The 57,671-nt window shown below is 63.8% G+C and carries 49 protein-coding genes, 1 tRNA gene and 2 pseudogenes (1 of these 52 running past the window's edge); 25 read left to right on the top strand and 27 right to left on the bottom strand.

Going from position 1 to position 57,671, the window contains the following annotated elements:
* Positions 1–86: 86 nt before the first annotated feature.
* Entirely contained in the window at positions 87–806 is a 720-nt protein-coding gene (locus PMN64_RS00005) for an ABC transporter ATP-binding protein (protein WP_028336302.1), read from the bottom strand.
* Positions 807–861: 55 nt separating this feature from the next.
* On the opposite strand from PMN64_RS00005, the gene PMN64_RS00010 reads away from it, so the two are divergent.
* The 12 genes from PMN64_RS00010 (at position 862) to PMN64_RS00065 (ending at position 15,094) form a co-directional block, all read left to right on the top strand.
* Entirely contained in the window at positions 862–1,521 is a 660-nt protein-coding gene (locus PMN64_RS00010) for an arylesterase (protein ID WP_411779238.1), read from the top strand.
* 166 nt (positions 1,522–1,687) lie between these two features.
* A complete protein-coding gene (thpR, locus tag PMN64_RS00015) occupies positions 1,688–2,224 on the top strand; it encodes an RNA 2',3'-cyclic phosphodiesterase (protein WP_411779131.1) in 537 nt (178 codons plus the stop codon).
* Positions 2,225–2,445: 221 nt separating this feature from the next.
* Positions 2,446–3,633, top strand: coding sequence for a cell division protein ZapE (gene zapE, locus PMN64_RS00020; RefSeq protein ID WP_411779132.1), 1,188 nt, complete (start codon positions 2,446–2,448; stop codon positions 3,631–3,633).
* A 210-nt stretch (positions 3,634–3,843) separates the two neighbouring features.
* Positions 3,844–4,812, top strand: a complete 969-nt coding sequence (gene mdh, locus PMN64_RS00025) for a malate dehydrogenase (RefSeq protein WP_038384693.1) — start codon at positions 3,844–3,846, stop codon at positions 4,810–4,812.
* 161 nt (positions 4,813–4,973) lie between these two features.
* Positions 4,974–6,170 carry an ADP-forming succinate--CoA ligase subunit beta gene (gene sucC, locus PMN64_RS00030; RefSeq protein ID WP_028340816.1) on the top strand — a complete coding sequence of 399 codons (1,197 nt, stop codon included), beginning with the start codon at positions 4,974–4,976 and terminating at the stop codon, positions 6,168–6,170.
* Positions 6,171–6,172: 2 nt separating this feature from the next.
* Positions 6,173–6,649: a DUF1579 family protein gene (locus PMN64_RS00035; RefSeq protein ID WP_028340815.1), complete on the top strand. Its 477-nt coding sequence runs from the start codon at positions 6,173–6,175 to the stop codon at positions 6,647–6,649.
* Between the two features lie 38 nt (positions 6,650–6,687).
* Complete coding sequence (sucD, locus tag PMN64_RS00040; RefSeq protein ID WP_028340814.1) at positions 6,688–7,569, top strand: succinate--CoA ligase subunit alpha; 882 nt, start codon at positions 6,688–6,690, stop codon at positions 7,567–7,569.
* A 254-nt stretch (positions 7,570–7,823) separates the two neighbouring features.
* Positions 7,824–10,784 (top strand): 2-oxoglutarate dehydrogenase E1 component, encoded by a 2,961-nt coding sequence (locus PMN64_RS00045; protein ID WP_411779133.1) that lies wholly within the window; start codon positions 7,824–7,826, stop codon positions 10,782–10,784.
* Between the two features lie 183 nt (positions 10,785–10,967).
* A complete protein-coding gene (gene odhB, locus PMN64_RS00050; protein ID WP_411779134.1) occupies positions 10,968–12,212 on the top strand; it encodes a 2-oxoglutarate dehydrogenase complex dihydrolipoyllysine-residue succinyltransferase in 1,245 nt (414 codons plus the stop codon).
* A gap of 67 nt (positions 12,213–12,279) precedes the next feature.
* Positions 12,280–13,029, top strand: a complete 750-nt coding sequence (locus tag PMN64_RS00055) for an SDR family oxidoreductase (RefSeq protein WP_411779135.1) — start codon at positions 12,280–12,282, stop codon at positions 13,027–13,029.
* A gap of 84 nt (positions 13,030–13,113) precedes the next feature.
* Positions 13,114–14,514 (top strand): dihydrolipoyl dehydrogenase, encoded by a 1,401-nt coding sequence (gene lpdA, locus PMN64_RS00060; RefSeq protein ID WP_411779136.1) that lies wholly within the window; start codon positions 13,114–13,116, stop codon positions 14,512–14,514.
* Positions 14,515–14,554: 40 nt separating this feature from the next.
* Complete coding sequence (locus tag PMN64_RS00065) at positions 14,555–15,094, top strand: hypothetical protein (RefSeq protein ID WP_411779137.1); 540 nt, start codon at positions 14,555–14,557, stop codon at positions 15,092–15,094.
* A gap of 141 nt (positions 15,095–15,235) precedes the next feature.
* Here PMN64_RS00065 and PMN64_RS00070 read toward each other — a convergent pair whose 3' ends face one another.
* Complete coding sequence (locus PMN64_RS00070; RefSeq protein WP_026192099.1) at positions 15,236–15,826, bottom strand: DUF4337 domain-containing protein; 591 nt, start codon at positions 15,824–15,826, stop codon at positions 15,236–15,238.
* Positions 15,827–15,973: 147 nt separating this feature from the next.
* On the bottom strand, positions 15,974–16,945 hold the full coding sequence (locus PMN64_RS00075; protein WP_411779138.1) for a tyrosine recombinase XerC: 972 nt from the start codon (positions 16,943–16,945) through the stop codon (positions 15,974–15,976).
* A 123-nt stretch (positions 16,946–17,068) separates the two neighbouring features.
* Between PMN64_RS00075 and PMN64_RS00080 the strand changes: the two genes are divergently transcribed.
* On the top strand, positions 17,069–19,279 hold the full coding sequence (locus tag PMN64_RS00080) for a primosomal protein N' (RefSeq protein ID WP_411779139.1): 2,211 nt from the start codon (positions 17,069–17,071) through the stop codon (positions 19,277–19,279).
* A gap of 199 nt (positions 19,280–19,478) precedes the next feature.
* Here the strand turns inward: PMN64_RS00080 and PMN64_RS00085 are convergent, their stop codons facing one another.
* Positions 19,479–19,973: a septal ring lytic transglycosylase RlpA family protein gene (locus PMN64_RS00085; RefSeq protein ID WP_411779140.1), complete on the bottom strand. Its 495-nt coding sequence runs from the start codon at positions 19,971–19,973 to the stop codon at positions 19,479–19,481.
* A gap of 630 nt (positions 19,974–20,603) precedes the next feature.
* Between PMN64_RS00085 and PMN64_RS00090 the strand changes: the two genes are divergently transcribed.
* From PMN64_RS00090 to PMN64_RS00120, 7 genes are all read left to right on the top strand, one after another.
* Complete coding sequence (locus tag PMN64_RS00090; protein WP_028336317.1) at positions 20,604–21,164, top strand: F0F1 ATP synthase subunit delta; 561 nt, start codon at positions 20,604–20,606, stop codon at positions 21,162–21,164.
* Positions 21,164–22,693 (top strand): F0F1 ATP synthase subunit alpha, encoded by a 1,530-nt coding sequence (gene atpA / locus PMN64_RS00095; protein ID WP_028340804.1) that lies wholly within the window; start codon positions 21,164–21,166, stop codon positions 22,691–22,693. Before PMN64_RS00090 ends, atpA begins: the two co-directional genes overlap by 1 nt.
* A 91-nt stretch (positions 22,694–22,784) precedes the next feature.
* Positions 22,785–23,663 carry a F0F1 ATP synthase subunit gamma gene (locus tag PMN64_RS00100; protein ID WP_028340803.1) on the top strand — a complete coding sequence of 293 codons (879 nt, stop codon included), beginning with the start codon at positions 22,785–22,787 and terminating at the stop codon, positions 23,661–23,663.
* Positions 23,664–23,688: 25 nt separating this feature from the next.
* The gene (atpD, locus tag PMN64_RS00105; RefSeq protein ID WP_016843821.1) at positions 23,689–25,131 is read left to right on the top strand and encodes a F0F1 ATP synthase subunit beta; all 1,443 of its coding nucleotides are present in this window, start codon (positions 23,689–23,691) and stop codon (positions 25,129–25,131) included.
* Positions 25,132–25,248: 117 nt separating this feature from the next.
* Positions 25,249–25,656: a F0F1 ATP synthase subunit epsilon gene (locus tag PMN64_RS00110; protein ID WP_028340802.1), complete on the top strand. Its 408-nt coding sequence runs from the start codon at positions 25,249–25,251 to the stop codon at positions 25,654–25,656.
* Positions 25,657–25,752: 96 nt separating this feature from the next.
* Positions 25,753–26,106, top strand: a complete 354-nt coding sequence (locus tag PMN64_RS00115; RefSeq protein WP_411779239.1) for a hypothetical protein — start codon at positions 25,753–25,755, stop codon at positions 26,104–26,106.
* A 13-nt stretch (positions 26,107–26,119) separates the two neighbouring features.
* On the top strand, positions 26,120–27,115 hold the full coding sequence (locus PMN64_RS00120) for a helix-turn-helix domain-containing protein (RefSeq protein WP_411779142.1): 996 nt from the start codon (positions 26,120–26,122) through the stop codon (positions 27,113–27,115).
* Here PMN64_RS00120 and PMN64_RS00125 read toward each other — a convergent pair.
* The 12 genes from PMN64_RS00125 to PMN64_RS00180 all read right to left on the bottom strand — a co-directional run bounded on the left by PMN64_RS00125 (position 27,073) and on the right by PMN64_RS00180 (position 38,398).
* The gene (locus tag PMN64_RS00125; RefSeq protein ID WP_411779143.1) at positions 27,073–27,573 is read right to left on the bottom strand and encodes an RNA pyrophosphohydrolase; all 501 of its coding nucleotides are present in this window, start codon (positions 27,571–27,573) and stop codon (positions 27,073–27,075) included. The two genes, PMN64_RS00120 and PMN64_RS00125, sit on opposite strands and share 43 nt — an antisense overlap.
* Before the next feature lie 33 nt (positions 27,574–27,606).
* Positions 27,607–28,110: an RNA pyrophosphohydrolase gene (locus PMN64_RS00130; protein WP_016843816.1), complete on the bottom strand. Its 504-nt coding sequence runs from the start codon at positions 28,108–28,110 to the stop codon at positions 27,607–27,609.
* Between the two features lie 81 nt (positions 28,111–28,191).
* Positions 28,192–29,406 (bottom strand): divergent polysaccharide deacetylase family protein, encoded by a 1,215-nt coding sequence (locus PMN64_RS00135; RefSeq protein WP_411779144.1) that lies wholly within the window; start codon positions 29,404–29,406, stop codon positions 28,192–28,194.
* 152 nt (positions 29,407–29,558) lie between these two features.
* Entirely contained in the window at positions 29,559–30,926 is a 1,368-nt protein-coding gene (locus PMN64_RS00140) for a S41 family peptidase (RefSeq protein WP_411779145.1), read from the bottom strand.
* Positions 30,923–32,329: a murein hydrolase activator EnvC family protein gene (locus PMN64_RS00145; RefSeq protein WP_411779146.1), complete on the bottom strand. Its 1,407-nt coding sequence runs from the start codon at positions 32,327–32,329 to the stop codon at positions 30,923–30,925. Before PMN64_RS00145 ends, PMN64_RS00140 begins: the two co-directional genes overlap by 4 nt.
* Before the next feature lie 40 nt (positions 32,330–32,369).
* Entirely contained in the window at positions 32,370–32,852 is a 483-nt protein-coding gene (gene rlmH, locus PMN64_RS00150; protein WP_411779147.1) for a 23S rRNA (pseudouridine(1915)-N(3))-methyltransferase RlmH, read from the bottom strand.
* Positions 32,853–32,902: 50 nt separating this feature from the next.
* Positions 32,903–33,271, bottom strand: a complete 369-nt coding sequence (rsfS, locus tag PMN64_RS00155) for a ribosome silencing factor (RefSeq protein ID WP_028340796.1) — start codon at positions 33,269–33,271, stop codon at positions 32,903–32,905.
* 186 nt (positions 33,272–33,457) lie between these two features.
* Positions 33,458–34,081: a nicotinate-nucleotide adenylyltransferase gene (locus PMN64_RS00160; RefSeq protein ID WP_028340795.1), complete on the bottom strand. Its 624-nt coding sequence runs from the start codon at positions 34,079–34,081 to the stop codon at positions 33,458–33,460.
* Positions 34,082–34,126: 45 nt separating this feature from the next.
* The gene (locus tag PMN64_RS00165) at positions 34,127–35,419 is read right to left on the bottom strand and encodes a glutamate-5-semialdehyde dehydrogenase (protein ID WP_028340794.1); all 1,293 of its coding nucleotides are present in this window, start codon (positions 35,417–35,419) and stop codon (positions 34,127–34,129) included.
* 123 nt (positions 35,420–35,542) lie between these two features.
* The gene (proB, locus tag PMN64_RS00170; RefSeq protein WP_028340793.1) at positions 35,543–36,685 is read right to left on the bottom strand and encodes a glutamate 5-kinase; all 1,143 of its coding nucleotides are present in this window, start codon (positions 36,683–36,685) and stop codon (positions 35,543–35,545) included.
* Positions 36,686–36,767: 82 nt separating this feature from the next.
* Positions 36,768–37,817, bottom strand: coding sequence for a GTPase ObgE (gene obgE, locus PMN64_RS00175; RefSeq protein WP_411779148.1), 1,050 nt, complete (start codon positions 37,815–37,817; stop codon positions 36,768–36,770).
* Positions 37,818–37,918: 101 nt separating this feature from the next.
* The gene (locus tag PMN64_RS00180) at positions 37,919–38,398 is read right to left on the bottom strand and encodes a MaoC family dehydratase (protein ID WP_411779149.1); all 480 of its coding nucleotides are present in this window, start codon (positions 38,396–38,398) and stop codon (positions 37,919–37,921) included.
* 154 nt (positions 38,399–38,552) lie between these two features.
* On the opposite strand from PMN64_RS00180, the gene PMN64_RS00185 reads away from it, so the two are divergent.
* The gene (locus tag PMN64_RS00185; RefSeq protein ID WP_411779150.1) at positions 38,553–39,467 is read left to right on the top strand and encodes a DMT family transporter; all 915 of its coding nucleotides are present in this window, start codon (positions 38,553–38,555) and stop codon (positions 39,465–39,467) included.
* Positions 39,468–39,572: 105 nt separating this feature from the next.
* On the opposite strand, the gene PMN64_RS00190 is transcribed toward PMN64_RS00185, so the two are convergent.
* The 4 genes from PMN64_RS00190 to PMN64_RS00205 all read right to left on the bottom strand — a co-directional run bounded on the left by PMN64_RS00190 (position 39,573) and on the right by PMN64_RS00205 (position 42,386).
* Entirely contained in the window at positions 39,573–40,169 is a 597-nt protein-coding gene (locus PMN64_RS00190) for a GNAT family N-acetyltransferase (protein ID WP_016847847.1), read from the bottom strand.
* 171 nt (positions 40,170–40,340) lie between these two features.
* Positions 40,341–40,610: a 50S ribosomal protein L27 gene (rpmA, locus tag PMN64_RS00195; protein WP_016847848.1), complete on the bottom strand. Its 270-nt coding sequence runs from the start codon at positions 40,608–40,610 to the stop codon at positions 40,341–40,343.
* 102 nt (positions 40,611–40,712) lie between these two features.
* Entirely contained in the window at positions 40,713–41,180 is a 468-nt protein-coding gene (gene rplU, locus PMN64_RS00200) for a 50S ribosomal protein L21 (RefSeq protein WP_016847849.1), read from the bottom strand.
* A gap of 255 nt (positions 41,181–41,435) precedes the next feature.
* On the bottom strand, positions 41,436–42,386 hold the full coding sequence (locus PMN64_RS00205) for a GlxA family transcriptional regulator (RefSeq protein ID WP_411779151.1): 951 nt from the start codon (positions 42,384–42,386) through the stop codon (positions 41,436–41,438).
* Between the two features lie 124 nt (positions 42,387–42,510).
* Between PMN64_RS00205 and PMN64_RS00210 the strand changes: the two genes are divergently transcribed.
* On the top strand, positions 42,511–43,314 hold the full coding sequence (locus PMN64_RS00210) for an SDR family NAD(P)-dependent oxidoreductase (protein ID WP_411779152.1): 804 nt from the start codon (positions 42,511–42,513) through the stop codon (positions 43,312–43,314).
* A gap of 165 nt (positions 43,315–43,479) precedes the next feature.
* The gene (locus PMN64_RS00215; RefSeq protein ID WP_411779153.1) at positions 43,480–44,637 is read left to right on the top strand and encodes an ROK family protein; all 1,158 of its coding nucleotides are present in this window, start codon (positions 43,480–43,482) and stop codon (positions 44,635–44,637) included.
* 428 nt (positions 44,638–45,065) lie between these two features.
* Here PMN64_RS00215 and PMN64_RS00220 read toward each other — a convergent pair whose 3' ends face one another.
* Complete coding sequence (locus tag PMN64_RS00220) at positions 45,066–45,929, bottom strand: alpha/beta fold hydrolase (protein WP_411779155.1); 864 nt, start codon at positions 45,927–45,929, stop codon at positions 45,066–45,068.
* A 213-nt stretch (positions 45,930–46,142) separates the two neighbouring features.
* Between PMN64_RS00220 and PMN64_RS00225 the strand changes: the two genes are divergently transcribed.
* Together PMN64_RS00225 and PMN64_RS00230 are read left to right on the top strand one after the other, a co-directional pair.
* A tRNA-Ser gene (locus PMN64_RS00225) sits at positions 46,143–46,232 on the top strand.
* Positions 46,233–47,243: 1,011 nt separating this feature from the next.
* Positions 47,244–47,537, top strand: coding sequence for a phosphotransferase (locus PMN64_RS00230; protein ID WP_411779156.1), 294 nt, complete (start codon positions 47,244–47,246; stop codon positions 47,535–47,537).
* Here PMN64_RS00230 and PMN64_RS00235 read toward each other — a convergent pair.
* The 6 genes and pseudogenes from PMN64_RS00235 to PMN64_RS00260 all read right to left on the bottom strand — a co-directional run.
* Positions 47,518–47,739 (bottom strand): annotated as a pseudogene (locus tag PMN64_RS00235) (enoyl-CoA hydratase-related protein); the annotation flags it as partial. The gene PMN64_RS00230 and the pseudogene PMN64_RS00235 overlap by 20 nt on opposite strands.
* 10 nt (positions 47,740–47,749) lie before the next feature.
* A pseudogene (locus PMN64_RS00240) lies at positions 47,750–47,988 on the bottom strand (DUF763 domain-containing protein); the annotation flags it as partial.
* A 512-nt stretch (positions 47,989–48,500) separates the two neighbouring features.
* Positions 48,501–49,499 carry a hypothetical protein gene (locus PMN64_RS00245; protein WP_411779157.1) on the bottom strand — a complete coding sequence of 333 codons (999 nt, stop codon included), beginning with the start codon at positions 49,497–49,499 and terminating at the stop codon, positions 48,501–48,503.
* 337 nt (positions 49,500–49,836) lie between these two features.
* Complete coding sequence (locus PMN64_RS00250) at positions 49,837–50,214, bottom strand: hypothetical protein (RefSeq protein ID WP_411779158.1); 378 nt, start codon at positions 50,212–50,214, stop codon at positions 49,837–49,839.
* A 509-nt stretch (positions 50,215–50,723) separates the two neighbouring features.
* Positions 50,724–51,437 (bottom strand): L,D-transpeptidase, encoded by a 714-nt coding sequence (locus PMN64_RS00255; protein WP_411779159.1) that lies wholly within the window; start codon positions 51,435–51,437, stop codon positions 50,724–50,726.
* 44 nt (positions 51,438–51,481) lie between these two features.
* A protein-coding gene (locus tag PMN64_RS00260; RefSeq protein ID WP_411779160.1) for a hypothetical protein crosses the window boundary here: on the bottom strand, positions 51,482–57,671 show its 3' portion. The gene runs 1,934 nt beyond the window's last position; 6,190 of the gene's 8,124 nt are visible here — the last part of the coding sequence; its start codon lies off the right edge, out of view — the gene reads right to left on this strand; its stop codon occupies positions 51,482–51,484.

Below are 57,671 nucleotides of genomic sequence, written 5' to 3' on the forward strand. Positions count from 1 at the left end.
GTTCGCGCAGCGCGTAACGGAAGGCAAGCGACGACGCGCGGCCTTGCAGCGCGACTTCGGACGCAAAGCTCATGTGGTGGCAAAGCTCATGTAGTTGATTGTCCGTCGATGCGGCCGGAGCGCAGCCGCACGACGCGGTCGCAGCGCTGCGCGAGCGCGAGATCGTGCGTCACTAGCACCAGCGTCATGCCGCGCTCGGCGTGCTTGGTGAACAGCAGGTCGACGATCTGCTTGCCCGTCGTCTCGTCGAGATTCCCGGTCGGCTCGTCGGCAACGAGGATCGCGGGATCGGGCGCGAGCGCGCGCGCGATCGCGACGCGCTGCTGCTCGCCGCCGGAAAGTTGCGTCGGATAGTGATGCAGGCGCTCGCCGAGCCCGACCGATTGCAGCTCCTGCGCGGCGCGCGCGGCCGCATCGGGATTGCCGGCGAGTTCGAGCGGCACCGCGACATTCTCCAGCGCCGTCATGGTCGGGATCAGATGGAACGACTGGAAGACGATGCCGACCTGGCGGCCGCGGAAGCGCGCCAGCGCATCTTCATCGAGGGCATTGAACGAGGTGCCGTTGACGACCACTTCTCCACTGTCAGGACGTTCGAGCCCCGCCATCACCATCAGCAAGGTCGACTTGCCCGAGCCCGACGGGCCGATCAGGCCGATGGCCTCACCCGCCGCCACACGAAGGCTGATATCTTTGAGGATATGGACCCGTGCCGCGCCGGTGCCGAGCGAGAGATTGACGTTCCTGACGGCAATGGTGTCCGGCTCGACGTCGGTCAGTGAAGAGGATTCGATGAGACTGTCCATGGTTCGGTCATATGGCACTTCCGCGGCTGCGGTCGAGGGCCGGTTGAGAATCTTCGTGCACATACTCGTGTTGCTTATGGGCTTGATGACGGCGGCCAGCGCGCAGACGCCAGGACTGGAGAATGGCCGGGACAAAGGCCCGGCGAAGCCGATCAAGATGGTGGTTCTGGGCGATTCCCTGAGCGCTGGGTACGGCCTCCCGGGTCCGGCGGCGTTCCCGATCCGGCTGCAAAAGGCGTTGGAAGCCAAGGGGATAAAGGTCGAGATGAGCAATGCCGGGGTGTCCGGCGACACCGCCTCGGGCGGCCGCGAGCGGCTCGACTGGTCGGTGCCTGATGGAACCGATGCCGTGATTGTCGAGCTCGGCGCCAACGATGCCTTGCGCGGCATCGATCCCGCCGTCACGCGTGCCGCGCTCTCCGACATCATCACAAAGTTGCAGGCGCGCAAGATCGCCGTGCTCTTGTGCGGCATGCTCGCGCCACCGAACTATGGCAGTGAGTATGCAGCGAAGTTCAACGCGATCTATCCGGATCTCTCGAAGGCCCTTGGCGTGCCGCTCTATCCGTTCTTCCTCGATGGCGTGGCCGCCGACGCGAAGCTCAACCAGGCCGACGGCATGCACCCGACGGCAGCAGGTGTGGACATCGTTGTGAAAAATATCCTGCCCACAGTGGAGGCATTTCTCGGCGCAATATCAGGGCAACGCAGCTGAAACGCAGGCAGCGAGCCGGGTTGTGTCCGTAGGTTTACGAGCTGTTAACGGGTCATGCTTCGCAGAGTCACATATCTCGGGTACAAATAGGCATCGGTGATTCGTCACCGGGCTGTTACAGGGTGCGGGCTCCCAAAACCCGCGCCAAGCATCGAGGATTAATGCGATGCCGCGTCTGTTCACTGGACTGGAAATTCCGGCCGAGATCGGCCAGACACTTTCCAATTTGCGTGGCGGCCTTCCCGGCGCACGCTGGATCGATCCCGAAAATTATCACGTCACTCTGCGCTTCATCGGCGACATCGATGGCCTCTGGGCCAACGAGATCGCGACGATGCTGTTTCGGGTGAACCGAAAACCGTTCGAGGTCAAATTGCAGGGCCTGTCGAGCTTCGGCGGACGCAAGCCGCGCGCGGTGGTTGCCGCCGTCGAGCCCAGTCGGCCGCTGATCGAACTGCAGGCCGAGCTCGAGCGGATGATGCAGCGGATGGGGCTCGATCCCGAGGGCAGAAAATTCACGCCACATATCACGCTCGCGCGTTTGCATGACGCTTCGAGCCAGGACGTCGCGGATTATCTGTCGGTGCGCGGCTACTTCCCTAGCCGCAGCTTCATGGCGGACCGCTTCGTGCTGTTCTCGTCGCGCGCGTCGACAGGCGGCGGCCCCTATGTGGTCGAGGATTCCTACGCGCTCTGCGCGTGAGCCTCTTCACCTCGCCCCGCTTGCGGGGAGAGGTCGGATCGCATCGAAGATGCGATCCGGGTGAGGGGGTACAGGTCCGTCGATAGAGCGCGTCGGGTGGTGAGAGCCCCTCACCCCAGCCCTCTCCCCGAAAGAGCGGGGTGAGGGAGAGGAAAGTGCATAGCCACTGGCACAATTCACGGCTTGCAATTTGCCGCGCACTAGGGCCGTAAGGTGGGCTCATGCTGTCCACCTCGCCCAGTTCCTTTCTCGAACTCTACAAATCCCTGGTCGCCTCCGGCGCGATCGAGGCCGATCCCGCGCAAGCCCGCGCCGCCGAGGCGTTCGGCGCGCTGGATGAGCGGCTCGCGAGCTACAAGCCGCAGCGCAAGCAAGGCCTGTTCGGGCGGCTGTTCGGCGGCGACAAGGACGACAAGCCGCCGCGCGGGCTCTACGTCCACGGCGAGGTCGGTCGCGGCAAGACCATGCTGATGGATCTGTTCTTCCAGCAGAGCCCGGTCGAGCACAAGCGCCGCGCGCACTTCCACGAATTCATGGCCGAGGCGCATGAGCGCATCTACGGCTACCGTCAGCAGATCGCGCGCGGCGAGATCGTGGACGGCGACGTGATCGCACTCACCGCGCAGGCAATCTTCGACGAAGCCTGGCTGCTCTGCTTCGACGAATTTCACGTCACCGACATCGCCGATGCGATGATCCTCGGCCGGCTGTTCGCAAAGCTGTTCGATCTCGGCACCGTGGTGGTCGCGACCTCGAACGTTGCGCCTGACGATCTCTACAAGGGCGGTCTCAATCGCGCTCTGTTCCTGCCGTTCATCGCGCAGATCTCCGACCACATGGACGTGCTGCGGCTCGATGCGCGCACCGACTTCCGGCTGGAGAAACTCGTCGGCGTCAAGATGTGGCTGGTGCCCGCGGATGACGCGGCCGATGCCGCGCTCAACGCGGCCTGGCGCAAGATGACCGGCAATGCCCCGTGCAAGGCGCGCCTCATTCCGATCAAGGGACGTATCCTGAACGTGCCCTGCTCGGCGCACGGCGTCGCGCGCTTCAGCTTCATGGACATCTGCGAGAAGCCGCTGGCCGCGTCCGACTATCTCAGGCTCGCGCACGACTACCATACGATCCTGATCGACCACATTCCGGTGATGGACTACGCCGAGCGCAATGCCGCCAAGCGCTTCATCTCGCTGATCGACACGCTCTATGACAATGCCGTGAAGCTGATGGCCTCGGCCGAGGCCGATCCGGTGTCGCTTTACCTTGCGACCGAAGGCGTCGAGGCGATGGAGTTCAGGCGCACGTCCTCGCGCCTGATCGAGATGAGCTCGGAATCCTACCTGGCGCTGCCGCACGGCCGGAAGGACTCCTCGGCGAGCGGCGCGTCGACCGGCCTGGTCGAGACCTGAAATTCAGCCTCGAAATTCCGTCTTGCGCGCGGTCCGGTTCGGAGCAACTTTTCGTGTCTCCGGGGCGGATGTTGCTGGCATGCCTGATCGAATTCCAGGCAGGGCTCGCAATCGGGCAGGCCGCGACTTGAATGGATCAATCGAAAGGGATAACCACCCTTGCAACCGACTTCCCTCCCTCCCGTACACAGTTCAAAGGACTGATTTCCCATGGCACGCGACAAGATTGCTCTGATTGGCTCCGGACAGATCGGCGGAACGCTGGCGCACCTCGTCGGCCTCAAGGAACTCGGAGACGTCGTGCTGTTCGATATTGCCGAGGGCGTGCCGCAGGGCAAAGCACTCGACATCGCGCAGTCGTCGCCGGTCGACGGTTTCGATTCCAATCTGGTCGGCGCCAATTCCTATGAAGCTCTCGACGGCGCCAAGGTCTGCATCGTCACCGCCGGCGTGCCGCGCAAGCCCGGCATGAGCCGCGACGATCTCCTCTCCATCAACCTCAAGGTCATGGAGCAGGTCGGCGCCGGCATCAAGAAGTACGCGCCCGACGCGTTCGTCATCTGCATCACCAACCCGCTCGACGCCATGGTGTGGGCGCTGCAGAAGGCCTCGGGCCTGCCGCACAAGAAGGTGGTCGGCATGGCGGGCGTGCTCGACTCCGCGCGTTTCCGCTATTTCCTGGCCGACGAATTCAACGTCTCGGTCGAGGACGTCACCGCCTTCGTGCTCGGCGGCCATGGCGACACCATGGTGCCGCTGACCCGCTACTCGACTGTCGCCGGCATTCCGCTGCCCGACCTCGTCAAGATGGGCTGGACCTCGCAGACGCGCATCGATGAGATCGTCGATCGCACCCGCAACGGCGGCGCCGAGATCGTCAACCTGCTCAAGACCGGCTCCGCGTTCTACGCGCCGGCTGCGTCCGCGATCGCGATGGCCGAGAGCTATTTGAAGGACAAGAAGCGCGTGCTGCCCTGCGCCGCCTATCTCAACGGCGAGTACGGCGTGAAGGACATGTATGTCGGCGTGCCGGTCGTGGTCGGCGCCAAGGGTGTCGAGCGCATCGTCGAGATCGAACTGGCGGGCAAGGACCGCGAGGCTTTCGACAAGTCGGTCGGTGCGGTGCAGGGCCTGGTCGACGCCTGCAAGAAGATCGCGCCCGATCTGCTCGGCAAGTAATCTCGAATGGCAATGACCCGATAGGCGGTTTCAATCGTCTATCGGGTGCAAGGCGATGAAATTCCGGCGGATTTTTTAGTTGCGCGAGCTTTGGTATATGGTATGCCAGTCTCAAGGCTGACGTAAAAGGTCGCCGCACGAGGGTTTGGGAGCGTCTTTCCATGAATATCCACGAATACCAGGCCAAGGCTTTGCTGCATGAATTCGGCGTGCCGATCTCGCGCGGCGTGCCGGTGCTGAAGCCGGAAGAGGCCGACGCGGCGGCCAAGCAGCTGCCCGGCCCGATCTGGGTGGTGAAGAGCCAGATCCATGCCGGCGGCCGCGGCAAGGGCAAGTTCAAGGAAGCATCGGCCGGCGACAAGGGCGGCGTCCGCATCGCCAAGTCGGCCGCCGAGGTCGGCGAATTCGCCAAGCAGATGCTCGGCGCGACGCTGGTCACGGTGCAGACCGGTCCGCACGGCAAGCAGGTCAATCGCCTCTACATCGAGGAAGGCTCCGACATCGACAAGGAGTTCTACCTCTCGATCCTGGTCAATCGCGAGACCTCCGAAATCTCCTTCGTGGTGTCGACCGAAGGCGGCGTGAATATCGAAGAGGTCGCGCATTCGACCCCGGAAAAGATCGTCTCGTTCTCGGTCGATCCCGCGACCGGCATCATGCCGCATCACGGCCGCACGGTTGCCAAGGCGCTGAAGCTGACCGGCGATCTCGCCAAGCAGGCCGAGAAGCTGACCGGCCAGCTCTATGCCGCCTTCGCCGCCAAGGACATGGCGATGCTCGAGATCAATCCGCTCGTCGTCACCAAGCAGGGCCAGCTGCGCGTGCTCGACGCCAAGGTGTCGTTCGACAGCAACGCGCTCTATCGTCATCCGGACGTGGTCGCGCTGCGCGACGAGACCGAGGAAGACGCCAAGGAGATCGAGGCGTCGAAATACGACCTCAACTACGTCGCGCTCGACGGCACGATCGGCTGCATGGTCAACGGCGCCGGCCTCGCCATGGCGACCATGGACATCATCAAGCTGTACGGCATGGAGCCGGCGAACTTCCTCGACGTCGGCGGCGGCGCCAGCGTGGAGAAGGTCGCGGCCGCGTTCAAGATCATCACCGCCGATCCGAACGTGAAGGGCATCCTGGTCAACATCTTCGGCGGCATCATGAAGTGCGACGTGATCGCCGAGGGCGTGGTCGCCGCGGTGAAGCAGGTCGGCCTCAAGGTGCCGCTGGTGGTGCGCCTCGAAGGCACCAATGTCGAGCAGGGCAAGAAGATCATCCGCGAGAGCGGCCTCAACGTCCTGCCCGCCGACAACCTCGATGACGCTGCACAGAAGATCGTGAAAGCCGTCAAGGGAGGCTAACGATGGCCGATCATCTCGACGCTCCGACACCGCTGGACGAACACCGCAAGCTCGCGGCGTTTGCGGGCGAGTGGAGCGGCGAAGAGATGGTCTATCCGTCGCGCTGGACCGCGGGCGGTCCGGCCACCTCGCACGTCGTTGCGCGCATCGCGCTCAACGGCTTCTACCTGATCCAGGACAGCGTGCAGACTCGCGACGGCAAGGAGAGCTTCGCCACCCACGGCGTGTTCACCTACGACCGCGACGATCGGGCCTACAAATTGTTCTGGCACGACTCGCTCGGCTACTACCCGCCGTCACCGGCGTCCGGTGGCTGGGCGGGCAAGTCGCTGATCCTGGTGCGCGGCTCGCTGCGCGGCAATGCCCGTCACGTCTACGAGGTCGTCGACGACGACACCTACAACATGAAAATCCAGTTCTCGCCTGACGCGGAAGGGTGGGCCGACGTGCTCACCGGCGTGTACCGGCGTGTTCACTGAACCCCTTCACTGATCGTCTCGCGAAAGCATCTCGAACCATGTCCATTCTGATCGACAAGAACACCAAGGTCATCTGCCAGGGCTTCACCGGCAAGAACGGCACGTTCCATTCGGAAGCGGCGATCGCTTACGGCACCAAGATGGTCGGCGGCGTGGCGCCCGGCAAAGGCGGCTCGACCCATCTCAACCTGCCGGTGTTCGACACCGTCGCCGAAGCGCGCGAGAAGACCGGCGCCGACGCCAGCGTGGTCTATGTTCCGCCGCCGGGCGCGGCGGACGCGATCTGCGAGGCGATCGACGCGGAGATCCCGCTGATCGTCTGCATCACCGAGGGCATCCCGGTGCTCGACATGGTGCGCGTGAAGCGCTCGCTGTCGGGCTCGAAGTCGCGGCTGATCGGGCCGAACTGCCCCGGCGTGATGACCGCCGGCGAATGCAAGATCGGCATCATGCCGGCCAACATCTTCAAGCCCGGCTCGGTCGGCATCGTCTCCCGCTCCGGCACCCTGACCTATGAGGCGGTGTTCCAGACCACCCAGGAGGGCCTCGGCCAGACCACCGCGGTCGGCATCGGCGGCGACCCGGTCAAGGGCACCGAGTTCATCGACATGCTCGAGATGTTCCTGGCCGACGAGAAGACCAAGTCGATCGTGATGATCGGCGAAATCGGCGGCTCCGCCGAGGAAGACGCCGCCCAGTTCCTCAAGGACGAGGCCAAGCGCGGCCGCAAGAAACCGATGGTCGGCTTCATTGCCGGTGTCACCGCACCTCCCGGCCGCCGCATGGGCCATGCCGGCGCGATCATCTCGGGCGGCAAGGGCGACGCCGGTTCCAAGACCGCGGCGATGGAAGCCGCCGGCATCAGGGTGTCGCCGTCGCCGGCGCGCCTCGGGCACACGCTCGCGGAGATGCTGAAGTAACCGCCGTCCGGCGAAGTTCCCTTCGAGATTTGGCGTGTTTCGGGCGGGTTCTCCTTGGGGAACCCGCTTTTTTATTGCGTTTTGTCGCCAGAATACCAATCAATAAGAAATGAAAATAAATTCATTTCTTAGTTCTTTTAGGCAGGAATATCTGTCCTAGATAGGGTAAAGGGTATCAATCCAGCCGGCGCACTTCCAGACCGGCATCAGCGCCGTCTCCTACGCGCGAACCGAAAAAATCACCAGGACTGCCCATGTCTCGCCAAGACGCGAACGCCGCTTTTGCACTCTCATCATTCCTGCAGGGCACCAACGCCGCCTACATCGACGACCTCTACGCCCGCTACGAGCAGGACCCGTCGTCGGTCGACGCCGAATGGCAGGATTTCTTCAAAAGCCTGAAGGACGCCCCGGCCGACGTCCAGAAGAACGCCGAGGGCGCCTCGTGGGGCCGCGACAACTGGCCGGTGACGCCGCGCGACGAGCTGACCTCCGCGCTCGACGGCAACTGGGCCCAGGTCGAGAAGGCGGTCGGCACCAAGCTCGCGGCCAAGGCGCAGGCCAAGGGCGCCGAGCTGTCCGATGCCGACGTCCATCAGGCCACCCGCGATTCGGTTCGCGCGCTGATGCTGATCCGCGCCTACCGCATGCGCGGCCATTTCCATGCCAAGCTCGATCCGCTCGGCATCGAGGCGCCGCGCGACCGCGAGGAGCTCGATCCGCGCTCCTACGGCTTCACCGAGGCGGACTTCGATCGCAAGATCTTCCTCGACCACGTGCTCGGCCTCGAATACGGCACGCTGCGCGAGATCGTGCAGATCTGCGAACGCACCTACTGCCAGACGCTCGGCGTCGAGTTCATGCATATCTCCAACGCCGCGCAGAAGGCGTGGATCCAGGAGCGCATCGAGGGGCCGGACAAGGAGATCTCGTTCACGCCCGAGGGACGCCGCGCGATCCTCAACAAGCTGATCGAGGCGGACGGCTTCGAGAAGTTCTGCGACACCAAGTTCACCGGCACCAAGCGCTTCGGCCTCGACGGCGGTGAATCGCTGATTCCGGCGCTCGAGCAGATCATCAAGCGCGGCGGCAATCTCGGCGTAAAGGAGATCGTGGTCGGCATGCCGCATCGCGGCCGCCTCAACGTGCTGACCCAGGTGATGGGCAAGCCGCACCGCGCGCTGTTTCATGAATTCAAGGGCGGTTCGGCCAATCCGGATTCGGTCGAAGGCTCCGGCGACGTCAAGTATCACCTCGGCGCCTCCTCGGACCGCGAGTTCGACGGCAACAACATCCATCTGTCGCTGACCGCAAATCCGTCGCATCTGGAAATCGTCGATCCGGTCGTGATGGGGAAGGTGCGCGCCAAGCAGGACCAGCACGGCGATCCGCCGGATATGCGCATCTCCGTCCTGCCGCTTTTGATGCATGGCGACGCGGCCTTCGCGGGCCAGGGCGTGGTGGCGGAATGCTTCAGCCTGTCGGATCTGAAGGGCTACCGCACCGGCGGCTCGCTGCACTTCATCGTCAACAACCAGATCGGCTTCACCACCTATCCGCGCTACTCGCGCTCGTCGCCCTATCCGTCCGACGTGGCGAAGATGATCGATGCGCCGATCTTCCACGTGAATGGCGACGATCCGGAGGCCGTGGTGTTCGCGGCCAAGGTCGCGATCGAATTCCGGCAGAAATTCCACAAGCCGGTCGTCATCGACATGTTCTGCTACCGGCGCCACGGCCACAACGAGGGCGACGAGCCGGCGTTCACCCAGCCGGTGATGTACAAGAAGATCGCTTCTCACCCGTCAACGCTGGAGATCTACGCCAAGCGGCTGGTCGCTGACGGCGTGTTGACCGAGGGCGAGGTCGAGAAGGCCAAGGCCGACTGGCGCGCGCGGCTCGACGCCGAGCTCGAAGCCGGCGCCGGCTACAAGCCGAACAAGGCCGACTGGCTCGACGGCAAGTGGGCGGGCTTCAAGATCGCGGACCAGGAAGAGGACGCCCGCCGCGGCGTCACCGGCGTCGACCTTACGGTGCTCAAGGACATCGGCCGCAAGATCACCAAGGTGCCGGACGGTTTCCGCGTCCACCGCACCATCCAGCGCTTCCTCGACAATCGCGCCAAGGCGATCGACAGCGGTGTCGGGATCGACTGGGCCACCGGTGAGGCGCTGGCGTTCTGCACGCTACTGCAGGAAGGCCATCATGTGCGCCTGTCCGGGCAGGATTCCGAGCGCGGCACCTTCTCGCAGCGCCATTCGGTGCTGATCGACCAGGAGGACGAGAGCCGCTACACGCCGTTCAACCATCTCGGCGGCGAAGACACCGGCCACTACGAGGTCATCAACTCGCTGCTGTCGGAAGAGGCGGTGCTCGGCTTCGAATACGGTTACTCGCTGGCCGAGCCGAACGCGCTGGCGCTCTGGGAAGCGCAGTTCGGCGACTTCGCCAACGGCGCGCAGGTGGTGTTCGACCAGTTCATCTCGTCGGGCGAACGCAAGTGGCTGCGCATGTCGGGCCTCGTCTGCCTGCTGCCGCACGGCTACGAAGGGCAGGGACCGGAGCACTCCTCCGCGCGCCTCGAGCGTTACCTGCAGATGTGCGCCGAAGACAACATGCAGGTGGTCAATCCGACCACGCCGGCGAACTACTTCCACGTGCTGCGGCGCCAGCTGCATCGCGAAATCCGCAAGCCGCTGATCCTGATGACGCCGAAGTCGCTGCTGCGCCACAAGCGCGCGGTGTCGCAGCTCGAGGAGCTCGGCAAGAACGCCACGTTCCACCGCATCCTGTACGATGACGCGCAGATGCTGCCGGACGAGAAGATCAAGCTGGTGCCGGACGACAAGATCCGCCGCGTCGTGCTGTGCTCCGGCAAGGTCTACTACGATCTCTACGAGGAGCGTGAGAAGCGCGACATCGACGACATCTATCTGATGCGCGTCGAGCAGCTCTATCCGGTGCCGCTGAAGGCGCTGGTGCAGGAGCTCGGCCGCTTCAAGAACGCCGAAGTGGTCTGGTGCCAGGAGGAGCCGCGCAATATGGGCTCCTGGCACTTCATCGAGCCCTATCTGGAATGGGTGCTCAACCAGATCCACGCGCCCAACAGGCGTCCGCGCTATGCCGGCCGTCCGGCATCGGCGGCAACCGCGACTGGCCTAATGTCGAAACATCTGGCGCAGCTCAAGGCGCTGCTCGACGACGCACTGAACTAACGACCTTCACTGAAGCCATGCCCCGCCTTGTGCAATTGCGCACTGGAGCGGGGCATCCGGTATCCGCGTCATCCAGCAGGAGTGCTGTCGTCACGGAGTACCGGATCGCTCGCTTTGGCGGGCGGTGGTGGACCGTTACACGACCGCAAATTTTGCGACCGCAGGGTTATCGAGGAAAAGACCATGACTGAAATTCGCGTTCCAACGCTCGGCGAATCCGTGACCGAGGCCACGATCGGCCGCTGGTTCAAGAAGGCCGGTGAAGCCGTCGCGGTGGACGAGCCGTTGGTGGAGCTGGAGACCGACAAGGTCACGATCGAGGTGCCCGCGCCGGTCGCCGGCACGCTCGGCGAGATCATCGCCAATGACGGCGAGACCGTCGCCGTCGGCGCGCTGCTCGGCCAGATCAATGACGGCGCGGCTGCGGCCAAGCCCGCTGCCGCCGCTGCTGCTGCTCCCGCCAAGGCCGCCGCGCCGGCGCCCGCTGCTGCGCCGGCTGCTGCCGCCGCGAAGGCGCCGCCGGCGGATGCGCCGCTGGCACCCTCGGTCCGCAAGCTGTCGGCCGAAAGCGGCATCGATGCGTCCACCGTTCCGGGTTCGGGCAAGGACGGCCGCGTGACCAAGGGCGACATGCTGGCCGCGATCGAGAAGGCCGCCTCGGCGCCGACCCCGGTCAACCAGCCGGCCGCCGCCGTGCAGGTTCGTGCGCCGTCGCCGGCCGACGATGCCGCGCGCGAGGAGCGTGTGAAGATGACCCGGCTGCGCCAGACCATCGCGCGCCGCCTCAAGGACGTGCAGAACACCGCCGCGATGCTGACCACCTTCAACGAGGTCGACATGACCGAGGTGATGAAGCTGCGCGCTCTCTACAAGGACACGTTCGAGAAGAAGCACGGCTCGAAGCTCGGCTTCATGGGCTTCTTCACCAAGGCCGTCGTGCAGGGGCTGAAGGACATTCCGGCGGTCAACGCTGAAATCGACGGCTCTGACCTGATCTACAAGAACTACTATCACATCGGCGTTGCGGTCGGCACCGACCGCGGCCTCGTGGTGCCTGTGGTGCGCGACTGCGACCACAAGTCGATCGCCGAGATCGAGAAGTCGATCGCCGACTACGGCCGCCGCGCCCGTGACGGCCAGCTCAAGATCGACGAGATGCAGGGCGGCACCTTCACCATCACCAATGGCGGCATCTACGGTTCGCTGATGTCGACGCCGATCCTGAATGCGCCGCAGTCCGGCATCCTCGGCATGCACAAGATCCAGGAGCGGCCGATGGTCGTCGGCGGCAAGATCGAGGTTCGCCCGATGATGTATCTGGCGCTGTCCTATGATCACCGCGTCATCGACGGCAAGGAAGCGGTCACCTTCCTGGTGCGCGTCAAGGAGAGCCTGGAGGATCCGGCCCGCCTGGTGCTGGACCTCTAAGGTCGTATCGCGCGCGGCGTCCGATCGGGCGCCGCGATCTGTTGGGTGCTCACATTTGGGGATCAAAGTGACGGATAAGGTCGTTGTCATCACCGGCGGCAGCCGCGGCATCGGCCGCGCCACCGCGCTCGCTGCCGCCGCGCGCGGCTATCGCATCGTGGTCGGCTATGCATCCAACAAGACCGCGGCGGACGAGGTCGTCGCCGCGATCGAGGCCAAAAACGGCAAGGCGATCGCGGTGAAATGCGATGTCGGCAGCGAGCAGGACATCCTGGCGCTGTTCAAGGCGGCCGACAGCTTCGGCACGCTCGGCGCGCTCGTCAACAATGCCGGCATTGTCGGCAAGAGCGGCGTGCGTGTCGACGAGATGTCGGCCGAGCGTATCCAGCAGATGATGGCGGTGAATGTCACCGGCAGCATCCTGTGCGCGCGCGAGGCGGTGAAGCGCATGTCGACCAAGCACGGCGGCAAGGGCGGTGTCATCGTCAACCTGTCCTCGGTCGCGGCGAAACTCGGTGCTCCCAACACCTATGTCGACTATGCCGCGTCCAAGGGCGCGATCGACTCCTTCACGATCGGCCTCGGCTATGAAGTCGCGAATGAAGGCATCCGCGTCGCCGGCATCCGGCCCGGACTGATCGACACCGACATTCACGCTGCGGGCGGCGAGCCCGATCGCGCGCACCGGCTTGCCCATATGGTGCCGATGAAGCGTGTCGGCACGGCCGATGAAATCGCCAACGCCATCGTCTGGCTGATCTCGGACGAGGCTTCCTATGTCACCAGCGCGATCCTCGACGTGTCGGGCGGTCGCTAGCACACGATCAAGAGCGGGCGGCGGTCTGCCGACACGATCGCGCCCGCGTAATTGTCACAGAGCTTAGCTACAGGACCTTCTATCATGGCTTCTTACGATCTCGTCGTCATCGGCACCGGCCCGGGCGGATATGTCTGCGCGATCCGCGCGGCGCAACTCGGCATGAAGGTCGCCGTCGTCGAGAAGGACGCGACGCTGGGCGGCACCTGCCTCAATGTCGGCTGCATGCCGTCGAAGGCGCTGCTGCACGCCTCCGAGATGTTCGAGGAAGCCGCGCACTCCTTCGCCAAGATGGGCGTCAGCGTCTCGGCGCCGAAGCTCGATCTGCCCTCGATGATGAATTTCAAGCAGCAGGGCATCGACGGCAACGTCAAGGGCGTCGAGTTCTTGATGAAGAAGAACAAGATCGACGTGCTCAAGGGGACCGGCAAGATCCTCGGTGCTGGCAAGGTCGAGGTCTCCGGCGGCGGCAAGTCCGAGACCGTCGAGACCAGGAACATCGTGATCGCCACCGGCTCCGATATCGCCCGCCTGAAGGGCATCGACATCGACGAGAAGCGCATCGTGTCGTCGACCGGCGCGCTGTCGCTGGAGAAGGTGCCGGAGAAATTGTTGATCATCGGCGCGGGGGTGATCGGCCTCGAGCTTGGCTCGGTCTGGCGGCGTCTCGGTGCGGACGTCATGGTCGTGGAATTCCTCGACCGCATCCTGCCCGGCATGGATGGCGAGGTGGCAAAGCAATTTCAGCGCATGCTCGAGAAGCAGGGCTTCGTCTTCAAGCTCGGCGCCAAGGTCACCGCGGTCGATACCTCCGGCAAGACGCTGCAGGTCAAGGTCGAGCCGGCCGCCGGCGGCGCTGCGGAAACTATCGAAGCCGACGTCGCGCTCGTCTGCATCGGCCGCGTGCCCTACACCGAGGGCCTCGGGCTGAAGGAGGCCGGCGTCGCGCTCGACAATCGCGGCCGCGTCGAGATCGACGCGCACTTCTCGACCAACGTGAAGGGCATCTATGCGATCGGCGACGTCGTGGCCGGGCCGATGCTCGCGCACAAGGCGGAAGACGAAGGCGTTGCTTGCGCGGAGATCATCGCGGGCCAGGCCGGCCACGTGAACTACGACGTCATCCCAGGTGTTGTGTATACCACGCCGGAAGTGTCGTCGGTCGGCAAGACCGAGGAAGACCTCAAGCAGGCTGGCGTCGCATACACCGTCGGCAAATTCCCGTTCACGGCGAACGGCCGGTCCAAGGTCAATCAGACCACCGATGGCTTCGTGAAAATTCTCGCAGATGCGAAGACGGATCGGGTGCTTGGCGTCCACATCGTCGGCCGCGAAGCCGGCGAAATGATCCATGAAGCCTGCGTTCTGATGGAATTCGGCGGATCGGCCGAGGATCTGGCACGCACCTGCCACGCGCACCCGACCCGTTCGGAGGCGATCAAGGAAGCCGCGCTTGCGGTGGGCAAGCGCGCCATCCATATGTGATGATCGAACGTCCGGCGTCAGCCGGGTTGAGATCATAGCGATGCTGCGCCGCCTGCTTCAGCCGTTCTGGGTCCTGCTTGCGATCGTCTTCCTGGTCGAGGCTTGGCTATGGGACCACCTCGAGCCGATCGTGGCGCGGGTGGTCGCGTGGATTCCGCTCCGCGCGCTCAAGCAATGGCTTGCCGACCGGGTCGATTCGCTGTCGCCGGCGATGACGCTGATCGTCTTCGTCGTGCCGGTCATCCCGCTGTTTCCGCTCAAGCTGATCGGGCTCTGGCTGCTGGCGAACCAATACTGGTTCAGTGCGGTCTCGCTGATCCTGTTCGCCAAGTTCGTCGGTGTCGGCGTGACGGCCTTCCTGTTCGACGTGACGCGGCCGAAACTGCTGGAGATGCCCTGGTTCGAGGCGCTCTATAATTTCGTGATGGCACTGCGGGCCAAGGCCACCGCGCTGGTCGAGCCGATCAAGCGACGCATTCGCGAGATGATCCGTGGCGACGGCGAGGGCTGGGCGGCCCGCACGCTGCGCGTGATCGCGCGCTTCCGCAAAAGCGTGCATCAGACCAGCAAGCCTCTTTGATCAAAACTTTCTATTCCGTCATCCTGAGGAGCGCGTAGCGCGTCTCGAAGGATGCACGGCCCGGCCGGTGGCCGTCGATCCTTCGAGACGCGCGCAAGGGCGCGCTCCTCAGGATGACGGTTCGAAAGCGGCGCGCTGCACTCAATGCAGATGAAGCAAGTGCGGCTGGAACAGGCCGAGCGCCGTCATCACGATGCCGGCGAGCGTCACCAGGCCGGACACCCAGGCCAGCGCGAGGATGCCCGTGATGATGGTCGCCGATGCCAGCACGATGGCGATCTGGAACGCAGCAGAGGCAAGCTCGAAATGATGATATTTCGCGGTGGCCTCGTCGCGCTCATGCTCGGCGTGCTTGGCGCGTTCGGAGAGCTGCTCTGAACCCTCGCCGGTTTCCGGCTCTGAGCGGTAGCGCGCCGCGGTCTTCTGCCAGTCGTCGATCTGCTTCTGCAGCGCAGCCCTGGCCGCCTCGTCGGTGGTGGTCGCGAGGTTCAGCTTGCCCTGTTCGGCCGCGGTCTGCACCGCGGTCCGGCGGATGCTCTTGGCCTGGAAGAAGGCCCACAGGTTGGAGGCCTCGACATTCTTGCTGATCGATTCGGTCTGGGCGCCCTTGCCGAGCGTTTCCGACAGCGCCAGGCACAGGGCGATCACGGCGATCAGGAGCGCGATCTTCTTGTTCTCGCCCGAAGCATGCTCGGCATGCTCCGCGTGCTCCATACTTTCATGTGCGCTCATGATTCCCCTCCAGATGCGACTGCGCCACGATTGCCGAATGCGGTGCACAAGGCAAGGGGCGGGCGGCTTGGAGTAGCCGTCTGAAGATGAACGGCGCATGACGGCGGGCCAAAGCTCGCGCTTTATTTTGAATCCAGACCTGGGTGCTCAGCCGCGCGGATGCGCGGAGCGATAGACTTCGAGCAGGCGCTCGCTGTCGATGCCGGTGTAGATCTGCGTGGTCGACAGCGATGCGTGGCCGAGCAATTCCTGGATCGCGCGCAGATCGCCGCCACGGCTGAGCAGATGCGTGGCGAAGGAGTGCCGCAGCGCATGCGGCGTTGCGCTGTCGGGCAGGCCGAGCGCGCCGCGCAGCCGTTCCATGGTGAGCTGGATGATGCGCGGGCTCAAGGGGCCGCCGCGCGCGCCGACGAACATCGGCCCCGCGGGGCTGAGCTGATGCGGGCAGATCGCCGCATAGTCCGCGATCAATTGCAGCACGTTCTGCAGCACCGGCACCATGCGGGTCTTGTTGCCCTTGCCGGTCACCACGAGCACGTCGCCTTCGCCGGGCTTCGGCACGTCGCGGCGCTTCAGCCCCAGTGCCTCGGAGATGCGCAGGCCCGAACCATAGAGCAGCGCCATGACGGCGGCGTCACGCACCAGGATCCAGGTCTCGCGGGTCTCGTCCGCGCGCTCGTCGGCATCGGCAAAGCGTTTCGCTGCTTCCATGTGAATCGGCTTCGGCAGGCTCTTCGCCACCTTGGGCGCGCGGATCGCCGAGAGCGCGCCGACTTTGCCCTTGCCTTCGCGTTCCAGGAAGCGTCCGAACGAGCGCAGGCCCGCCAGTGCCCGCATCAGCGATCGCCCGCCGATCTCCTCGGTTCGGCGCATCGCCATGAAGGCGCGCACATCGCTTGCCTCGAGCGCGGAGAATGCCTTAAGCGTCACCCGCGCGCCCCAGTGCCCGGCCAGGAAGGCGAGGCATTGGCGCACGTCGCGGGCATAGGCCTCGAGCGTCTTCGGCGACAGCCGCCGCTCGGCACGCAGATGCGACAGCCAGCGCGTCATCTCCTGCGTGACCGATGCGTCGGCGCAGTCGAGTTCGAGCGGTGGGATGGGCTGATCGGTCCGGGCCATCTCTTAAGGGCTATTGGCGCTGCGATTCTCCTGATTATATCGCACTGCCTTCGTTTACCGATCGCTAAGACCGCAAGGCGGTGCTAGCCCGGTGCAACGTTCGGACTCCAAGGCTCTGATTCAATGGACCATACCACGCGCCCCGGCCCAGCCTCCGCATCGACGACTCGTGTCGTCGACGTGCTGGTGCCTGTCGCGCTGAACCAGACCTATTCCTACCGCGTTCCGCGCGGCATGGAGCTTGTGCCGGGCGACGTGATCGGCGTTCCGCTCGGGCCGCGCGAGGTCGTTGCGGTGGTGTGGGCGGAAAACGCCAATCCGGATCCGCGGCTGCACAACCGGCTCAAGGACGTCAGCGAGAAGCTCGATGTCCCGCCGCTGAAGCCGGAGCTGCGCCAGCTGGTCGACTGGGTCTCCAATTACACTTTGTCGGCACGCGGCATGGTGCTGCGGATGACGCTGCGGATGGGTGACAATCTCGGGCCGGAGCGGACGCGGCTCGGCGTGCGGCTGGTCGGCGAGCCGCCGCGGCGCCTGACGCCGGCGCGCCGGCGGGTGATCGAGGTGCTGTCGGACCGGTTGCTGCACGGCAAGTCGGAGGCGGCGCGGGAGGCCGGCGTCAGTTCCGGCGTGATCGACGGCCTGGTCGACGAAGGCACTCTCACGGTCGAGGCGATGCCGCCGCCGGCACCGCCGCCCGTTCCGGATCCCTCCTACGCGCAGCCGGATTTTTCGCGCGAGCAGCGCAGTGCCGTCGACGTGATGCGGACGCTGGCTGCGAGCGGCAGCTTTCACGTCGCGCTGCTCGACGGCGTCACCGGTTCCGGCAAGACCGAAGTCTATTTCGAGGCGATCGCCGAAAATATCCGTCGCGGCAAGCAGACGCTGATCCTGATGCCGGAGATCGCGCTGACCGGCCAGTTCCTCGACCGTTTCGCGCAGCGCTTCGGCGTGCGGCCACTGGAATGGCATTCGGAGCTGACGCCGCGCACGCGCGCGCGCAACTGGGCCGCGATCGCCGAGGGCAAGGCGCCGGTCGTGGTCGGCGCCCGCTCCGCGCTGTTCCTGCCCTATGCCGATCTCGGCCTCATCATCGTCGATGAGGAGCACGACCAGGCCTACAAGCAGGACGACGGCGCGCATTATCACGCCCGCGACATGGCGGTGGTCCGCGCCCATATCGCCAGGATCCCGATCGTGCTGGCCTCAGCCACGCCGTCGGTCGAGAGCGAGGTCAATGCGCGCAAGGGGCGCTACCAGCGCGTGGCGCTGCCGTCGCGGTTCGGCGGTCAGCACATGCCGCATATCGAGGCGATCGACATGCGCCGCGCGCCGCCGCCGCGCGGCCGCTTCATTTCGCCGGTGCTGGCCGAGCAAATTCGCCATGCGATCGAGCGCCGCGAGCAGGCGCTGCTGTTCCTCAACCGCCGCGGTTACGCGCCGCTGACGCTGTGCCGCGCCTGCGGCCACCGCTTCGCCTGCACGATCTGCGATGCGTGGCTGGTCGATCACCGGTTCCGGCAGCGGCTGGTCTGTCATCACTGCGGCTTCTCGATGCCGCGCCCGAATATCTGCCCGCATTGCGCGGCCGAGGAATCGCTGGCCGCGGTCGGTCCCGGCGTCGAGCGCCTGCAGGAAGAGGCCGCCCACATCTTCCCCGAGGCACGGACGATGGTGCTGTCGAGCGATCTCATCACCTCGATCGAGACCATGCGAAGCGAGCTCAACGAGATCGCCGAGGGCCGCGTCGACATCATCATCGGCACCCAGCTGGTGGCGAAGGGCCACAACTTCCCGCGGCTCAATCTGGTCGGCGTCATCGATGCCGATCTCGGCCTGAGCAACGGCGATCCGCGCGCCGCCGAGCGGACGTTCCAGCTGCTGAACCAGGTGGTCGGCCGCGCCGGCCGCGAGCAGGGCCGCGGCGTCGGCTTTCTGCAGACCCACCAGCCCGAGCATCCCGTGATCAAGGCCCTGATCGCCAATGATCGCGAGGCGTTCTATGCCAGCGAGATCGAGATTCGTGAGCGCACCGGCTACCCGCCGTTCGGCCGGCTGGCGAGCCTGATCGTCTCCGCCGGCGACCGTCCGACAGCGGAAGGTTTTGCCCGCAAGCTCGCCGCGGTGGCGCCGCTCGATGAGCGGATCCAGGTGCTCGGGCCCGCGGAGGCGCCGCTCGCCGTCATCAAGGGCCGCTACCGCTTCCGCCTGCTGGTGAAGTCGCTGCGCAATGTCGACCTGTCGCAATATCTGCGCGAATGGCTGGCGGCGGGTCCGAAGACCAAGGGCAATCTGAAGCTCGAGGTCGACGTCGATCCGCAGAGCTTTTTGTAGTTTCACCACCGTCATTCCGGGATGGTCCGCAGGACCAGACCCGGAATCTCGAGATTCCGGGTTCGTCGCTTCGCTCCGCCCCGGAATGACGAGGGAGAGGTGGCAAAAGAAAAAGCCTGCCGTCATTTGCGACGGCAGGCCTTTTTGGCGCGAAGCAGGCCTCGCGGCCGTTACGCAACGCAACGCTTACTGAACGCGCTTACGAGACGACCTCGGCGGTGACACGGCCGACGCCGGCACCGGTCAGGCCGATGGCGCGGGCTGCGCCGGTGGAGAGGTCGAGCACGCGGCCGCGGATGAACGGGCCACGATCGTTGATGGTGACGACGACGCTGCGGCCGCCATGGGTGACGCGGAGCTTGGTGCCGAACGGCAGCGAGCGGTGGGCGGCGGTCATGGCGTTCTGGTTGAAGCGCTGGCCGGAAGCGGTGCGGCTGCCCGACTCATTGCCGTAGAAGGAGGCCATCCCCGAGAACGAGTGGCCGCCGGACGGCTGGATCGATGCATTGGCGTCGCGCCAGGACGAGCCTTCGGCGCGGACGTGGTGATGATGGTGGTGGTGGCGATGATGGTGGTGCCGGGACTTCGCGGACGCCTCGGTCACGCTGCCCCCGACCAGAATAGTTGCGGCTACAAAAGCAAGCGCCGTGCGCGAGCGGGTTACATTGCCCGCCGCCTTCTTGATATTCAGCATTGATAAGACCCTCAGACAGTATTGCCGCTAACACGGCAAGTGGAACCCCCGTCCCTTCGTTGACCAAGGCCGTTTGGTTTCCCAATGAGGCACGAATTGGGCAGTAAATCCGGATTATCTCGTGCTGAAATATCTTGTTACCGCCTTGGGGTAGTCGGTCGAGGTTCCGTAATCTTGCTATTTAACCAATTTTTAACGAGCAATATACTTGCCAATACTGATTATCGAGGCGACGGTAAGTTTTCGGTAAGTAATCGCCAAATGAAACCGCAGCCTGCCCGGAGTTCCCTGCGCGCTCGGCCATAGGCCTATGCAAATTTCGATGGAACAAAATCGCGGCGGCGCGAATCGCACCCGGTGCGCCGAATTTCCGCGCGCCAAATTTTCCCGATTTGGCCGCCGGCTGCGGTCGCCAAAAAGCGCATGCGACAAGGCGGCACTCACGATGCCGTCATGTTGCACCTGCGCGATTGCTATGTTAGCAAAGCCGCGATTTTAACGGTCCCGGCACGTCCTGTGCCGGTCGAAAATCGAAGTCCCGCTTGAATTCCAAGGGCTTGGATCGCTAGGCGCTGCTTTGGTGGCGACGGTTTTTCCCTTGCGAATTTGACAGCAAAAAAGAGCGAGCTCGTGGCTGCTGAAGATCCGTCCGTTTCGGGAGTGTCCGGTCGTTACGCAACGGCCCTGTTCGAGTTGGCGCGCGACGAGCAATCCGTCGATCAAGTCCGGGCCGACCTCGACAAGTTCGAGGCCATGCTCAACGAGAGTGCCGATCTCAAGCGCCTCGTCCGCAGCCCGGTGTTCGCCGCCGACGCCCAGCTGAAGGCACTGACCGCGGTGCTCGACAAGGCCGGCATCGCCGGCACGTCGGCCAAATTCCTCAAGGTGCTCACCGCCAATCGCCGGCTGTTCGCCGTTGCCGATGTGATCCGCGCCTATCGCGCGCTGGTGGCGAAGTTCAAGGGCGAGGCGACTGCGGAAGTCACCGTCGCCGAGCAGCTCAGTGACAAGAATCTCGACGCGCTGAAGGCCGCACTGAAATCAGTGACGGGCAAGGACGTCGCGCTCAACGTGAAGGTCGATCCCTCCATTATTGGTGGCCTGGTGGTCAAGCTCGGCAGCCGCATGGTGGATAGTTCGCTTCGCACCAAACTCAATTCGATCAAGAACGCGATGAAAGAGGCAGGCTGATGGACATCCGCGCCGCAGAAATTTCTGCGATCCTCAAGGACCAGATCAAGAATTTCGGCCAGGAAGCCGAGGTCACCGAAGTTGGCCAGGTGCTGTCGGTCGGTGACGGTATCGCCCGCGTCTACGGTCTCGACAACGTTCAGGCCGGTGAAATGGTCGAGTTCGAGAACGGTACGCGCGGCATGGCGCTCAACCTCGAAACCGACAACGTCGGTATCGTGATTTTCGGCGCCGACCGCGAGATCAAGGAAGGCCAGACCGTCAAGCGCACCCGCGCGATCGTGGACGCGCCGGTCGGCAAGGGCCTGCTCGGCCGCGTCGTCGACGCGCTCGGCAACCCGATCGACGGCAAGGGTCCGATCCAGGCCACCGAACGCAAGCGCGTCGACGTCAAGGCGCCCGGCATCATTCCGCGCAAGTCGGTGAACGAGCCGATGGCCACCGGCCTCAAGGCGATCGATGCGCTGATCCCGATCGGCCGCGGCCAGCGTGAGCTGATCATCGGCGACCGTCAGACCGGCAAGACCGCGATCGCGCTCGACACCATCCTGAACCAGAAGCCGCTCAACGCCCAGCCGGACGAGAACCTCAAGCTGTATTGCGTCTACGTCGCGATCGGCCAGAAGCGCTCCACCGTCGCGCAGTTCGTGAAAGTGCTCGAAGAGCAGGGCGCGCTGGAATACTCGATCATCGTCGCGGCCACCGCGTCCGATCCGGCGCCGATGCAGTACATCGCGCCGTTCACCGCCTGCACCATGGGCGAATACTTCCGCGACAACGGCATGCACGCCGTGATCATCTATGACGACTTGTCGAAGCAGGCCGTCGCCTATCGCCAGATGTCGCTGCTGCTGCGCCGTCCGCCGGGCCGCGAAGCCTATCCGGGCGACGTGTTCTACCTGCATTCCCGCCTGCTCGAGCGCGCCGCCAAGCTCAACAAGGAGCATGGCTTGGGCTCGCTGACGGCGCTGCCGGTCATCGAAACCCAGGCCAACGACGTGTCGGCCTACATTCCGACCAACGTGATCTCGATCACTGACGGCCAGATCTTCCTGGAAACCGACCTGTTCTTCCAGGGCATCCGTCCCGCCGTGAACGTCGGTCTGTCGGTGTCGCGCGTCGGTTCGTCGGCGCAGACCAAGGCGACCAAGAAGGTCGCCGGCAAGATCAAGGGCGAGCTCGCGCAGTACCGCGAAATGGCGGCGTTCGCGCAGTTCGGCTCGGACCTCGACGCCTCGACCCAGCGCCTGCTCAACCGCGGCTCGCGCCTGACCGAACTTCTGAAGCAGCCGCAATTCTCGCCGCTGAAGATGGAAGAGCAGGTCTGCGTGATCTGGGCCGGCACCAACGGCTATCTCGATCCGCTGCCGCTCAACAAGGTGAAGGCGTTCGAGGACGGCCTGCTGTCGCTGTTGCGCGGCAAGAACGCCGACATCCTCGATGCGATCCGCACCAGCCGCGATCTGTCCGACGACACCGCCGCCAAGCTCAAGACGGCCGTCGAGGGCTTCGCCAAGACCTTTGCATAACGAATGGGGCGTCGCCCGGCTCGCCGCCGGGCGTGACGAACGGAGGCTTGCGATCTGACCGTTGTGGTCGGATCGCCGGGGTGAACGAAGAATGGCGTCACTAAAAGACATGCGGGTCCGCATCGCCTCGACCAAGGCGACGCAGAAGATCACCAAGGCCATGCAGATGGTCGCAGCCTCGAAGCTGCGTCGCGCGCAGAACGCCGCCGAAGCGGCGCGGCCCTATGCCACCAAGATGGATGCGGTGATTTCCAACATCGCCGCGGCTGCCAACGGCACGCCCGGCGCGCCGGCGCTGCTTGCCGGCACCGGCAACGATCAGGTGCACCTGCTTCTGGTCTGCACCGGCGAGCGCGGCCTGTCCGGCGCGTTCAATTCCGCCATCGTGCGCCTGGCGCGCGAGCGGGCGAACGCGCTGCTCGCGCAGGGCAAGGAAGTCAAATTCTTCTGCGTCGGCCGCAAGGGCTACGAGCAGCTGCGGCGGACGTTCGAGAAGCGCATCGTCGAGCACCTCGACCTGCGTTCGGTGCGCCAGATCGGCTTCGCCAATGCCGAGGACATCGCCAACAAGGTGCTGGCGCGGTTCGAGGCCGGCGAGTTCGATGTCTGCACATTGTTCTACTCGCGCTTCCAGTCGGTGATCGCGCAGATTCCGACCGCGCAGCAGATCATCCCGCTGGAGGTGACTGCACCCGCGGCAAATGCGGCGCCCTCCACGTCCTACGAATACGAGCCTGAAGAGGACCAGATCCTCGGCAGCCTGTTGCCGCGCAACCTCGCGGTGCAGATCTTCCGCGCGCTGCTCGAGAACAACGCCTCGTTCTATGGCGCGCAGATGAGCGCGATGGACAGCGCGACCCGCAATGCCGGCGAGATGATTCGCAAGCAAACCCTGATTTACAACAGAACCCGTCAGGCCCAGATCACGAAGGAGCTGATCGAGATCATCTCCGGCGCTGAGGCGGTCTAACGCAGATTTCGAAGGAGAACAGTCCATGGCTACAGCAGCCAACCAGATCGGTCGCGTTACCCAGGTCACGGGCGCCGTGGTCGACGTGCAGTTCGAAGGCCACCTTCCGGCGATTCTGAACGCGCTCGAGACCAAGAACGGCGGCAACCGCCTGGTGCTCGAAGTCGCGCAGCATCTCGGCGAATCGACCGTCCGCACCATCGCGATGGACATCACCGAGGGCCTCGTGCGCGGCCAGGAAGTGACCGACACCGGCGAACCGATCCGGGTGCCGGTCGGCGAAGGCACGCTGGGCCGCATCATCAACGTCATCGGCGAGCCGATCGATGAAGCCGGCCCGATCAAGTCCGACGGCCTGCGCGCCATCCATCAGGAAGCGCCGACCTATACCGACCAGTCGACCGAAGCCGAAATTCTCGTCACCGGCATCAAGGTCGTCGATCTTCTTGCTCCGTACGCGAAGGGCGGCAAGATCGGTCTGTTCGGCGGCGCCGGCGTCGGCAAGACCGTGCTGATTCAGGAGCTGATCAACAACGTCGCGAAGGCGCACGGCGGTTACTCCGTGTTCGCCGGCGTCGGCGAGCGCACCCGCGAGGGCAACGACCTCTATCACGAGTTCATCGAATCGAAGGTCAACGCCGATCCGCACAATCCGGATCCGAGCGTGAAGTCGAAGTGCGCACTGGTGTTCGGCCAGATGAACGAACCGCCGGGCGCCCGCGCCCGCGTCGGTCTGACCGGTCTGACCGTCGCCGAGCACTTCCGCGACCAGGGCCAGGACGTGCTGTTCTTCGTCGACAACATCTTCCGCTTCACCCAGGCGGGCTCGGAAGTGTCGGCGCTGCTCGGTCGTATTCCTTCGGCGGTGGGTTATCAGCCGACGCTCGCGACCGACATGGGCGCGCTGCAGGAGCGCATCACCACCACCCAGAAGGGCTCGATCACCTCGGTGCAGGCGATCTACGTGCCGGCCGACGACTTGACCGACCCGGCGCCCGCCACCTCGTTCGCGCACTTGGACGCCACAACGGTGCTGTCGCGCGCGATCTCGGAAAAGGGCATCTATCCGGCGGTGGACCCGCTCGACTCGACCTCGCGCATGCTGTCAGCGCTCGTCGTCGGTGACGAGCACTACAACACCGCGCGTATGGTCCAGCAGATCCTGCAACGCTACAAGTCGCTGCAGGACATCATCGCCATTCTCGGCATGGACGAACTGTCGGAAGAGGACAAGCTGACGGTGGCCCGCGCCCGCAAGGTCGAGCGCTTCCTGTCGCAGCCGTTCCACGTCGCCGAAGTCTTCACCGGCTCGCCCGGCAAGTTCGTCGACCTCGCCGACACCATCAAGGGCTTCCGCGATCTCTGCCAGGGCAAGTACGACCATCTGCCGGAAGCGGCGTTCTACATGGTCGGCACCATCGAAGAAGCCGTCGAGAAGGGCAAGAAGCTGGCGGCTGAAGCCGCCTAAAGCTTTGGGATGTCGTCATCGCCGGACTTGATCCGGCGATCCATCGCACGCGAAGTATTTTGACTGATGGACCCGCGGGTCGAGCCCGCGGGTGAGCGCGCAAAGAACGGAAAGACCATGGCCACCTTCCACTTCGATCTCGTCTCTCCCGAAAAGCTCGCCTTCTCCGGCGAGGTCGATCAGGTTGACGTCCCCGGCGTGGAGGGTGATTTCGGTGTGCTCGCCGGACACGCTCCGGTCATCGCCACGGTTCGTCCGGGCATCCTGACGATCACGGCGGCCGGCAAGCGCGAGAAGGTGATCGTGCTCGGCGGCCTCGCCGAGGTCTCGGACAAGGGCCTCACCGTGCTCGCCGACGTCGCGACCGCGCTTGCGGACATCGATCGCGCGAAGTTCGCCGAGACGATCAACGAGATGCAGGAGAAGCTCGCCGAGAAGGAGGGCTCCGAGCTCGACCACGCGATCGAGCGGCTCGACCACTTCAAGAGCATCCAGCAAGAGCTCAACACGACGGCTATGCACTAGGGCGCGGTTGCTGACCGGCGATCGCGCCTTTGCGTCGAGTGAGCCGACCCCCTTAGTGGAATAGCTCACGTTTTTTTCGATCACGCCTGCAAAGGCTTGAATAATTCAACGCTCGCCACGCCCTGGCGAGCGTTCAATGCTTATTGCGCGCGGGATCGTCTGGCGGCATTCTCCCCGGCATATCTGGGTTCCGGGGCTGGTATTCATGAAGCGCAGGTCGCAGCGATCCTCGCGGCCGATATTGCAGGTCAGAGCCGATTGGTTGCCGACGATGAGGAAGAGACGCTGCGGCGGCTCGCCTCTTCTCGACAAGTCGGCATCCTCGCGGTCGGCCCGAACGAACGACCTGCAATTTGTGAAGCAGTTTACAGCAGTGATCGTGCACAAATGACAAGCTGTAGCGCGATGACGATTTGGCCCGACCGCATCGCGATTTCATTCCTGACATAACGGACAAGCTGCCGTGCTGACTTTCTCCACCGATGCTCTCCGCCCGCAGGACCGTTTCGAGCACTGGTGCGAGGTGCGGGGCAAGAGCCTGTTCGGGGTCACGATCGAACTCGAGCGCGACAAGAGGGCCGATTTCCGTGGGCGCTTCTCCGCGACGCCGGTGGGCAGTGCCGTGCTGGCGCAAATGTCGGCCTCCTCCTACCGCGTCAGCCGGACCGCATCCGACATCGCGCGCGTTCCGAGCAACAGCCTGCATCTCGCCTGGCAGGTGCGCGGCCCCGGCCATATGAATATCGGCCGCGATCGCGTCCAGTTTGTGCGCAACGGCGACCTGGTGTTCGGCCATTCCAATCTTCCGTTTGCCTCGACGCCCGAACGGACCGATGGCTTTGACTTCTTCAGCCTCAAGATCCCGGCCACCGACGAGCTCGTGCTCGGCGCGCGGATCGAGGACGCGCCGCCGGTCGCGCTGGCGCGCGATGCGAGCCTGACCCGGCTTGTCGGCGCCATGTTCCGCTCGATGACGCGAGATCTCGCGCAAGCCGGTCAGTACGCCGGCGATGTTGCGCATATGGTACGCTTGGCGCTGCTCGCGCGCGGCCGCGTGCGGCCACGCCAGGACGAAATCCGTGCCGCGCTGCATGCGGGCTACCTGCATGCCGCCCGCGAAATTCTGCTCCGCGACCTGCATCGCGCCTCGCTCACGCCGGCCGCGGTCGCCGCCGAGCTCGGCATCTCGCTGCGGCAATTGCATGCGCTGTTCGAGCCGACCGGCCTGTCCTTTGCGCGGACGCTGACGGCGGCAAGGTTGAAGGCGGCGAGGCGTGCGCTCTACGCCATACAGGAGCGCAGCATCGACGAGATCGCGTTCTCGTACGGCTTCGACAGCATCGCGACCTTCTATCGCGTCTTCCGTTCGACCTACGGCATGACGCCGGGCGACGCGCGGTGCATTCCGCCGCAGGATCAGCCGGCGAATTCCGAGAACCGGGTCGCGACCGCGCGATAGACATCGCGGCGGAACGGCACCACGAGATCGGCAACGCGGTCGAGGCGCTCCCAGCGCCATCGATCGAATTCAGCCGGCTGGCCGTTGCGCGGCGTCAACGGATCGATCTCCTCGTCGCGTCCGGTGAAGCGGAGCGCAAACCATTTCTGCCGCTGGCCGCGGAATTTGGCCAGCCGGTGCGATACCGGCCCGTCATAGGCGGGGAATTCGTAGGTCATCCAGTCGGTCTCGCCGAGATAGTCGGCGTTGACCGCCCCGGTCTCCTCCCACAATTCGCGCATCACGGCCTGGCGGGGATCCTCGCCGGCGTCGATGCCGCCTTGCGGCATCTGCCATTCGAGGCCGGGCAGCACGATCTCCGGACCGTCGTCCTTGATCCGGTGGCCGATCAGCACGCGTCCGTCGGCGTTGAACAGCGCGATGCCCACATTGGGGCGATAGGGCTTATCTGATGACATCTCGGTGGCTACGTCGCGCGTCTACCTGGCCGGCTACTTGGCTGCGAGACCGGCAAATTCCTTCACGACGCGCTCATAGACCGGACGCTTGAACGGCACAATCAGCTCCGGCAGATTCTTCATCGGCTCCCAGCGCCAGGTGATGAACTCGGCCTTGTGGCCGCCGCCCGGATTGGCGACGTTGATCTCGTTCTCATCGCCGGTGAAGCGCAGCGCGAACCACTTTTGCCGCTGTCCGCGATAGCGGCCCTTCCAGGCGCGGCCCGCGACGGTGCGCGGGATATCGTAGATCAGCCAGTCCGAGACCTCGCCGAGCTTCTCCACGGACTTGATGCTGGTCTCCTCATAGAGCTCGCGCCGCGCGGCCTGAAACGTATCCTCGCCGGGATCGACGCCGCCTTGCGGCATCTGCCAGACATGCGCGTCGTCGACATGCTCGATGCCGCCCGCGCGGCGTCCGATGAAGACCAGCCCTGCTGTATTCAGCAGCATGATGCCGACGCAGGTTCGATAGGGCAGGTCTTCATAACGTGCCATGCTGCCGCTACCTCGCACAGTTCCGGCGCCGCCCGACCCGGCCCCCCGGCAAGGTCTCGAGCAACACCAACGGATTGATCTTTAGCCCGATTTTGATTTCAGCATCGCCGTTGTCAATGGCACAAGCATAATGCCCTTGGAGTCCAGTGTCTTGAGCCAGGCGCCGAGCCGCTCGATCGAGACCGGCAACGCCGAGGCGACGCCCACCGCCGTGCCGCGTTCCTTCGCGATCGTTTCCAGCTTGACCAGCGCGCGGTCGATTTCCGCCGACGTCGGCACCGCGTCGATGGCGAAATCGGCCTTGGCGAACGGCAACGACTGGCCCGCGGAAAGGTTCTGCGCAACGCTACGCGGGGTGGAACCGTCGTCGAAATAGCTCAGGCCGCGCTTGGCCGCTTCGCGCACGATGGGCTGCATCGCGGGATCGGCCGCGACGAACCGGCCTCCCATGAAATTGGCGATCCCGGCATAGCCTTGCAGACGGCTCAGGTGCCAATAGAAGCGGTCGAGGTTCTGCTCGCTGCTCAGCGTGGTCAGCAGGGTTTGCGGCCCGGGATCGTTGTCGGGATAGTCGAACGGCTCCATCGGGATCTGCAGCAGGATCTCGTGGCGCTGGCCCCTCGCGCGTTCCGCAAGCTTGCCCGGATCGGAGCCATAGGGCGTGAAGGCCAGCGTCACCGCCGGCGGCAGCTTCATGATGGCGTCGGTGGTCTTGGCGGCGCCGACGCCGAGGCCCGCGACCACGATGGCGACCACGGGCATGCGGGCGGCCTTGGCGCGGTCAGCCTCGGCCGCGTAGACCGTAAACGGCTTCAGGCCGTCGGCGACCACCGGGATCATGCCATAGCGTGACTTTTCCAGCAGGCGCGGATCGATGCCGGTCATCGCGAGTGGCGGCGTATCGCCATCGGCCTTGTCGGCCGGATCGCCGGCGCCGATCACCACGTCCTGGCGCTTGCCGCTGGAGCCGTCGATGATGGTGACGGTTCTCGCGTCGCTGGCTGCGGCCGGCGCCTTGGCGGCGGATTTGGCCGCCGGTTCGGCCGCCGCCTGGGCAGCCGGAGCGTGCTTGTCGTCAGCGGCGGCGGGCGGGGGATTGCGGAGCGTGACACGGGCAATCGGTTCGCCGCCGAGCGGGTTGTCGTTGAACAGCGCGATGCCGACAAAGCCGACCAGCACGAGCCCGAGCAGCACGGCGAGCGCCTGCATCGCCGTGAAGGGCAGGCGAAACCGGCGCGTCCTGCCCACGGTCTTCTGCCCAAGCGGCGTGCTCAGTTCGTCGGCCGCCTCTGCCATGACCCTCCCCGAATCAACAGCGCGAACGATAGCACGATGCGGTGCATTCCCGCGCGCCGGCCTCCCCGTCAAAGCACGGTTACGGGTGGACACACCGAAAGCAGAAAGGGCGGCCCGAAGGCCGCCCTGTTCGCCGAATCGATCGGATTAAATCAGTTCGCGGCCTTGTTGCCCGGCTTGTCGACCGCGGCCTTGTCGCGCGCAGCCTCCGGCGCCGCTGGCGCGCTCGAGGTCGACTTGATGCCGTGCAGCAGGTCGTCGGCCATCTTCAGCGCCTTGTCGTCCTTGGCGTCCGGCGGGACGTAGGACTGCGAGCCGGTCTTCTCGTCGCCGTCGTTCTTCAGATGGCCGCGCAGCGAGGCTTCGCCCTTGGTGTCGGTGCGCGCCTTCAGCTCTTCCGGCACGTCCTGCAGCACCTCGATATCGGGCACGATGCCCTTGGCCTGGATCGACTTGCCCGACGGCGTGTAGTAGCGCGCGGTGGTCAGGCGCAGCGCGCCATTGCCCGAGCCGAGCGGGATGATGGTCTGCACCGAGCCCTTGCCGAACGAACGGGTGCCGACCAGCGTCGCCCGCTTGTGGTCCTGCAGCGCGCCGGCGACGATTTCGGAGGCCGACGCCGAGCCGCCGTTGATCAGCACGATCACCGGCTTGCCCTTGGTCAGGTCGCCCGGGTGGGCGGCGCGGCGCTGGGTTTCCTCGGCATTGCGTCCGCGGGTCGAGACGATCTCGCCACGCTCCAGGAAGGAGTCGGACACCGTGACCGCCTCTTCGAGCAGGCCGCCCGGGTTGTTGCGAAGATCGATGACGTAGCCCTTCAGCTTGTCGCCGATCTGACCCTGCAGATTGGTGATCTCCTTCTTCAGGCCTTCGGTGGTCTGCTCGTTGAAGGTGGTGATGCGGATATAGGCGATGTCATCGGCCTCGACGCGCGCACGCACCGAGCGGACGCGGATGTTGTCGCGCACCAGCGTGACGTCGATCGGATTGTCCTGGCCCTTGCGGATGATCTTGAGCTTGATCTTGGTGTTGACCGGACCGCGCATCTTCTCGACGGCCTGGTTCAAGGTCAGGCCCTGCACGGCCTCGTCGTCGAGGTTCGTGATGATGTCGTTGGCCATGATGCCGGCCTTCGAGGCCGGGGTGTCGTCGATCGGCGAGACCACCTTGATCAGGCCGTCTTCCATCGTAACTTCGATGCCGAGGCCGCCGAACTCGCCGCGGGTCTGCACCTGCATGTCGCGGAAGCTCTTGGCGTCCATGTAGCTCGAGTGCGGGTCGAGGCCGGACAGCATGCCGGAGATCGCGGATTCGACCAGCTTGCTGTCATCGGGCTTCTCGACATAGTCGCTGCGCACCCGCTCGAACACGTCGCCGAACAGATTGAGCTGGCGATAGGTGTCCGACGTCGCGGCACGCGCGCTCGATCCCATCAGCACAGCGCGGGGCTGCGTGACGAAAAGCGTCAGGGCCGCGCCGGTGGCGGCGCTAAGGAGAATTACCGAAGTCTTGCGCATCATCCGCGAACCTTTTCGCCTTCATTTGCGGCCCACCATGGACCTGGATCGATTGGAGTGCCGTCTTTCCGGAACTCGACATAGAGCACTGGCTGGCTCGCATTGGTGGCGAGAATGGATGCAACTTGGGACGTCGACCCCATGGTCGCAACCGGCTCCCCCGTAAGTACAAACTGGCCGATGTTTACCGAAATACGCTCCATCCCGGCGATCAGGACATGATACCCGCCCCCGGCATTGAGGATCAAGAGTTGTCCATAGCTGCGGAAAGGACCAGCGTAAACAACCCAGCCGTCACACGGGGTTGTGACCTGCGCGCCCGGCTTGGCTGCCAAAGAAATGCCTTTTTGTACGCCCCCCGCGCCGTCGGAACCGCCAAATTCGCGAATCTTGGTGCCATTCACGGGATAGGAGAACAGGCCTTTGGCCGAGGCGAAAGCGACCGCCGGGCTCATGCGGGCCGGGTCCTTCAGCGCCCCCAGATTCGGCTTGCCGTTAACCGTCGCCGGCGCTCCCTGGAGGCTGGCCGTGGCGGCGGCCTTGGCTGCGCTCTTGAGGTCCTGCTCCATCTTGGCGATCAGGCTCTGCAGATTGTCGGCCTGCTTCGACAGCGCGATGGCGCGGGCGCCTTCGGCCTCCATGTCCTTTTCGGCCGCGCTCTGCTGCCGCTGCCGTTCGTCGACCAGCGCCGCCAGCCGGGTCTGGTCTTCCCTCAGCTTGTCGCGGTCGGCCGCAAGCGCATCGCGTTCGGTCGAGATGGTCTTGCGCAGCGCCACCAGTTCGCCGAGATCGGCCGCAAGCTTCTCGGCGCGGACGCGCAACTCCGGCACCACGGCGCCGAGCAGCATCGCGGTGCGTAGCGATTGCAGCGCGTCCTCGGGCCGCACCAGCAGCGCCGGCGGCGTGCGCCGCCCGGCGCGCTGCAGCGCGGCCAGCACCTCGATCACCTCGGAGCGGCGTGAATCGAGCGAGGCGCGGATTTCGCGCTCACGGCCGTCGAGCGGCTGCAGGCGGGCCTCGGCGTCCGCGGTCCGGGTCTCGACGCCGCGCACCTGGCCGGCAATGTCGATCAGCTGCTGATTGAGCTTGCTGCGGTCCTGGCCGATCGCGGCGATATCGGCCTTCAGCTTCTCCTGCAGCTCGGTCGCCTTGCGCTGCTGCTCGCGCGCGGCCTCGAGTTCCTGCTCGCGCTGCTTGATCGCGTCGGGCGATGTCTCTGCTGTCGCGGCCTGCTGTGCGGGCGGCGCGGGCTGTTGTGCGGGTGGTGTCGCTTGCGCATGCGCCGCGGCCAGCGGATAGGCGGCGAACATCGCGATCGACAGCGGCAGCGATGCCGGCAGCCAGCGGCGGCGCGCGGTGCCGACATGCGAAGCCGAATACGAAGCTGTGTCCCGCTTGTGCTGCATTCGCGTGAGTTCAGCGCTTTCGACTGTCCGTCACCACGCCTTACGCGCGATGATAGGGGTGGCCGGCCAAAATGGTCGCGGCGCGATAAATCTGTTCCAAAAGCATGACGCGGACCATTTGATGCGGCCAGGTCGCGGAGCCGAATGCAATTCGCAACAAAGCCTTGCGCTGCAATTCAGGCGAAAGTCCGTCCGCGCCGCCGATCACGAAGACAGTATGTGCTGTTCCCTCGTCGCGCCAGCGGCCGAGCTGCTGGGCAAAGCTCGCGCTATCGATGCTCTTGCCGCGTTCGTCGAGCGCGACCAGCGCGTGCTTCTCAGGCAGCAGCGCGGAGATCGCCGCAGCTTCTTCGGCAATGCGCGCGGCGGTGTCGCGCGCGCGGCTTTCCGCGATCTCATGGATCTCGAGGCCGCGAAACCCGAGCTTGCGGCCGATATCCTCGAAGCGCTCGCGGTAACGCTCGGCGAGCTCCCGTTCAGGGCCCTGTTTCAGACGGCCGATGCAGATCACGACAAGGCGCATCAACGCAGACTAGCTGCGCTGCAGCCGATTCGCATCGGCTACGATACCCCTTAGACCGCCGCGACCGCCGGGTTCTGAGTCCACAACCGCTCGAGATTGTAGAACTCGCGCACCTCAGGCCTGAACACATGCACGATCACGTCGCCGGAATCGATCAGCACCCAGTCGCAATTGGGCAAGCCCTCGACATGGATGTTCCTGATCCCGTTCTCCTTGAGGCTCTTCGTCACATTTTCCGCGATCGCGCCAACGTGCCGGTTCACACGGCCCGTGGTGACGATCATGTAGTCGGAATATGCGGATTTGCCCCGAAGGTCGATGGTGACCGTCTCTTCCGCCTTCATGTCCTCGAGGCGGGAGAGGATCAGGCTCAGCGTCTTGTTGGCATCCGGTTTGTCGGCGTCCGGTTGCGCCTGCAAGGCCGCGGTTTTCGTCGATGTTTTACGCGCAGTCTTTGGAACCTTGGGTAAAACAGACTTTGACAATACAGATGTGGCCAGGGACCATTCCTTTCACTGTATCGCGGGTGCCGAATCCTCGGCCCCACGCACCATACTACGCATGTGGGGTTAATGGTTTCAATATTCCAGTAACCCTTTTGCGCCTCATCCCGTTCTCCAGCTCCCGTCCGGGTTCCGAAGTCCGGTCGAAGACAGATTGGATTTCATTCCTGTCAGGAACACCCAGGCCGGCGCCTGCTGGTCGGCCAGCCGTGTCGCCTGATTTTCGGGCATGCGATAGCGCGCGAGCGCCTGCGCCGCCGGTGCGGCAAGGGCGCGGAAGCTTTGCGGCGGACGGTCGATCACGGCAATCGGCACATCGGACGCGATGCGCCGCCAATCTTTCCAGCGATGAAATTGCGCGAGATTGTCAGCGCCCATGATCCAGACGAAGTGCACGCCGGAGACACGGCGGCGCAAGTGGATGATCGTGTCCACAGTGTAGCTGACGCCAATGACAGCTTCGAGACAGCTGATGTCGATGCGCGGATCGTCGGCAACGCGGCGCGCGGCCTCGGCGCGCTCGGCAAGCGCGTGCAGGCCGTCATGGTTCTTCAGCGGATTGCCCGGCGTCAGCAGCCACCACACGCGGTCGAGCTGCAGGCGCTTGAGCGCAAACAGGCTGATGGCGCGATGCGCGGCGTGCGGCGGATTGAACGAGCCGCCAAGCAGCCCGATGCGCATGCCGTTGGTATAGAACGGAAGCGCCTGGGCTGCGGATAACGACACGCTCGATGCTTGCTGCAATGGCTTACCGTGCGCGTGCGACAATGATCACGGCCGCGTCTGCCCGGTGCCGTGGACGCGGTACTTGAAGCTCGTCAGCTGCTCGGCGCCGACGGGCCCGCGGGCGTGGAATTTGCCGGTGGCAATTCCGATCTCCGCGCCGAAGCCGAACTCGCCGCCGTCGGCGAACTGGGTCGAGGCGTTATGCAGCACGATCGCCGAATCGACTTCGTTGAGAAATCTTCGCGCGGCCGCGGCATCCTCCGTCACGATCGCATCGGTGTGGTGCGAGCCGTGATTTTGAATATGCGCAATCGCTTCGTCGAGACCGTCGACGATCTTCGCCGAGATGATCGCGTCCTCATATTCGGTGTCCCAGTCCTCGTCGGATGCGGGCTTCACCCTCGCATCGACGCCCTGCACGACGTCGTCGCCGCGCACCTCGCAGCCTGCATCGATCAACAGCTCGACCAGCGGTTTCAGCTGCGTCCCGGCAGCCTTGCGATCGACCAGCAGGGTCTCGACGGCGCCGCAGACGCCGGGACGGCGCATCTTGGCGTTCAGTACGACCGACTTTGCCATGTCGAGCTTCGCACTGGCATCGACGTAGATGTGGTTGACGCCTTCGAGATGCGCGAACACCGGCACGCGTGCCTCCGCCTCGACGCGTGCGACGAGGCTCTTGCCGCCGCGCGGCACGATCACATCGATGCCGCCGTTCAATCCCGTCAGCATCAGGCCGACGGCCGCGCGGTCGCGGGTCGGCACCAGGGTGATCGCGGCCTCAGGCAGGCCGGCTTCGCGCAGGCCCTGCACCAGGCAAGCATGGATCGCGCGGCAGGAGCGGAAACTGTCCGAGCCGCCGCGCAGGATCACGGCGTTGCCGGACTTCAGGCACAGCACACCGGCGTCGGCGGCGACGTTGGGGCGGCTCTCGAAGATCACGCCGATCACGCCGAGCGGCACGCGGACGCGTTCGATGGTCATGCCGTTCGGCCGCTGCCAGCTTTCGGTGACGGCGCCGACCGGATCGATGATCTCGCGCACGGTCGCAACGCCATCGGCCATGCCGGCGACGCGCGCCTGGGTCAGCGTCAGGCGGTCGACGAAGGCAGAGCTCATGCCGCCCGCGCGCGCCTCGGCGACATCCTCCGCATTGGCGGCGAGGATGGCCGGCGCGTTGGCGCGGATCGCGCGTTCGATCGCGGCGAGCGCCCGGTCCTTCTGCTCCGGCGGCGCCAGCGCCAGCACGCGCGCCGCGGCGCGCGCCTTGGCGGCGAGGTCGGTCATCAGGGCAGTAAGATCGGCGTTGCCGTCGATCGCCTTCAGGGGGGCGCTCATGAAACTACCAGCTTTGGACTAAGGCCATGTTCTAGCATGGCAATTGAAGGGTGGCGAGGCGCGGAACCGGCATGGCAGGTGGGCGGCAGGCCGCCCCGCTCGGCCAATGGCCTATCCAGTGGCTTATTTGGGCGGGATCGTGCCGGCCGGGCCGATCACGAGGTCGTCGCGATGGATCATCTCGGAGCGGCCGCTGATGCCCAGAATGGCCATCACGTCGGGCGAGGAGCGGCCCTTGATCTTCTCGGCGTTCTCGGCGTCGTAGGCGACCAGGCCGCGGCCGATCTCATGGGTGTCGGGGCCGCGGACCACCACGGCATCGCCGCGGGCGAACTGGCCGTCGACCCGGATCACGCCGGCCGGCAGCAGGCTCTTGCCGGCGCGCAGCGCCGCCACCGCGCCGGCATCGATGGTCAGCGTGCCCTTCGGCTCGAGCGAGCCAGCGATCCAGCGTTTTCGCGCGGTGACGGGATTGGCGGGCGTCAGGAACCAGGTGCAGCGGCCGCCATCGGCGATCGCAGCAAGCGGATGCTCGATCTTGCCGGACGCGATCAGCATGTGGGTGCCGGCGGTGGTCGCGATCTTCGCGGCCTCGATCTTGGTGGTCATGCCGCCGCGCGACAGCTCCGAGCCTGCCGAGCCGGCCATCCCCTCGATCTCCGAGGTGATGCTTTCGACCACCGGGATCAGCTTGGCGTCGGGATCGAGCGCGGGCGGCGCGGTGTAGAGGCCGTCGATATCGGACAGCAGGATCAGAAGATCGGCGCTCGCCATGGTGGCGACGCGCGCGGCGAGGCGATCATTGTCGCCGTAGCGGATCTCGGTGGTCGCGACCGTGTCGTTCTCGTTGATCACGGGCACCGCGCCCCATTCCAGCAGCTTGGCGATCGTCGAGCGCGCGTTGAGATAGCGGCGGCGCTCCTCGGTGTCCTGCAGCGTCACCAGGATCTGCCCGGCGCCGATGTCGTGATGGCCGAGCACCTCCGACCAGATCCGCGCCAGCGCGATCTGGCCGACCGCTGCGGCAGCCTGGCTCTCTTCGAGCTTCAGCGGGCCGCGCGGCAGCTTCAGGCGGCTGCGGCCGAGTGCGATCGAGCCCGACGACACCACCATGACCTCGCAGCCCCGCTTGTGCAGCTTTGCGATGTCCTCGACCAGCGCGGCGAGCCAGGACGCGCGCACTTCGCCGGCCTGCGAGTCGACCAGCAGCGATGAGCCGACCTTGACGACGATGCGGCGAAAGTTCTTGAGCGCGGGGCGTTTCATGGATTTGGTCTGGCAGGAAGGTGGAAGCAATAGACGCCACAATGTGGCTTGGGAAGTCCAGGCGTTGCGCGGCTTGTGCCGTTCAACCCTGCGGCACCGGCGTCGCCCACGGGTCCGCCTGGCCCTTGGCCTTGTTGGACACCGGCGCTTCGCCGATCACGTCGACCAGCGCGCGCAGCGCATCCTGCACGCCTTCGCCGGTCGCGCCTGACAACAGCAGCGGCGTCTTCTTCGCCGCCCGCTTGAGGCGTTCCTTCTGCTTCTTCAGTTCGTCGGGCGCGACCGCGTCGATCTTGTTGAGCGCGACGATCTCGATCTTGTCGGCGAGCTGGCCTTCATATGCCTCGAGCTCGGTACGCACAGTCTTGTAGGCCTTGCCAGCATGCTCGCAGGTCGCATCGACCAGATGCAGCAGCACGCGGCAGCGCTCGACATGGCCGAGGAAGCGGTCGCCGAGGCCGGCGCCTTCATGCGCGCCTTCGATCAGCCCGGGGATGTCGGCGAGCACGAATTCGCGGCCGCCGAAATTCACCACGCCGAGCTGCGGATGCAGCGTGGTGAAGGGATAGTCGGCGATCTTCGGCCGTGCCGCGCTGACCACCGAGAGGAAGGTCGATTTGCCGGCATTCGGCAGGCCCACCAGCCCGGCATCGGCGATCAGCTTCAGCCGCAGCCAGATCCAGCGCTCTTCGCCCGGCGCGCCGGGATTGGCGTTGCGCGGCGCGCGGTTGGTGGAGGATTTGAAATGCGCGTTGCCGAAGCCGCCATTGCCGCCCTTGGCCAGCACGAACGTCTCGCCGAGCTCGGTGAAGTCGTGCAGCAGGGTCTCGCGGTCCTCGTCGAACACCTGGGTGCCAACAGGCACTTTCAGCACGATCGACTTGCCGTTGGCGCCATGGCGGTCCTTGCCCATGCCATTGCCGCCCTTCTGGGCCTTGAAGTGCTGCTGGTAGCGGTAGTCGATTAGCGTGTTCAGTCCGTCGACGGACTCGATGATGACGTCGCCGCCGCGGGCGCCGTTGCCGCCGGAAGGACCGCCGAACTCGATGAACTTCTCGCGCCGGAACGCGACGCAGCCGTTGCCGCCGTCGCCCGAGCGAATATAGACCTTGGCTTCATCGAGGAATTTCATGATCCGCTCTAGTTAGGGCAGGGTGGCCGCGGCGGCAACCCGGAAAGGCCCTGACTTCGGCGAAAAGCCTTAATTTTCGGGCCTTTTTACGGTCCCTGCGGCTAAGCAGGCCGCCGCCGGACCAGGAATTTCTGTATCCCCTCCAGCACCAGCTCGCGGCGCTGGTTGTGCACGGTCGAGCGCAGCGTCACGACGCCGGTGGTCTTGCCCGGCGACAGCTCGATCACCTCAAGCGCGGGGTAGATGGTATCGCCGGCATAGACCGGCTTCAGGAACTTGCTCGATTGCTCGAGGAAGCCGATCAGCGATTCCTCGACGACATAGGGAAACAATCCGGCGCCGGGCGCGGTGTGCACCAGGGTCTGGAAGCCGTGGGCGAGCAAATCAGGCATGCCGCGCGTGCGGCAATATTCGACGTCGTAATGGATCGGATGGGTATCGCCGCTGGCGGTCTGGAACGCCGCGAACACCGCCGAGGTCTGGGTCCGGCTCGGAATCACGAAGCGCTCGCCGAGCACGAAATCCTCGAACCAGCGCTGCGCGGGGACCATGCGATGCTGGGTGGGGTCGAAGTCGCTCATGCGGCGTTTCCTGCTCTTTTTGTTGCCGGGATCAGCTACCGGTATCGCAGCGACGCAGGTGCGGCAATCCGTTCAATTCGTCATGCCCGGGCTTGTCCCGGGCATCCACGTCTTTAAAACCGGACGACTCCGGAACAAAAGCGCAAGTCTGCTCATGAGCCTGTTCGCAAAACTGTCCTCCTACGACGACCGATCGGCGCGGCTCGCCGGCATCGGGTTGATGCTGCTGTCGATCTTCATGTTCTCGTTCGGCGACGCGATGGGCAAATTCATCGTCGCCACCTATTCGGTCGGGCAATTGCTGTGGCTGCGCGCCTGCGCGGCGCTGCTCGTGCTGCTGCCGATCGTATGGCAGCGGCGCGCGGATTTTCTGCATCTGGAACGGCCGTGGCTGCAATTGCTGCGCGTCACGCTGTCGACGCTGGAGGTTGCGGCATTCTTCCTGGCGACCGTCTATCTGCCGCTCGCCGACGTCATCACCTACTATCTGGCCGGACCGATCTTCGTCACCGCGATGTCGGGCCTCGTGCTCGGCGAGCATATCGGCTGGCGGCGCTGGACCGCGATCCTGGTCGGCTTCTGCGGGGTGCTGATCGCGCTCCGGCCGTCGGCGCAGACGATCAGCTGGCCGGCGATGATCGCGCTCGGCGGCAGCCTGTCGTTTGCGGTGCTGATGCTGATCACGCGCTCGCTGCGCGCGACGCCCGATATCGTGCTGGCGACGTCGCAGTTCGGCGGCACGTTCATCCTGGGCCTCGTGCTGTCGCCGTTCGGCTGGGTGACGCCATCAGCGGGCAGCCTCGTGCTGTTCTTCACTGCCGGCATCATCTCGGTCGCGGCGCTGCTTTGCGTCAATCGTTCGCTGAAGCTCGCGCCGGCGAGCGTGGTGGTGCCGTACCAATATTCGATGATCGTCTGGGCGGTGATCTTCGGCTTCGTGGTGTTCGGCGACGTGCCGTCCTGGGCCACCATCATCGGCGCCGCTGTTATCATCGCGGCCGGCCTCTACATCTTCGTGCGCGAGCAGCAGCTTGGACGCCCGGACTCCGCGATCAATCCGCCGGCGTAAGGTTGTTCGACAAATTCCGTCATTGCGAGCGAAGCGAAGCAATCCATGGCGCCACAAGCGGAGAGATGGATTGCTTCGTCGCTTTGCTCCTCGCAATGACGGGGGCTAGCTCTCTCGCCGGGTCGAGTTGTTCCAGCTCTTCAGCGACGCCCAGACGCCGCGCGACAGGCGGAAGCAGTCGACCGGGCTCGATGAGCCCAGCGCCTCGAAGCGGTGCAGCTCGACGCCGCCCCACTGGAAGCCGCACTTCTCGAGGATGTTGCGCGACGACGGATTGACGACGCGGGCGCCCGAGATCAGCTGGTCGAGATCGAATTCCTCGAAGAAATAGTCGATCACTGCGCGCGCGGCCTCGGTGCCAAAACCCTGGCCCCAATAGTCGACGCCGAGCCAGTAGCCGAGTTCGGCCGATGTCTCCTCGCGCCAGTCGATGCCGACCATGCCGATCGGCGTGTGATTGTTTTCGATCAGGAAAACGGTTTCGCGTCCGCCGGCGCCGAGCGCGCGCACGAAGTCGATGGCGTCGTCGTGGGTATAGGGATGCGGCAGGCGGCGGGTGTTCTCCGCGATGCGGCGGTCATTGGCGAGGCGTGCGATTGCTTTTACGTCCGCGAGCGTCGGCTTGCGCAATGTCAGCCGTTCGGTCTCGAGGACGCATGCTCTTGCCTCGCGCAAGGTCGGCGTCGGGATGTCCTGCAACATGTCGAGCTCCTGTGATGCGAAAAAATCGTTACGCAACGCTTGGAACGTCACGCGCGGTCGAAGTGGAACGCGCGCAACAAAAAGGGGAGGCCGGTCATCCCGCCTCCCCTTGGAGCCCTTTGCGACTCCGCCGGTTCAACAGGACCCGGCGGACTCATGTGTGTCCACCGTCTACTCGGCCGCCTCTGCCATCGGAATAACCGATACGAATGTGCGGCCGTTGGCTTTGGCACGGAACTCGACATGACCCTCGACCTTGGCGAAGAGAGTATGATCGGTGCCCATGCCGACATTAAGGCCAGGATGCCAGGTGGTGCCGCGCTGACGCGCGATGATGTTTCCGGGGATCACGCGCTCGCCACCGAACGCCTTGATGCCAAGGCGCTTGCCCTTGGAATCACGTCCGTTGCGCGATGAACCGCCTGCTTTTTTATGAGCCATAGCTCGTCTCCGACTTCGCTTTGATCTCTAGATGAATTCCTTGACGGAATCATTTCACGTTTTGTCACGCTTCACATCTGAAAGCGCGACGATCACTTCTTCTCAAGCCTTGGCCGCGGCCTTCTTGGCCGGAGCCTTCTTGGCGGCCGGCGCCTTTGCGGGCGCCTTCTTCTTGGCCGCCTTCGGCGCGGCGTCCTCGCCATCGGCGGGCGCTGCGACCTTTTCCTTCTTCGGCCGCGGGCCGACGGTCGGCTTGGCGTTATCGGCGAGGATCTCGGTGATGCGAAGCACCGTGAGCTCGTCGCGATAGCCGCGCTTGCGGCGTGAATTCTTGCGGCGACGCTTCTTGAACGCGATCACCTTGGCGCCGCGCTTGTGCTGCAGCACTTCGGCTGCAACGGACGCGCCTGCGACGGTGGGCGTTCCCAGCACCGGCGTGTCACCGCCGAGCACCAGAACTTCGCCAAGCTGCACGATCGTGCCGACATCGCCGGCGATCTTGCCTATCTCGAGTACATCATTCGGAACGACCCGGTACTGCCGGCCGCCGGTTTTGATGACTGCGAACATCGTTTGATTCCTTCGTGTTCGGTTCCGGCCTCGGACGGATCGCCCGGGTCGGCTTTTTGTTCAGTCGCTATGGGTTATGTGTTTCGCGCGAAGGGAATGAATTCCCAAACTGGATCGCACAAAAACGATCGGCGCGAGAAATCCCCGCGCCGGATGGGCGGACTTATAGCCGCAATCGACCGAGAGTCAAGGTAAAGCAGGGCAAAAACCGGCCAAAAATGAAGGGTTTGGCGCGGTTTTGGTCCGAATCGACCCTCAGGCCGCGGTCTGTGCCGCGGCCCGCGCGTGGCGGCGGATGGTCTGGGGCGGCTGGCCCAGCACCCGCAAGAACGCCCGCCGCATCCGTTCGCGGTCGGCAAAGCCGGTCTCACCGGCAATTTCGCCCATCGAATGGCGGCCGTCTCCGATCAGTTCGCGCGCCGCCTCGACCCGGAGCTGCTCGATCGCCTTGGCCGGTGACTCGCCGGTCTCTGAACGGAAGGCGCGGCTGAACTGGCGCGGGCTGAGCCGTGCGACGGCGGCCAACTCCTCGACCGAGAGTTCGTTGCGCAGATGCGCCTTGGCGTAGTTGAGCGCGTTCTGGATACGATCGGATTTCGGGTCGAGCTCGAGCAGCGCCGAAAACTGCGACTGTCCGCCGGTGCGGCGGTGATAGACGACGAGCTTGCGCGCCACCGAACGGGCGACCTCGACGCCGAGATCATGCTCGACCATCGCCAGCGCCAGATCGATCGTCGCGGTCATGCCGGCCGAGGTCCAGATCGGTCCGTCGACGATGTAGATGCGATCCTGCTCGACTTTCAGCTTGGGAAAGCGCGCCTGCAGCTCGGCGGCGTATTGCCAATGCGTGGAGACGCGCCGGCCGTCGAGCAGGCCGGCTTCGGCGAGCGAGAAGGCGCCAACGCAGGGCGCGGCGATGCGCTGTGACGCCGTCATGGCGCGGCGAACATAGTCGGTCAGCTTCGATGACGCCGGATGCAGCTCGGTGCCGGCGCCAACGAACAGCGTGTCGAAGCTGCGATCGCCAAAGGCTTCGGTTTCGACATTGAAGCCGGCGGATGACCGCACCGGGCCGCCAGTCTCCGACAGCAGCGTGACCTCATAGAACGGCTCGCCTGCGATCAGGTTGGCGACCTCGAAGGCAGTGATGGCGGTGAAGCCCATCACCTGGAATTCCGGGAAGACGACGAAGCCGATGTGCTGCATGGAACCCTCCAGCAACGATGCGTGTCCTAAAAAGGTGTATATATGACATTTGAGACACGCAAGGGGGCCTGTACAACCTGAGCAACGGCCAAGTCCGGCCGTTCAGGTCAAACAGGAGACCAACATGACCAAGTCAGCCAAAGGAACGGCGCTCGTTACCGGTGCGTCGTCCGGAATCGGTGCCATCTACGCGGACCGGCTCGCACGGCGTGGCTACGATCTGATCCTCGTCGCACGCAACCGCGAGCGCCTCGATGGGCTTGCCAGGCGTCTGTCGGCGGAGACAGGCCGATCGATCGAGATCGTTGCCGCCGACCTCGCCAAGCGCGGCGACGTGTCGCGGATCGAATCCATTCTGCGCAGCAATACCGGCATCAGCGTGCTGGTGAACAATGCGGGCGTCGGTGCGACCGCGCCGCTGCTCGCATCCGACGTCGACAAGATGAGCGACTTGATCGCGCTCAATGTCGACGCGCTGATGCGCCTGACCTATGCGGCGGTGCCGGGATTCGTGGCGCGCGGCGGCGGCACCATCGTCAACATCGCCTCGGTGGTCGGCGTCGCGCCGGAGATGCTCAACGGCGTGTACGGCGGCAGCAAGGCTTTCGTCCTCGCCTTGACGCAGTCGCTGCAGCATGAGCTCAAGGACAAGAACATCCGGGTCCAGGCGGTGCTGCCGGGGGCCACGGCGACCGAGTTCTGGGACGTGGCCGGTACGCCGGTCGCGCATCTGCCCGGCGAGATCGTGATGAAGGCCGAGGACATGGTCGACGCCGCACTCGCCGGTCTCGACCAGGGCGAAGTCATCACCGTGCCGTCGCTGCCGGAGGCTGCCGATTGGCAAGCCTATGAAACGGCCCGCCAGAGGCTGATGCCGAACCTGTCACGCAGTGCGCCCGCGGCGCGCTACGGGGTGAAAGCCGCCTGAGACCCGCGAAATTGCGTCCCGCGCCGGCCAGACGGCGCAGCGCGGGACGCAACCATTTGAGTTCCCCGCCGTTAGAGCATGATCCGGAAAAGTGTGAAGCGGTTTTCCGAAAAGATCATGCTCCAACATTAGCGTTGGGAACCTCAAGCGGGCAGGCACGGGCGAATGGCCGAAGACGCAGGATTGACCACGGGCATCGCGCACCACGGTGCCGCGCGGCTGCCGTCTGTCGACATCGACAGCTTCAACATCGAGCTGAAGGACGACGAGGGCTTTCTCGGCGATCGCGCCTCCAAGGGCGCCTTCCGCAAGATCCTCGACCGCTGGCGCAAGCCGCTGCGCAAGTCGGACGAGGATCCGTTCGGCGACGAGCCGTCGGACAAGATCAGCAAGAAGAAGCTCGATGAGTTGCTGGTCGGCGACGACACCGAGGCCTCCGCGGTCGTGCACAGCGCGATCGAGGAGTTTGCCCAGGAGCTCGCCTATGTGACGCGGCGCTTCCTCAACACCAAGGCCTGGGCCAAGACCGAGCGCATCGTGGTCGGCGGCGGCTTCCGCGACTCCAGGCTCGGTGAGCTCGCCATCGCGCGCACCGAGATCATCCTGAAGTCGGAGGATTTCAAGGTGGATTTGCTGCCGATCCGCTTTCACCCCGATGATGCCGGGCTGATCGGCACGCTGCACCTCGCGCCATCATGGATTTTCGAGGCCCATGACGGCGTCCTCGCCGTCGACATCGGCGGCACCAATATCCGTTGCGGCGTTGTCGAGACGCGCTGGAAGAAGGCGCCCGATCTCTCCAAGGCCGCAGTCTGGAAATCTGAGCTGTGGCGCCACGCCGACGACGAGCCGACGCGCGAAGGCGCGGTGAAGCGGCTGGTGAAGATGCTGAAGGAGTTGATCGCCGCCGCCGAGAAGGAGAATCTCAAGCTCGCGCCGTTCATCGGCATCGCCTGTCCCGGCGTCATCAATGAGGACGGATCGATCGAAAAAGGTGCGCAGAACCTGCCCGGCAATTGGGAGAGCAGCAAATTCAACTTGCCGGCGAGCCTGGTCGAGGCGATCCCGCAGATCGGGGATCATGACACCGCGATCGTGATGCATAATGACGGCGTGGTGCAGGGGCTGGCCGAGGTCCCGTTCATGCAGGACGTCGCGCGCTGGGGCGTGCTGACGATCGGAACCGGGCTTGGCAATGCCCGCTACACCAATCGCAAGAAAGACAACGGCAAGGACGAGAAGAAGGCCGAGAAGAAAGACAAGGATGACGAGAGCGAAAAGAGCGAGAAAAAGGCCAAAAAAGCCAAGAAGGCCGATGCCTGAGCCGTGCGGGCTTCAGCGATCGCGCGCGCTCCATCCGGGCTGTCGGCCTTCTCCTTCCCCCTGAAAGGGGGAAGGTTGGGATGGGGGTCAGCCGCAGGCGATGCTGTTTACGGAGCGAGCAGATCCCCACCCGCTTTGCTCTGGCGAGCAAAGCGACCTCCCCTTTCCAAGGGGAGGTAAGCATGCGTAGCCTGGATGCAGCGAAGCGAAATCCGGGGCACCTCCATCCGCAGATCCAGCGGCCCCGGATCGCGCGGTAAGGTTGATCGGTTAGGTTAAGATCGGGTTCGCGTTGCCGTTTCGACGTCGCTCGCTACCGTGGCCCGTGTCGCTCCCGCCGACCGGCGAAGCCGCACTTCCCGGCCAGCAATATTAAGAAGCGGCACGGGACCGCCAGTTTTTGTCGCGTCCTGGCGGTCCCACCACTTCTACTTCCAATTGATCCGCTCGAAGAAGCCGGCGATCTCGGCGGCCGCGCGGTCGGGGTCCTCGCGATGCGGGAAATGCCCGACATCGGGAAACATCTCGAGGTCCAGATTGGAGAAGGTCTCGCCCAGCCGGTCGGTCCAGGCATAGGGAAACAGCGGGTCGTGCTCGGCCCAGCGGATGCAGGTCGGCACCGCGATCGGTGGCAGCGCCGGGGCTTCGCCCTGCATCATCTTCACGCGCGCGGCGTGTGACGCGCGATAATGCGCAAAGCCGCCGGCGAGATTGCCGGGCTTGAAGAAATTGTCGGCGAAATCCTCGATCACGTCGTCGAACGCGGCCTTGCGGTGCGACCAGTTGTGCAGGAAGTGACCGATATAGGTGCGGCAGCTCTCGCGGCTCGCACCGACCAGTGCAGGCGCCATCTCCATCTGGTGGAACGACTGGTACCAGATGTGGTTCAGCCGGTCGGGCACGGCCATCCGCGGCCCGATGCCGGGATAGACGAAATCGAAGAAAAACAATCCGGCGATGCGGTCGGGCGCCTTGCGGGCGAGGGGCTGCATCACGGCGCCGCCGACGTCGTGGCCGATCACGCCGGCCTTGTCGACGCCGAGCGCGTCCAGCAGCGCCAGCATGTCGTCGGTATGCTGGTCGGGGCCATAGGCGCCGTGCGGCTTGTCGCTGTCGCCGAAGCCGCGCAGGTCGGGAGCGATCAGGGCGTAGCGGCCTGTGAGGCGCGCCATCACCGGCTTCCAGGTCAGCCAGAATTCCGGCCAGCCGTGCAACAGCAGCAGCGGCCTCCCAGTGCCGGTCCGCGCGACGTGGAACGCCGCACCATTGGCTCGAATCGTCACATGCTCCATGGCCCGCTCCTGCTCCGGCTGGTTCGCTCGCGCGCCGATCGAACCAGAACCGTTCTGCTAGCGCTTTGTTTCCGCGCGCTTTCTCCGGCTGCCCCCGTGCTTTGATGGGGCGAGGCGGGAGTGACGGAAATATTATTGCAGCGCCTTGTCTGTCCCGCCATCCTCGCCTAGAACACGCCCCGACCGCGGGTGGCGCAAATCACCCGGGCCATCGGAGAGGTGGCAGAGTGGTTGAATGCACCGCACTCGAAATGCGGCATAGGTGCAAGCCTATCGGGGGTTCGAATCCCTCCCTCTCCGCCAGTATAAAACGGCTTCGAGAAAGCCCCGTAAAATCAGGCCTTACTGCACGCCAGAGGTCTCTGGTGTAGCCCCTGAGTGTAGCCCCAAGGATGACCCTAACCTGCCACGGCAGGCTGAGAGTTTCAATATCCGTGGATGCACTTGCGTTAATCGGCGACCTCGGGGCCGAGTCCGCACAAAGGCCTAGGTTGATTGGCGGCAGTGATCGCGAGCGGCCGACCATTTTGGCCAATGTAAGATCGCTTACCCAAGGCGAGCCGATGCACACGTCTTCGGTGATTGACCCCGCTACTTCCGGGCACGGCGCAAAGCAGCTTCCAGCTTTTCTCTCTCCCGCTCCCATCGCGTAGCTTCGGCCTGCAAGTGTTCGTCGATTGCGTCGCGCTCCGCTTGCAGTCCAGCTACCCTCTCGTCGTGCCCTCGTTCGGCCTTCTGAAGAGCGGCTTCTGCTTTCGCAGCCGCCGTCTCGCGCCGTTCGAGCTTTCTTTGCCTCGCAGTCGCGTCGCGCCGGCGCTCGGGCTCACGGCGCTTCTGCTCCTCTCGAAATCGGCGGCGGCCTTTCGCGCGTTCCGTTCGCTGATCTTGGGAGAGGGGCGCTTTGCCGGCTTCGCGCGACGAATTCCCGCCGAGCCCCGTCCTTGCCGTTTCCTAGGTCGGACGGCAGATCTGAGTGCTCGGCGAAGCGCCCGCTCGATCCCGCAGGCCGCTTGACGGCATTTGTATCAGCAGCTTTGAGCGCCTGCAGGTCGCTGTGGCACCAAAGGAACGTTCCTCGCAAGCGCAGGAGCCCGCCCGCGGCCCCGTTGTCCCTGACGAGACGACAGTGCGGTCCGCGCTCGAACGGCATCTCCGCCGAGAGTTGGGGAGTGATCGAGATCGATGGCTTTGAACGCAAGTCGTCCGGCTTTTCCTGGATCACCTACAGCTTCGTTGCGAAGGCGACAGCCGGGACGATCCGCAAGCTGAATCCTGAGGGGCGGGCCACCGAACGGGCTGTTCGCGCCCTATTCGGTGCTGCCGCAGGTCCGTGCGCTGCAGTCGCTGAGCGGGAAGCACGTCCCCGTTCCAGGGCTGGTGTCGTTCGATCAGGAAGGAGCGGAACTCGGCTGTCCTTTCTTCGTCTGCGAGCATGTCGAAGGCGACGTGCCGGTACCCTGGGCCGGAAGCAAACTGAGCGAGGAGCACCGGCGCGACATCGCGGGGCAATTCATCGCGATCCTCGGCGAGTTGCACCGCCTCGACTGGCGCGGGACGCAGCTTGCGTCATTGCATGGTGGAAGCGAACAGCGGGGCCGGAGCCGATGATCCGCGGAAGGATGGCACACGCTCCCATGTCAGCACCTGACAACCCCACCTTCGCAAACAGAAACGCCGTCTTGGAGCGCGCCGTTCCCAATCTCAGATCGGACGCCATACTCAGGATCGCTCCGGCACCGACGCAGACGCCGTCGACCGCAGCGATGATCGGCTGCGGACAGGCACGCATCGCCAAAACCAGATCGCCGGTGGCGAGACGAGAGCCCTTTCTTTAGCGCGCCGATGACGCTTGTCGTGATCCCGGACGAGTGCCAATCCATGCCCATTACGGGGCCGAACGACTGAAACCAGAACGGATGAGCGAGGCGCTCAAGGAAGGCGTCTCGGCCGTAATGATGGACAATCGCCTCCGCGACAACGCAGCCGAGTGCGGACATGCGCTCTGCAAGCCACGTCGGCACCGGCCGCCGTGAAGCGGAAGATCAGCAGTTCCCGTGCGATTCGGAGCCCCCGCCTTTCCTTTACGGCATTCGCCGCTCGTTGGGGGGCCCTGTAGCCCTTTGGCCTTTCGCGTGGGAAGCGAGGGAGAGGGGGAAGACATTATAATCTATCTGTTCAAAATATGAGTGACACTCACATATTAATGCTACTTTTTGCATTTCAATGGATCATATTTCGGCAGATTGGCTATCTCGAAACTGAGTTATGCTCATATAGGGGGTGGCAGCGCGCCTAAAAGTTCTATCTATCTCGAGCTCAGCGGGCCGGCCCGCGGCCGAGACATCGACCAAGGTGTCACCTGCGCCGGTTGTCTACCGGCAACGCACAGATGGTTGGCATCGCTTGCGGCGAATTAGCAACGCGGACCTTGTCAGCTAAAGTAGAGAGCAAACTCTGCGTCGATTCTAATATCTCACTGCACCATCCATGAAGGCGGCGTTGAGGGCTTGGGGCGCGGGCAGCGACCGCCGATGCCTGCTGATGCGTCGAAGAAAATACACTTCGATCTGTCTACCTGTCGGGCGCCAAGGTGGTGCAAAACAGTTCAGGGTGACTAGATGAAGAGATCCGAACCACAATCTCCTCAAACCTGGCTTTTGAGGCGCATAGCTCAGGCAGGCCAGGAAAGCCTGTCGAGGTGACAAGCATGACGTTATCTGCCTGTCCATCTGGCACATTCGCAACCTTCGTAACCAGCTTCTTTACCTCCGTAACTAGCTTCGGAATCTCTGTCTCAGTCGCCGCTGCGTCGAGCGTCTCCCTCAGCAATTGCTTTAGGCCCTCCGTTGACTGATCTATCGGAAGCACCTTGTTCGAATATCTGGATAAAGGTGTACGAAGATACTTTCGGATATTCTTCGTAACCAGCTTGTTTACCTCCGTAACTAGCGTCGGAATATCTGTCGGACCATTCGCTGCGTCGAGCGTCTTCTCCAGCAATTGCTTTAAACCCTCGGTTGACTGATCTATCGGAAGCACATTGTTCGGATATTTGGACAAAGGTGTTCGAAGATACTTTTGGATATTCTCTTCGCGATCGAACTCCGGTAGGTGTCCCCTCAAGCGATCAACGCCCCTCTTTTTCCTCTGATCAAGACCATTATAAAAAATCAACTCTTTGCCCGCGGCTTTTGCAAACGCAGCTTCGGCAACGGTGCCTAGACCCCCGCCAAAGATGACCACAACGTCCGGCGTCATACCGTTAATCACGTTGCGCTCCTCACTGGTCATTTGAGTCCTGAGCAAGAGGCGACTCGTGCGGGGAGCGGGGGGCAGGAGACACTCTTCTTGATTGGGCAGAATGCCAATAAGCCGAGCAACCACACTTGGGCTGCTACCTGCAGCTTCCGTGGCGCCGATCATTGTGGCGTTCTTAATTTCCTTGTCATCCTTGCCGTTTCCCCCAGTAAGGAGGATGTAGCCGGCTCGCGCGACGAGGGCGCCAAATTCCTTGCCGGCAACACTCTGCTGGTCTCCGCCAAAGACTCCTATGATCGCGCGCCGCTGCATCTCTCTTCTACGCGTGGGGTTCGGTTGCACAGCACGCTTTGTACCACAGGCGGCGCCCCTGTGCACGACCACCGCCGGCTCGTCGAGCGCTCGCCCGAATCCTGTCCTGCGGCGTCAGTTCGTCCGGAAGGATCAGCTCGTTCATGACCACACCGCCGAAACCCTTAATGAAGGCAAACGCCTCGTCGAGGCCCGCGTAGGCGAGCCGGCCGGCTGCCGACGTTTCGTTCGAGCTGACCGGCGAGCGCGCATCAAATATCCCGCGCGTCTTGGTGGCCGCTCTCCTGTCTGTGTCGCCGCGAGGGTCAGTCGGGCAAGCGGGGCCCTTTCTCTCGCCCTAGGCTGGGAACTTGGAAGGCACAGGAATTTCTTCATTGCGACAAGCTGAATATCGTCGCGTCACACAGATCGTTTTCGGCTCAGCAGGGCTGCCGGGTGGCACACACGGTTGGATCCTCAGCTCCTCGCAGAGATAATTGAATTCGATTCGAGCCTGCTCCATTTTCAGTGTGCCATCTTCGTAGCTAACTTGGACTCTGCTGTTTGTATCTACGGCAAAACGCATGGTCTCGGCCAATCTAGCATTTCTCGTCGTCACATTTTGACGCGGTGCATTACCGGGGTCGACGAAGAATTGCCAAAGGGTCTGGTGCGGATCTCCAGTACCACCATCGGAGGATTCAAAAACGGTCACGTACCCCAATATCGTTCCCATTCTGATGGCTCCTTGTTCAAGGCGTCTAATGGATCAAGCAACTCCGTCGTGAATTTGGTTGGCGCATGCCCAGAGCAGCAGTTGATTTGCGCTCGCAACTGCTCGAACTTATCACTACTGCCGGTTGATAGACAACGGCTAAGCCGACTGACACGAGATCGGCGGAAGCATGCCGAGCGGGTCCGCGTTGCGGGCGTCCAGCGAGCGACTGAGACGAAGCCGATCCTTTTCGTCTGCGCAGTCTAATCGGCGCAAAGGCGTTACGAGGTTAGGACATGCGGCCGGCGGTCCGCCAAGAAAATTGTTACCCCAGACAATTTCCAGTTGATCCCGTAACGGTAGTGGCAGCATGATAGGCATTGTTGCGTCAATTTCATCACATTTATTGGTTGGCTTCATCAGTCCGCATAATCTCGATCTCGAGAAGACGTGGATGCATCGGTACGCCGCGCAGCCAACGTGGGGCATGGTGAAAAACCGTTGGCCCGCGACTCGTCAGACCGATCAGATTACCAAGGATACGATATCTGAATCCGAGTTCTTCCAGTCACCCAGTTGTAAAAATTCTCAGCGTCTGGCGGCGCGAGATGAATACATCCTGCCGACTCTCCACCGTTGTCCTTCAGGTTGTTTGGACCCTCGTGTATGAAAATTCCTTTTTGACCCCAAATCTTGACGGCCCAAGGCATGTCGACGTCGAATTCCGTGCTATGCCAAAGCTTGTATTTGTCGACTCCTTCTACGCCTTCCACCGTCAGATCGGTGGGGTATTGCCGGGTAGATTGGCCGAGACATTTCACCGAGTTCGAGCCGTATGTGAGAGTACCCTCAGCGTTGCTCCCAAATTTGATTTGAGCTTGCAGTGTTGCCAGCGTGAAGCCGAAGTCGCCATCCGGACGGTTCGCTCCGAAAAAGTCTTCTGCCAATCCTTCGGTTATTCTCGAGCAAGGAGCGAAGCGGTCTACAAAAACACGGAATAGGGTTCTTACGCTTCCATCCGGAAGCCTGCATTCCAGCGGATTCTTCGAAACCTCAACCGAGCGCGCGGCTATTTTGAAAATGGTTGGCCTGTCGCATGGGTACGGCTCGATCAAAAGATGATCTCCGTCCGTGGTTACGTCACCGACGAATGTAAGCCTGGAGACCTTCTCGAGGGCGCTGCGTCGAAACGTATCCTCAGAAAATGGGGCCAACCCCGCGGTGGACCTCTTTTTTGCACTCATCGTCTCTCCTTATCAATTTTATGGCACTTCAAAAAGATTGGGCGTTAGACATCGTTGATGGCAATCACAGTCCACGCAAATTTGACGGGTGATTCCAGGCTTTGGCCTATGCCCTTGGACCCGACGCGCGCGGTTTCGGCATCGAATCCGGAAACCAACCCAACGCCTGTGACACCGTCTGATGTTACAAGATTGGGATTTCCGCCGGCGCTGTAAGCGCCGTCCCGTGTATTGAAAAAGACGACTTGTGATTCTTCGCAATTCCACGTTGATGTCGTTTCGAGCGATGGACCGTTGTCCAAGGCAATCAACAGGTCGACCTCTTTGCCTTTGCTCTCCGATGGCTCTGTGCACTCGAGACGCAACTTGAAGACCTTCGGCAACCGTTCTCTGCGGAGGAGGTCGGACGCTCGCTCCGGCAACTGGCCCCCTCCGGAGCGATCGATTTTCACCAGTGTCGCAGAATCCGGCGCTAGTGCCGGCAAGTTGCTCGTCGGCCAGACGAACAGCGCCTGGCGGCGGATGTGACCGACGGCGAGATCGGAGATCAGGTTCCGAAATTCAACGCGTTGCGGCAATGGCGCGGTGGCATGCAATACGACCCGTGCAGTGTTCGCTTTGCCCGGAACGACAAGGCTATAGACGGCCGGCGGCGGCGCGATGATCGGGCGTGAGACGACCTTGGCCCTGCACGACAGCGTGCGCGTTACTTTCTTGACGTTGGCCGGGTTGTTCGGGTCCGGCTCGTCTCGGGTAAGCGAAACCGCCACGATGATCTCGTCGCCATCGGCGAACGCGACCGGCTGGCTTCCGCGGCGCAACTGGTCAAAGGAGATGCCGTAGGCCTCGATCGCCTTTATTGAATAGGTCGGCGGGTCCGAATTGGCCTGCGGCGTGACGCCAGCGATCAAAAGCGGCTCGACCGGCGCCTCGGGGCCATCGCTTTTGAACGGCTTGCGCTGAAGCTGCAACGCACCGTCAGGCTTTAGAGCTCTTGAAAACGCTCCGGTGTCGGCATCGATCGAGCCGAACGCGAAGTACAATGGCGTGTCCGCGCCGTATTCGAACCGATCAAGCGCGAGCTTCCAGAACACGCCGGCGTTGTCGCGCTGCGGATCGGATGGGCCGGGCCCGGAGAGTTCGCGGTCATAGGACGGGTCGGCGAACACCAGCGTCGACATGTCGATGTTCAGACTGGGCCGCGCGGTCGGACGAACCGGGAGCCGGAGCGCGATCTGACGCCGGGTCTCGGGCTCCAGATCTCTCGCCGTTGGATTCTCGGGCGGTTGCGTTGCCAGCTCGAAGACTTTGTTCGCCGATGGAGGTGCTGCTGAATCGTCGTCCTGCGCGCATCGAAGCTGAAGAACCACTTCGGAATCGCCGTCGACCTCGTCTAGAAACGGCCGCGTACCGGATATGTCGTCGGCATGCAACGTCAGCCTGATGTCGCCACCGTTCGGTCCCTTGGACCAGACTGCCCTGTTGAAGGGTACGACAAACCTATTGATCGACAGAGCGGCATCGAGCCCCTTGGGTCCGTCGCGCAACAGCCCCAACGATGCGAGAGCCTGGGCAAGGTCGCCCTCCTTGCCCTTGGGATAACTCGGCGAACTAAGGTCAAGCGTTACGTTGCCTTGCTTCCAATCGCCCAGCGCCGGATGAGTCCATTCGGGCGTCAAGGGCATGTCCAAGACGCGAATCCGGTAACTCTTCTCGTTCCTACGCAACACGCTGGCCACGCCTTCGAAAAGCCGGAAGGGGGCAGCAAATTTTCCGCCGGCTTCGAGGTCATCGATTTCGAGGAAGGTGCGCCGGCCGTAGTTCTTGACGAAAATCGACGGCACGCGCGGCAGCGCTGGTCCTCGCGGCGGCCGCAACTGGCGCATCAATCGTGGTCCTCCGTGCCCAGGACGCCCGTATCGCGCTACTTCCGCGCTCATGTCTTCCTGTTGCTGGTTTTCCGGTTTGACGTTCTCGGTCCTCACGCCATCGGTAAACATCAGCATGTCGAATTCCGCCTGGATGGCGCCGGGTCGCAATCCGAATGTGATCCTCTCCAGATGCGGAGGAACTATCGGAGCTGCTTTTCCCTTGACGACGCGCGAGAGCACGGTCTGCAGTTCTAGCGCCACCGGCACGACGGCCCGAGCATCGGAGGACGTCAAATAGCGTGCCGGCGGGGACACCAACGGCAAGTCTGCGGAAGCGGGCCGGTCAAAGATCATCTTGCGCCCGAGGGTATAAAATGGCGGCGAGACCGTATCGATTTCCGCCGTGAGGCCGGCTTGTTGGTCGGCGCGTGCCGGCAGAGAAATACTGGCGGCGCGTCCCGACAGACCGGACCCATACTGCTTGACGTCGTTGGGGTCCTGCGGTTGTTCGTCGGGGCCAGGACCGATATCCTGGAACGGCCAATCCCCGCCCATGCCCAGCGCACCCGATGCGGCAGCGCGGGTTCCTTTTCCCGTGGGCCAGCCGAGCGCTGGGGACGCATAGAGGCGATCCGAAGGGTCGGTCTTGATCGGAAAATCCAGCGCGGAATCGTCGAGATCGCGGGGAACATCGATATCGATCCACAACTCCCTCGAACCGCTCTCCGGCGGCTGACTCTCGGCAATCACGATGATGGCGACGGGCGCCTCCACGAGCCGGTCGGCGCGAGCTACCTGCCGCATCCGGCCTAGCGCGACCTGCGTGCCTGCCGACGATCCGGCCGTGATCAACTCGCCGGACGGTATCGGCTCGCATTTGGTGATGTGGTGGTCGATCGCCACCAGCAGGCCGTGGCGAGCAAGCAGGAAAGAGGGTTTTTCCTCGGCTCCGGCTCGACGTGGAAGGAGCTTTACGCGAGCGACCCTGCCGTCGGCTTTTCCGGACGGCACCACCATCACGACCCGATCGCCAAGCGATTCTTCGTCGTTCAAAGTGATGTTCCAAAGCGTGCGTAGCGCCAGCAGACTGCGTAACCAGATCGGCCGCTCTTTTAGCACGGCCGCACCACTGGATCGGCGCAGGAATGCCTGCTCAACGGTCGCCAACGCGCGATGTGCGTCCGTCTCGGTGTGCGCGACGCGTTTCAGTAACGCGGCGATCTCGGCGCTGCTGTTGCCGGTCGCTTGAGCCGGCACCGCCTTGCGGCCCAGAGTGGTCGGCGATCCGGCCGCCCAGTCGACGTCGGGGGCATCCCATTTGGCCGTGCCGCTCGAAGGCGCTTGGTCGAATGCCTTCAGCACGTCCGGAAGTGCGTAGGAATCGTCTAGGGCAACAAGCCAGGGGAGCGCGAGGAAAATGCCTTGCGGATCCTTGGTGAGGTAGCGCGGTCCGGTGGTGTCGGGCCAAAACGGCCCCTCCAATTCATCTGTCGTCTTGATCATCGACGGTCCGGCGCCGCTGATCACGATGCCTTCGGCGATGTCGGTAACCTTGGCGATTTCCTTTGCCAGCGCCTCGACCGGGAAGCCGGCTTGCGCGAAGGCACGCAGGACGAGCCCCGCCTTGACGACGATCGAGTCGTCTTCAGCGGCATCGAGGACCTTGTACCGCGCCGCGAACGCGAAGATCCCGTCCTTGACGGGTTGCGGCAGCTTGGTGGCCGACTTCGCCGCTGCGACCAGTGCCCGTGCATCGACGGCGCTCACGTGATCGAGCGAGGTCCATGTCAGTTTGCCGTCCTTTGCTCCCTTCTTGCCTTCAAGCGTGTGGTCGGTCAGAGCGTGAAACGACCACGGTTTGGCGAATGCGACACGCCGGGGCATGTCCGTCACGCCAAGCGCGCTGGTTTCGATGACTTGCCCGGTCACCGTCATCGTGAAGCTATGCGCGATGGAATTGGTGGCATCTAGCGCGGTCAGTTGACCGCGCAAGGCTTCGCCGGTGACTCGGGCACCGAGATTCGCCAAAGGGACGGTCTTCGCACCCAGCGTCTTGACGTTATCGGGCAAGCTCCCGATCGGCCACCGAATCCGACTGCGACGCTCTTTCAATGCCAGATCGACGCTGATCTCCGAGGACCAAAGCGGCAGTCCGCTGCCGACGACCATATGATCTAACCGGGTCGTCGGCCCCGGCTTTGAGGTCAAGTTGAACTCTCCGAAGCCTGAAACGGACCGGTAGGCGTATTGCCCCTCCGTCGCTTGCTCTCCGAGCGCAACGACGAGAATGGCCCGGACGACCGGATTCTCCGCCGACAGCCCTACGATGGGCTCAGACTTCGATCCAGTTGACCAGTCGGAACGAAGACGGACCACGCCGCGCTGATGGTCGACCGCGACCTTGAATTCGGAGGCTGGAATCTGCTGATTGAGCCACCCCAATGAGCCACCGAGCGTGTACGAAATCACTTCCGTGCCGCTCCGCTGCTTTGATTCCAGCAGGTAAGGATCGGTAGCCGCGACCTTCAAAACCCCGTCCAGAAGCAGCGTCCACGTCTTGGCGTCGGTTATTTCCACCGAGATCGTGTTCAGCAGTACGCCGCTGAAATCTTTGAGCGCTGCGGCAGGCGGCGCCGTGAAGGTTACGATGGTCTTTTCGCCAGCGGATCTCACTGCACCTTGTTCGAGGTGGAGACTTCGGCCCAGCAGCACGGTGTCGAGCGTTCCTCCGGAAAATTGGGGAACGCCGTCGTTGCCGGCCTGCGACTTGATTGTCAGGCCGAGCACGGCGGTCGTCGAGCCGGTGGCTTCCGTGGCGCTCCCGAGTTTCACGGGTATGTCGGTCATCCGGAACGACACGGTGGCGCCGCCGCCGCTGCTGACGGCCGGAACTCCCGGTGTGGTCTCAGTCGCAGCGACCTGAACATCCTCCCACTTGGCTTTGCCAAATCCGAGTTTGGCCTGCGCGGCGGTCAGCGAGATTGCGACCAGATTGCCCGTCGCGTAGGCGAACTCCGGCTCGAACGGGCCCTTGTCCCTCGTGCTTGCCCCCTTGAGTTTGAGGGAGACGGTGAAGAGAATTTTGGCGACGTCGATCTGCCAGTCGTTCGCTGGCTTGTTGTTGATGTGGAGATCCAGCAATCGAAGCGGCCTCAGCCGCAACGGACCTATATCGATCTCATATGCGCTGGGAGGCGCTCCGGTCGGATTCACCGCGTCATTGCAGAAGCGCCATTCGTAAATCGCCCGAGGCAATCGCGACCGGTCATAGGCCGATTGACGCGGACCGATGCTGAGTTCAGGACCGTCGGGGTCGAGTGCCAGCCCCTTGCCGTTGTCTCGTGTCTTGAGCGGAAGATCGCGAAACCAGAGGCCAAGTTTTCTGGTCGCATCTCCGTTCTGGATCTCGACAGGTTCGAAAATCGTCGCATATGAGAACCGCAGCGTTGTCGTGTTCTCGATATCGATCACGCCGGCTTCACGAAAGACGATACCTTGTGCATCGCCGCCGAACCCCTCTGCCGTAGGCATGCCTGCCATCAATGCGGCACGGGTATCGCGCCACAGCAAGGCGCTACCGAATTTCTGCTCCCGCAGGGCGGCGGCCCATCCAACGATCTTGACCTGATCACCTGTCCCGCCTGCGATGTCTTGGAGCGCGCCTGGCGCGAATGTCTTGGTCAATCCCTGGAGTGCGGTCCGGCCGGAAAATTTTTCGCCATCCAGCGAGAAGGTACCGAAAGCATAGTCGGTCCCCGAGATCTGGCTGAGATGATCTAGGCTGAAGCTCGGCGACCAAGTGATCCCTTCGATTAGCGTCCTGATCGGAACGTTGGCCATGGCCTGGGCCGAAAATCCAAATGCGCTCGCAATTTGCACGCGGGAAAGGCCGAGACGGTCCACCGCCTTTTGCCAAGCCAGCAGCAGGCGATCGAAATCGAGCGACGTAGGCGCGTCTGGAGGTGGCAACGGCGCCGGGGTGTCACGCGACGGCACCGGTGCTTTTTCCGGAAGCCGCGTATTTGCAAACAATTCGTCGAGAACCGGCAGGTCGTAGCGCAGCCGGGTCTTTAAACCCGGAAACTTCGAGCTCGCCGGTTGCAGTTCGATGCCCGGCAGCGTCACCGGAACGAGCGGCACTTGCGCGACCAAGCCCTTACCGGCCAATGGCAGCTCGTTGGGCGTATCCTGCGACAGAGAGAGTTTCGGAATTCCCTGCGCGGCATCATATTCTAGGATGATGTCGTATTTGGAAAGATCGAGCTCGCGGCATACTAGCCCGCGCGTCGCGGAGGGCGCGCCGGAGCTTTCGGAAGTCCGTGTCATGCCGATCGCAGTGACCAATGGCATGTCGACGTAGCGC

Source organism: Bradyrhizobium sp. UFLA01-814, assembly GCF_046718885.1.
GTDB classification, from domain to species: domain Bacteria; phylum Pseudomonadota; class Alphaproteobacteria; order Rhizobiales; family Xanthobacteraceae; genus Bradyrhizobium; species Bradyrhizobium elkanii.

Bases quoted from the DNA above. Each gene is read 5' to 3' on its own strand.
- PMN64_RS00005 (WP_028336302.1), bottom strand. From the start codon at position 806: ATGGACAGTCTCATCGAATCCTCTTCACTGACCGACGTCGAGCCGGAC.
- thpR (WP_411779131.1), top strand. From the start codon at position 1,688: ATGCCGCGTCTGTTCACTGGACTGGAAATTCCGGCCGAGATCGGCCAG.
- zapE (WP_411779132.1), top strand. From the start codon at position 2,446: ATGCTGTCCACCTCGCCCAGTTCCTTTCTCGAACTCTACAAATCCCTG.
- mdh (WP_038384693.1), top strand. From the start codon at position 3,844: ATGGCACGCGACAAGATTGCTCTGATTGGCTCCGGACAGATCGGCGGA.
- sucC (WP_028340816.1), top strand. From the start codon at position 4,974: ATGAATATCCACGAATACCAGGCCAAGGCTTTGCTGCATGAATTCGGC.
- PMN64_RS00035 (WP_028340815.1), top strand. From the start codon at position 6,173: ATGGCCGATCATCTCGACGCTCCGACACCGCTGGACGAACACCGCAAG.
- sucD (WP_028340814.1), top strand. From the start codon at position 6,688: ATGTCCATTCTGATCGACAAGAACACCAAGGTCATCTGCCAGGGCTTC.
- PMN64_RS00045 (WP_411779133.1), top strand. From the start codon at position 7,824: ATGTCTCGCCAAGACGCGAACGCCGCTTTTGCACTCTCATCATTCCTG.
- odhB (WP_411779134.1), top strand. From the start codon at position 10,968: ATGACTGAAATTCGCGTTCCAACGCTCGGCGAATCCGTGACCGAGGCC.
- lpdA (WP_411779136.1), top strand. From the start codon at position 13,114: ATGGCTTCTTACGATCTCGTCGTCATCGGCACCGGCCCGGGCGGATAT.
- PMN64_RS00065 (WP_411779137.1), top strand. From the start codon at position 14,555: ATGCTGCGCCGCCTGCTTCAGCCGTTCTGGGTCCTGCTTGCGATCGTC.
- PMN64_RS00070 (WP_026192099.1), bottom strand. From the start codon at position 15,826: ATGAGCGCACATGAAAGTATGGAGCACGCGGAGCATGCCGAGCATGCT.
- PMN64_RS00075 (WP_411779138.1), bottom strand. From the start codon at position 16,945: ATGGCCCGGACCGATCAGCCCATCCCACCGCTCGAACTCGACTGCGCC.
- PMN64_RS00080 (WP_411779139.1), top strand. From the start codon at position 17,069: ATGGACCATACCACGCGCCCCGGCCCAGCCTCCGCATCGACGACTCGT.
- PMN64_RS00085 (WP_411779140.1), bottom strand. From the start codon at position 19,973: ATGCTGAATATCAAGAAGGCGGCGGGCAATGTAACCCGCTCGCGCACG.
- atpA (WP_028340804.1), top strand. From the start codon at position 21,164: ATGGACATCCGCGCCGCAGAAATTTCTGCGATCCTCAAGGACCAGATC.
- PMN64_RS00100 (WP_028340803.1), top strand. From the start codon at position 22,785: ATGGCGTCACTAAAAGACATGCGGGTCCGCATCGCCTCGACCAAGGCG.
- atpD (WP_016843821.1), top strand. From the start codon at position 23,689: ATGGCTACAGCAGCCAACCAGATCGGTCGCGTTACCCAGGTCACGGGC.
- PMN64_RS00110 (WP_028340802.1), top strand. From the start codon at position 25,249: ATGGCCACCTTCCACTTCGATCTCGTCTCTCCCGAAAAGCTCGCCTTC.
- PMN64_RS00125 (WP_411779143.1), bottom strand. From the start codon at position 27,573: ATGTCATCAGATAAGCCCTATCGCCCCAATGTGGGCATCGCGCTGTTC.
- PMN64_RS00130 (WP_016843816.1), bottom strand. From the start codon at position 28,110: ATGGCACGTTATGAAGACCTGCCCTATCGAACCTGCGTCGGCATCATG.
- PMN64_RS00135 (WP_411779144.1), bottom strand. From the start codon at position 29,406: ATGGCAGAGGCGGCCGACGAACTGAGCACGCCGCTTGGGCAGAAGACC.
- PMN64_RS00140 (WP_411779145.1), bottom strand. From the start codon at position 30,926: ATGATGCGCAAGACTTCGGTAATTCTCCTTAGCGCCGCCACCGGCGCG.
- PMN64_RS00145 (WP_411779146.1), bottom strand. From the start codon at position 32,329: ATGCAGCACAAGCGGGACACAGCTTCGTATTCGGCTTCGCATGTCGGC.
- rlmH (WP_411779147.1), bottom strand. From the start codon at position 32,852: ATGCGCCTTGTCGTGATCTGCATCGGCCGTCTGAAACAGGGCCCTGAA.
- PMN64_RS00165 (WP_028340794.1), bottom strand. From the start codon at position 35,419: ATGAGCGCCCCCCTGAAGGCGATCGACGGCAACGCCGATCTTACTGCC.
- proB (WP_028340793.1), bottom strand. From the start codon at position 36,685: ATGAAACGCCCCGCGCTCAAGAACTTTCGCCGCATCGTCGTCAAGGTC.
- obgE (WP_411779148.1), bottom strand. From the start codon at position 37,817: ATGAAATTCCTCGATGAAGCCAAGGTCTATATTCGCTCGGGCGACGGC.
- PMN64_RS00180 (WP_411779149.1), bottom strand. From the start codon at position 38,398: ATGAGCGACTTCGACCCCACCCAGCATCGCATGGTCCCCGCGCAGCGC.
- PMN64_RS00185 (WP_411779150.1), top strand. From the start codon at position 38,553: ATGAGCCTGTTCGCAAAACTGTCCTCCTACGACGACCGATCGGCGCGG.
- PMN64_RS00190 (WP_016847847.1), bottom strand. From the start codon at position 40,169: ATGTTGCAGGACATCCCGACGCCGACCTTGCGCGAGGCAAGAGCATGC.
- rpmA (WP_016847848.1), bottom strand. From the start codon at position 40,610: ATGGCTCATAAAAAAGCAGGCGGTTCATCGCGCAACGGACGTGATTCC.
- rplU (WP_016847849.1), bottom strand. From the start codon at position 41,180: ATGTTCGCAGTCATCAAAACCGGCGGCCGGCAGTACCGGGTCGTTCCG.
- PMN64_RS00205 (WP_411779151.1), bottom strand. From the start codon at position 42,386: ATGCAGCACATCGGCTTCGTCGTCTTCCCGGAATTCCAGGTGATGGGC.
- PMN64_RS00210 (WP_411779152.1), top strand. From the start codon at position 42,511: ATGACCAAGTCAGCCAAAGGAACGGCGCTCGTTACCGGTGCGTCGTCC.
- PMN64_RS00215 (WP_411779153.1), top strand. From the start codon at position 43,480: ATGGCCGAAGACGCAGGATTGACCACGGGCATCGCGCACCACGGTGCC.
- PMN64_RS00220 (WP_411779155.1), bottom strand. From the start codon at position 45,929: ATGGAGCATGTGACGATTCGAGCCAATGGTGCGGCGTTCCACGTCGCG.
- PMN64_RS00245 (WP_411779157.1), bottom strand. From the start codon at position 49,499: ATGCAGCGGCGCGCGATCATAGGAGTCTTTGGCGGAGACCAGCAGAGT.
- PMN64_RS00250 (WP_411779158.1), bottom strand. From the start codon at position 50,214: ATGGGAACGATATTGGGGTACGTGACCGTTTTTGAATCCTCCGATGGT.
- PMN64_RS00255 (WP_411779159.1), bottom strand. From the start codon at position 51,437: ATGAGTGCAAAAAAGAGGTCCACCGCGGGGTTGGCCCCATTTTCTGAG.